Genomic DNA, 55,468 nt, shown 5'->3' on the forward strand with positions numbered 1-55,468 from the left:
CGACAATAAAAACGCTTACCCCGCCATAGGTCAAAACGGCGCAGGCGGCGACCACCGCAAGTACAGCATGTTTGATACCGATTTTCTCGATAATCCAGTGGGCGACACTGGCAGCGGCTCCCGAAGCGCCCATGATTTCGCCGAATATCGCGCCGAGCAAGAACATGAAGAACCAGCTTTTGAAGAAGCTGACAAAACCATCCATATAGGCTGTGGCGAAATCGGGAGCGCCTTCTGCAGCAAGCGGTGGTAACCACGCCAACCCGCTGGTTGCTGCAACAATCGCGGCGGCAATCGGTCCGGCGATCAAGATATTTACGCCTTTTACCGTCATATAAATGAGCAGCGCGAGCCCGCCAATTAATCCGATTGCTGATAACATGCGCTTTGGTCCCCTTTATCCAGATCGCCTATTGGCAGAGGAATGGAACAAGCGGCAAGGATCAATTTTGATGGCGGTTTAATTGGTCGTTAGTTGATATTCAAAAACGCTACCGATTTCGGGTGAAGTTCACAAAGTACACAATGTCCTTTTGCGTGACCGAACTATGAAAAAAGATCTCAAAGTTCACACAAATCACACCGGTTCGTCTTAGCGCTGACATAAAGGGGAGCAATTATATCCAAAACTGAGAAAGAGCCTATTTCTATCTATCATACTGATATTACTGTAGGAAAGTGGTATTCAAAATTTCTGTAGGTGATGACGGTCAGATTTTGTGACAATCGCCACCTATGAAGCCGGAAAAAACCTAAGCTATCATTCTGATCGATCAATCGAACAAACAAATGGGCACTTTAACCTTTACCTAATTATCTGCTGCTATGACTAAAGACCAATATATTAAACTGGGTGTCAGCCACCTGATCGGCTTGGCTTCCAAGCTTTGGCAGAAGAATAAATTCGGGATTTGGTGATGACGAGCGATAAAGCTAATCAACGGGTAATGGACAAAGAATTGAAGCGGGGCGATCACCGGGTTTCTACCCGTGCCGGCGTTGAAATTCTTGCAGAGGTGCGCGAGCCTGGTCTTGGCCGGATTGAAGCGATGATCATGGATTTGTCCCTGAGCGGATTTCGCATGCGCTGCATGACCCGGTTAACCGGCGAGAAGAATATTTTTATGGCCTTGCCATCATTCGCCGCGATCGAGAGCAAGATTTGCTGGGTCGATGGTGATATTTTTGGCTGTGAATTTGTGCATAGCCTGCATCCGGCGGTATTCGATCATATTGTTTCGAAGTACCCGACCCTGAAACAAGCGGGTTAACGGACCGCCTCCTTACAGCATTGCGCAGATTGGATTATCGGCTAGGTTGAACCGATAATGGCCAGTAAATCATTCCGAAATATCAAGAATATCATATTGCTTTTGCTGATCGTTGGCGGGGCGTGGGCCTTGAGCAGCTGGGCGATTGACCCGGAAATCATCACGGTCAACGGCAAAACTGTTAAAATCATTGATGGTGATAGTTTCAAAGACGGCACGACAGAATTCCGTATTTATGGGATCGATGCACCAGAATATCGGCAAACTTGCAAAGACGCGAATGGTAAAGACTGGCCATGCGGGAAATCGGCGCGGCAGGGCTTAGCGGCGGTTTTGCGCAATGGTAGCTTCAACTGTGAAGTCCGAGCGCGCGACAAATATGGCCGGACAATTGTAAGCTGTGCCAGCGGAGATGATGATTTGGGCGCACGCCTAGTCGAGCAAGGCCATGCGATGTCCTCTGCAAATTTTGACAGTGTAATATATGGGCGCGAGGAAGCGGCTGCTGAAAAGGCGCAGCGCGGAATCTGGCAAGGAAGCTTTGAAAAGCCTTCTAGTTGGCGCGCGTCGCATCCTCGATAGGTTTTTGCGACAATAGGTCTGGACTTATGGCGAGAGTTCTAGGCGTCCCTGTCCACCGGGCGAGCGGGTCAGCCATATGGGTAACGCCGCTTAACTCGTGGATATTCTCATACCCATAGCCATATAGATTGATGAATGTGGGGATGTTGAGGGCCAGCGGCGCGCGTTTTAGCTGAATGGGTGGTATATCATCACGGAAGTTATTGTTGCAGTAGATCAGGATAGGGCGTGTTTTATCGCCTAGCAGCTTGGTGAGCTTTTCTTCGGTAAAATCCGAAAAAGGTATATTGATGGCCCCTTCAATATGGCCCTGCGCAAAAGCTGCTGCAGACCGGCTGTCCAATATTATCGCATTCTGTTTTTTCGCAATTGCATTAAACTTTTTTAGATCGACCAACCGTTCCTGGCGATATTCAGAGAGTTCTTCGGTCAGCTGAAGAAAACCGGCATAGTCAACCTGTGGCAATGCCTCTGGTTCGTAGTCAGGCAGGTTTTGTGCTATAGCAGGCTGCAGAGAGAGGGTCGAAAGGAAGATGGTAGATGCCATTAGCGGCGATAATTTCATGATCTTTGTCCCTATTTTTACAAGCCGCTTAAAATCTAGACTTTTCAGATTGCTAAAAGCTGAACCCAAACTATTTTGTCTGCCATATCGGGCGTTGCGCTTGAGTGAAATGAACCTATTGTCATTTCACATATGCGAGCAGGATCGCAAATGGGGGAAGCGTGCAGAATAATATCAAACCTAATTGGCTATCGGAAATTGTCCGGCGCTTTTCTGTGTTCGTTTATAACATCAATGGCTGGAAAGCCGTGCAAGAAAACCCCGTCCCGCGTAAATGCGTGATCATCGCTGCCCCGCACACCAGCAACTGGGATTTTATCTATTTCTTCGGGCTGACTAACAGCCTGAAGTTTAAATCCTATTGGATTGGTAAAGACACGCTGTTCAAATGGCCCTTTGGCGACATGATGCGCCGAATGGGCGGTATTCCGGTCGATCGCTCCAAGTCGCAGAATATGGTCGATGCAATGGTCGAGGAATTTAATAAGCGCGATGATTTCATCCTGACTATCCCGCCCGAGGGAACCCGCGGTAACGTACGTCAATGGCGGACGGGATTTTACTATATAGCATTGAAAGCCAAAGTGCCGCTGATCATCGGCATGATGGATTATGCCAAGAAAACTGGCGGGCTGGGTCCAGAGATCCAACTAACCGGAGACTATGAGGCCGATATGGCAAAGGTGAGCGGTTTTTATCATAGCGTGACACCTAAATATCCTAACAAAGCGATGGATGATATTGTGCACACCGACCCGGATGCAAAGCCGACCGGGGACGGGACGGAGGAAAAAGGATGAGCTTGCTGCTGGCTTTAGCCCAGAATTTCATCTTGTTGGTTGGTGTCATGATCGTCCTCTGGTTGGTTTCCGTAAAGATTCGGGATGTGTCCTTCATTGACGCGTTTTGGGCCTATGGGATGGCCATAATGGCCGGCGCGTCGATTCTTCAGGTGGAAAATGCTGGTTGGCTCGGTTGGACGATATTCGGTTTGACGGTAACCTGGGGTGTGCGATTAGGTACGCATCTTTACTTGCGCTGGAGCAAGGAAGGTGAGGACCCGCGCTACACAAAAATTATCGGTACGGCGATGAAGAAAAAAGGTTGGAGCTTTGCCAAAACGGCGTTGGTAAAAGCATGGATCTTACAAATTCCGTTGCTATTTGTAGTCTGTTTGCCAGCGCAAATTGGTATCTTATTAGCAGGTGACCAGGGTCTTGGTCCGATCGCCATGGTTGGACTAGCGCTGGCCATTATTGGGATAGCCTTTGAAACCATTGGCGATGCGCAGCTCAAAACATTCAAAGCGGATCCATCCAGCAAAGGTAAGGTGCTCGACACGGGGCTTTGGCGCTATACCCGGCATCCCAACTATTTTGGCGATTTCTGTACGTGGTGGGGCATTTGGTTGGTCGCTGTTCAAGTCGGTTGGCCGGTTTGGGTAGCCATTATCGGGCCTTTATTCCTCAGCTTTACACTGACAAAATGGAGCGGTGCGCCGATGTTGGAATATGCGTTGCGCAAGAACCGACCGGATTATGTCGATTATATCGAGCGGACATCCGGTTTCTTCCCGATGCCGCCTAAGAAATAAGCACCGGCTCAAGCAAAAAATGAACCTTCAAAAGGAAAATAAGGATGGATCTGGGATTAAAGGATAAGGTCATTTTCGTAGCAGGCGCAAGCCGCGGTATTGGTCTTGGAATTGTCGAAGCCTGCTTGGCTGAAGGTGCAAAGGTAGCGATGGCGGCCCGCGGCGCGGAAGCACTTCAAGCCGAGAAATCTCGACTGGCTGACATCTATGGTGCCGATCGCCTCTGGTCTCAAACGGGCGATCTGCGTGATACCGCGACGGTTGATGCCATGGTTGCCGATATTGAGCATAGCTTTGGACCACTGTGGGGTGTTGTGGCCAATGTTGGTTTGCATCCTTGCCCTCCTGGCTTCGAAGTCGATGATGACACCTGGCGCGGCGGGATGAGCCAAAATCTTGATTCAGCGTTCATTCTTTCTCGCGCGGCTTTGAGGGTGATGCAGCCAAGGAGCGAAGGGTCCATCCTCTTCATCAGTTCGATCGCGGGCCTTTCCGGTTTGGGAACGCCGCTGACATATGGCACGGCCAAGGCGGCCATGAACCACCTTGGTAAAGAACTGGCCGCAGTGGCCGGACCATCGGGCGTACGCGTTAATGTGATCGCGCCGGGTAACATTATCTTCCCGGACGGCGATTGGGAAAAGCGGGCCAATGGAGAAAAGGGGGCTTCCGTAATGAGATGGATCAAACGCGAAGTGCCTCTCCAGCGTTTCGGGAAGCCTGAAGAAATCGGCTCAGCCGCCGCTTATGTGCTTAGTCCGCGCGCCAGTTTTATAACGGGCGCAATTATACCGGTGGATGGTGGGCAGGACAAATAGCGCTAATCGCCAAATGGTTTAGGCCGCGGCAGCCAGTACCTTATTCTCGATAATCTGGGCGAAGACATCGCTGTCTTGCGCGCCGGGGACCATGAATTTCTTGTTGAAGATAAAAGCGGGAACCCCTGAAATGAAGCGGTCTTGCCACTGGGTTTCGACAGCGCGAACCTCGGCGGCGAACATGTCGCTGCCCAACAGGTCACGGACGCGTTTCTCATCCAGACCGATGGAGCCAGCTACCTCGATCAGTATCTCATGATCACTGACATCTTTGCCATCGGTAAAGTGCGCTTTGAACAACGCCAGCTTAAGCGCGGTTTGCTTGCCGGTTTCTCCGGCCCAATGCAGCACGCGGTGGGCGTCAAATGTGTTCACCATCCGCATATTCTCATGATAGCTAAACTCGAAATCGAGATCGCTGCCTGCATTGCGCAGCCGTTCACGATTAGCTTTGCTTTGCTCCGGCGTAGCGCCATATTTCTGCGCCATATGCTCGTTGATATCCTGTCCCTCGGACGGCATGTTCGGGTTTAGTTCAAAGGCGTGCCAGGCCAGCGCAAATTCTGCTCTGCCTTCAAAGCGCTGCATCGCTTGTTCCAGCTTTTTATAGCCGATAATGCACCACGGACAGACCACATCAGAGACAATATCGACGGTGATGACCGGGGTCTCTGACATAGTTTATTCCTTAAGTTTGGGGTGTCGGTTCAGGCTTTTTCTAAAGTGCACTGCAAGGGATGCTGATTTTTCTTGGCGAAATCCATCACCTGAGTGACCTTTGTTTCGGCGACTTCATAGCTGAACGTACCACAGATGCCGACGCCCTTTTGGTGGACATGGAGCATCACTCTTGTGGCTTCATCAATATCCATCTGGAAAAAGCGCTTCAGGACAAGCACGACAAATTCCATCGGCGTGTAGTCGTCGTTGAGCAGCAGGACTTTATAAGGATTGGGCTTCTTGGTCTTGGTCCGCGTTTTGGTTGCTATACCGAGATCAGTGTCGTCGCTATCGCCTGTGCCATTGTCATCGGAACCGTCACCATCATCCCCATCCCCTGCCATAAATTGGTGTAACCATAGGTCTTCACCGTCCTGCAAAAGGATTGGGTCGGCCTGTGATGGTGTCAGGGAGAGAATCTCTGCTTTAATCATATTTTCCAAGATATGGTATTTTTGCCCTTGAGGGCAAGTGGTGGATTGATAAGTCGGCGATGATTTTACGACAAACCGTCCGAACATGGCACAAAAGAAAAAGGCCGCTCCCGAGGGAACGGCCTTTTGCATGACGATGAAAGCGGCTTAAGCGGCTTTCTTGATTTCCTTGCGGATGGTGCTTACGCGGTCAGCGATTGGCTGATACGCTTTGCCAGCCAATTTGGTGACGGCATCCATGTTGTTAGACGTCTGGTCCATAACCCGGTCCAGGCCGCTGCGCATGAAGTCAGCTTGCATTTCAACGAAATCTTTTGGCGTAGCAGCGTTGAAAGAGCTTTTCAGAACGTTGCTGGCTTCCACGAAGTTTTCGCGGGTATATTTGACGTTGGTTTTGCCGATTTCCTGAGCACCTTTAGCGGTGATTTTGCCGCTTTCGACAAGGGTTTCAACGTTCAGACGGTTGAATTCAACAGCGTCTTTGGAAACTTCAACAGCGCGGTCAGCAACTTCTTTAGCGCGTTCCTGAGCGGTTACGGTCAGCTTTTCAAGCTGAGCCTGCAATTTAGCGGCCATGTCCTGAAGAGCTTTCTTGTTGGTTGTAGCCGCTTTTGGAGCCGCTTTTTTCGGAGCAGCTTTCTTAACGGTTTTCTTAACGGTCGTTTTCTTTGCGGTTGTCATCTTGGTCGTTCCTTTTTTAACAGTCTTTTTCACAGTGCTGGCGGCACGTTTCGGAGCGGCTTTGCGCTTCGTAACAGTCTTTTTAGGAGCCGCCTTGGTTGCTGCAGGCTTCTTTGCAGCGGGTTTTGAAGCCGATGTCTTTGTCGCAGCAGCAGCAACCGGCTTTTTCGCGGCAGGAGCCGTAGCGGTTGTTGGTGCAGTCGTTGTTGCTGGCTTGGCAGCTGCTTTTGGAGCAGGTGCTGCTTCTGCAGCTACGGATTTCGCTGAGGCAGCGGCTGTATAAGCCGCTTCAGCAGAGAGGCTGGCGGGCTTTGCAGCAGCCGGAACAGCCTGTTTGTCAGTCGTGTTTAAATCAGCCATCTTTGCTTCCATTCGTTTGTTGCAGTGCACAAATAGGGAAGGTATTCATCAAAGTCAAGGAAAAATGTTGCAGTGCAACATAATCTTCAAAGAAGGAGAAAAGGTGTTTTATAACAATAAGGTAAGGGTGGTTTTGACTGTACAGGCCTGTGCCAGTTTATACGCAATATACACAGAATCAGGAAAAATTATTTTTTCTGCTGCTCTGCAACATACTGGCGGTCCGTGTAATTCCAGCATGTAGCCTGAACATATATATACTTACCACATCCCGCGGCTTGTAGGAAAGGGGTAGACCCTTTCCTACCGAAGCTGTCAGATCAAATTGGTGGTTGTCGCGACCGCGAGCAGGGAGAAGGCCGCGATGCAGATATTGGCGGTGACACCAACCGAAAGGCGGATCGGCTTCGCGACGGCGTCAAAGCGCGCTTCATATTCGGGATGCTCGGTTCCCATCATGCGGTCCCACCATGTGAAGTAGAGGCCGAAATTGCTGTTGCCCTGACTATGGTGAAGGTCATGATGGGTCGTTGTGGTGATCCAGCCGACAAACTTGTTGCGTGTCCATCCCGCGGGGAAAAGCTCTACACCTGCATGGCCCATAACATTGCGAAGAATCATGTGGGCGAGGAACAGGAAGATCGCGAAAGGATACATACCGCCAAACAGGATCGAGATGATGAACAGATAGATCGGCACAAAAGCAGCCTCGGCCATAGCCTCGAAGGAAGAGAAACTGTAAGCGGCCCACGGCGTCGGTGTGCGTGACTTATGATGATGCAGGTGGGAGAAACGGAACATGGTTTTCGTGTGGAGCCAGCGATGCATCCAATAGAAATATGCATCATGGGCGACAATCATCGCCAAGAGCTGGACAACAAATAGCGGCCAGAGAATCTCGCCTGTCATGACGGTGATCCAGCCCGATGCCTCAAGCAATACCGTGCTGATCGTCGTCAGACCGAAAACGAGTACTGTTCGCATCGATGATAGAAACTCGCGCTTATAGTCAGCGAAACCAGCTTTACGAGATTGGATACGCCGGACCGCGCTCCATTTGCCAAAGGCCCATAGGATCAAAGACAATGTGCCCGCCGCAATCAGATAGCGCCCTAGATCAAAGGTGAAGGCGCCAATCATATGGTCCACTATGGCATCAAAAAGTTCAGGCATTACATTCTCCATCACATGCGTTTGTTGTTCGATGAAGGCAAAGTGACAGAAAGCGGCATCCGTCTCTCTGCAATGCTGAAAAATGCTGTGCAATTTTGAAAATGATCAGACTATTTCAGTTTTGATCAATCGCTTCTTTGCGGAAATCACTAGGTGTCAGGCCGGTTTCCGCACGAAAGGCCCGGTTGAACGGAGCGAGCGATCCATAGCCTAAATCCATTGCGATCGTCAAAATTGGTAAGTCGACATGCGTTCGATCCGACAGTTTATCCTTGGCTTCGGTGATTCGATAGCCGTTGAGAAAGGAAGAAAAGTTGCGATGACCAAGCTGTTTGTTGATCAGCGCGCGCAATCGATGTTCCTGCGTATCCAATTGAGAAGCCAGCGTTGCTATGGTTAGCGACGGCGCGCGATACTGTCCCTCCTCCATCGCCGCGATCAGCTTGTCATGCAGCACAGTTTCCGATGGTGAAAGATTTAAAACGGGACGTATCGGCTGCTGGTTGGTGGCCGGTTTTGCAAACAAATCCCGATCTGCAGTCAACACGGCCATGCCCGCGCCGAGCACTAATATCAGGATCAGCATGGCGTTGATCGCCGAGATACTGGGCACATTGTCTGTAGCCCCAAAGAAAAGCTCGTAGGTCAAAACGCCGCCGACCTGCAGTCCCACAAATATCGGCAGATACATTCTGATGCGTCGACGCTTTTCAATCAGGTCGTCTGCTCGGCCAGTAAGCGCGATGGTGATCAGGTGAATGACCAGCGCGAGCGAAAGGAAACGGATCGCATAAAAGGTGAACCATTGCCATGCCGGTATAGTGAAAGCGATGATCCAGAGTATGGTAAGCACTATGGGCGCCGCGATGAGCAATGGCCCCGCAATGCGACGCTCAAAAAGCTGATGCGCAAATACCCACGCCCATACGGTTGTCGATATCGAGAGGAAATCAATCGGTATGCGCCAGGGAAGGGGCGGTGCCATCGTGGTCGATGAATTGATCAAATAGGCCATTGAGCTGATCAATACGCCTAACAGTGATATTTTTAGATCCCGGCGCGTCCGGCTGACCAGCAAGACGGCAATGAGCATGATCTGCCCACCCAGCGTGAGCAGCCGTATTGTCGTATCGACCAGTGCCAAGTCTAATCCGGCGATTTCTATTACCTTCCCTGTTATATGCTATGCTAGCTCATCTTCTTGAGTTCGCAACGGGAATATCATTGATACGTCCGTTCGGGCAGTGTGGAGATTATTCTTTTGTTTATGAAACAGCTATGTGTAACAGCTTAGCCATGCAGCGCGAATGCCCCCCATGTCTCAACTGAAATCCATCGCGACCGCCCTTCCTGACCACAAGATCAGCCAAGAGGATGTCCTGGCCGTGCTGGCCAAGGCGCGCGGCGCTGCTTTGCCTGCGCGATTGAAGCAGATATTGGGCAATAGCGGGATTGATCATCGTTATATTGCCCGGGATCCGGATTATTATCTGGAGCAGCGCAGCTGGCCGGAGCGCGCGCAAATCTATGATGAGGTGGGCAGGGCGCTAGCCCAGCGGTCGGCGGCGGCGGCAATGGCGAAAGCCGAACTGCGACCTGTTGATATTGATGTCATCATGATGATTTCCACGACCGGCACGATGACGCCATCTATCCCCAGCCGGTTGATTGAGACTATGGGCTTTCGCCAGTCAGTGCAGACGGTTCCGGTTTTCGGCTATGGTTGTGCCGGCGGAATATTGGGGCTGAGGCTGGCCAATGACCTGGCGGATGCGGGGGGCGGACAGAATGTCCTAATGATCTCGCTGGAGCTATGCAGCCTGTCCTACGATTATAGCCAATTCGACAAAAAGAATATGATTGCCACCGCGCTGTTTGCCGATGGTTGTGCCGCGGCCGTGTTGACTGGCAAAGGCTGGCAGGGCGATGGACCGTCCTTCCGGGCGTTTGAGCAAAAGACCTGGCCGGATACGCGCGACATGATGGGTTGGGACATTGGCGAAACCGGATTTGATCTGGTTTTGGCGCGTGATATTCCGACTTTTGTGACCAAGGATTTCACTCCTTTTTGCGACGACTTTCTGGCCGAACAGGGTCTGGAGAAAGGTGACCTCGGTGAACCGGCTTGCCATCCCGGCGGCGGCCGCGTTGTTGAGGCGTTGGAAGGTTATTTTGCACCAGATCTATCAGGCATACCCGCCACCCGTGATGTGTTGAAACATCATGGCAATATGTCATCACCGACCGTGCTGTTTGTGCTGGAAAAAATACTCAGCGGTAATCCTAAGAAACCTATCTTGATGACTGCGCTTGGCCCCGGCTTTACATCCGTGCTGGGTATATTGGACCCGGCAGGAGCAGATTGATGAATGATTTAGGCACTATTTTCACTACGGCCCCGACCCTCGTCACATGGGTTTTGATCTATATCGTCGTGCAACGGCTGGGCGAACTTGTCTATGCCAACCGCAATACCAAGCGTTTGCTGTCAGAAGGCGGTGAGGAATTTGGCGCCGATCATTATCACTGGTTTATCTTCCTTCACAGCGCGTGGCTGGCGATTATCTTCCTACTGGTCGATCCTTTGCGAGAGCTGAATCCGATCCTACTCGCACTCTTTGTCGGAACCCAGATCCTGCGCGTCTGGACCTTGGCTTCCATCGGTCGCTGGTGGACAACGCGGATCATATCGGCGCCTCATTTCGACAAAGTGAAGCGCGGACCATATAAATATGTCAGCCATCCCAATTATCTGGTGGTGGTTCTCGAAATCGCGATTGTGCCGTTGTTAATGGGCCTGCCGTGGGTGGCGTTGCTCTTCTCTCTCCTGAACGCGATTCTGTTGCGCCATCGTATTGGTGTTGAAAACACCGTGTTGGGACAGCGAGGGAAAAGCGAAGCCTAGGTTAGAACAGCGCCGTCAACTGCACCCCGTAAAAGCGCGGCTCGGCCGGAATGAATGTCGGGATCCCAAAAGCACCGCCGGTATTGCCAGCATCGAGCAGATAATTTTCGTTGGTCAGGTTTCGTGCGAAGCCGGCAATTTCAAACTGTTTATCGGCAAAGGATAATCCCGCGCGTAGGTTGACCAGCGTGACGGCATCTTCGCTAATCGCCGGATCATTCGGAATTTGAAAGAATATCTTGCTACGATAGGTGATGCTGGGCGTCATGAAGAAGCGTGTGCTGTCATTGATTGGATAATCAACCGTGAAGCCGCCAGCGGCTTGTACTTCTGGTTGAAGGCGGAAACGGGCATCGCGGAAATTGTCAGCGATGTCGTCGGAGTTATCAATGCCGCCATCGATATAGCCGATATTGGCGAATATGTTCAGCCAGTCGGCGGCCTGAATGCTGACCTCGGCTTCGACCCCGAAATTCTTCGCGCTGCCCGCACTTTGAGTTTCCGCAAGGCCGGTTTCGGGGTTTACGACGCTGACCTGAAAGCCTTCATAAGTCTGGTAATAGACGCCGAGCGAACCTGACACCGGACCGAAGGATCCCTTCAAGCCCACTTCGTAATTCCATACGGTTTCCTCATCGATCGCGGTGAAGTCGGCAATCGGGCCATTTGGACCACTGGTCGCATCCAGGTCGACTGTCGGCGAGCGGCGGCCTTTGGAGATGGTGGCAAAGCCATTAACATCGTCGGAGAAGCGGTAGAGAATATTGAAGCGTGGGAGAAAGGCGTCAAAACTGTCTTCGGTGCGGAAGGTCTGACCGGCGGTGTCGGTTACCGGGAAAAGGGGCACACCGGCAAGAACGGAGTTTGGAGCGAATGCCCGATAGCCCGACCGACGCTTTTCGATAAGCGCCCGGATACCAGCGGTTAGCTCCAGCTCCGGTATTGGAATCCAGGTGCCGTCAGCAAAGACGGAATAGCTGTCATTCTTGCCGAGATTTTCGAATTCCAATGTGTAGGGAATGGCCGTAACCGCGCCGTTGGTAAGCGCTTCGATAGCGACACCGGCGGGAATGCCATCGGCGCTGACACAGGGCACACCCGGAGCGACGCTGCCAAACAAACATTGCAAAAAGGTCACCTCATCCGTGGCAAGTGGCACGCGCTGGCTGCCATCCTCGCGAAAGATGTTCCAGCCGAAGGAACCGCGAAATGTTGTGCCATTATTATAGGAAAACCGGGTCTCGTGGCTCCACTGGTCGCCCTCAGCGTCCTCAGCAAATTCGAGATAGGTCGCGACCGAGCCATCGGCATCGAACACTTCATTGGAATCGAAATTGCGATAGCCGTTGACCATGGTCAGCGTCCACTCGTCGGCAAAATTCCATGAAAAGGTGAAATTGGCGTCATAGACATCGCGGGTCAGGCCAAGCTCATCATCGCCCAATATCTCTGGGAAAAAGGGGGACCCACCAAGAAAGGCAGGGCCAAAGGGATCGGCTGGTCCCGCTGTCGTCGGCAAAGAGCCTGATATAAACGGCGTGCCCGAGTTACGCTGGCGGTCATAAGTGAAAATCAGGTCGGTGGTGAAATCATCGCTGGGCGTGTAGCGCAGCGATCCCCGAATGCCGAGCTGGTTCTGCGCATAGAGATCATCCTGATTGGGTGCGAGATTTTCGACATAGCCATCGCGCCGTTTGTAGGCGAATGCCACCCGCCCGGCAATGATATCCGACCCGGCATTGAGATGGCCCGCAACCGTGTAGGCGTCGAAATTGCCATAGCTGCCTGACAGCTCACCGGAAAAGCCCGGCTCCGGCTTGTTCGAAACGATGCTGATCGCACCAACCGCAGCGGCCGTACCGAACAGCGTTGCTTGAGGGCCTTTGATCACCTCAATCCGTTCGATGTCATATGCATCCTGATAAGAGCCGCGAGAGCGGGAAATATCGATGCCGTTATAGTAAAGCGTGACCCGCGGTGCCTGTTGGGCCGAGCCGCTGTCAGAGGTGATCCCGCGAATGACAACACCGGGATTATTGGCGCTTTGTTCCTGAATATTCAGCCCGGGAACGTAATTGGACAGCTCATCCAGATCGGACACGCCCAGTTCACGAAGCCGTTCTCCGGTCGCGGCAGAAATGGTGATCGGTACATCGGTGGAGCGCTGCTCGATTTTCTGTGCTGTCACGATGATGACATTGTCGTCGCTGCCTTCTTCTGCAGCATTGTCCAGATCATTCTGCGCCGCAGCAGGAGCGGCAAGGGTAGAAAAACAAAGCGCGGTTGCAAGAGCGGGCAGGGAGGTTTTGCATGTCAATTTCACAAGAATCAGCCTTTACTAGGAGCAGGGGGAAACTGACTGTGCAAGTGCAGCATTGCTGTTACCGCATGAGGCAATCCGTGTGACAGATTGAAGAAAACCATGCGTCGGTAATGTGACGGGCTGGTTTTGATCAGCGGCCCTCCGCACCCGACCAGATTTGCGAGATCATCGGGCCGGTGCGATTCCCAATGTCGACGAACAAGCCAGCACCGAAAAAATACAAATTATACGCACAATGGTGGTCAAATTCTGTTGAAGCGTTTTCTGTCATCGATGAACGGAGGGGTGTGCGGTGGTACCATCGGCTTGATCATGGCGGTGATTATATCAAACGGCGAGCATGTAGGAAAGCACGGTTGGGCAATCCCCAAGCGATCAAAGATACGAATTTTTTGGGGTAGTGCGGGGCCCAACCGCGACCTAGACTACAGCCATCAAATGACGCCAGCACAGGTAGGCCTATGTCCGAAGACTATCACGCCCTCACCGAGAAAGAGAAGGAAACGCTGCGGTTGCTTGTCAGGGGGCATGACACCAAAACGATCGCCCGCCACCTGGATCTCTCGGTCCATACGATTAACGAACGGCTGCGCAACGCACGGCAGAAAATGTCCGTTTCCAGCAGCCGTCAAGCCGCCCGCCTGTTGCTCGACAAAGAAGGTGATCACCCCAGTTTTCTAGCGGACAGGTTTTTGGGGGAAGCGGAAAGCACCGATGGCCTGTTAGCCCATGACACACCGGATGACGGTCATGGATCGCGGATTCCCCTCGCCATGCTGACAGGAGTTTTTATCATGTCTTTCATAGTCGCAGCACTTGCCTTTTCGTCCCTCTCGCAAAATGCGGAGCCAGCCATTGAGCCAATAGTCGAAGCAGCCCAATCGCAACCAGAGGCCGAAACATCATCCTCTGCGCTCGCCGCATCCGATGTCATGCAATCGGCCCGGCAATGGCTGGCGCTGGTTGATGAGTTTAAGTGGCTCGATAGCTGGAACGCCACCGGACAGTCATTCAAGGAGCTAAACACCAGCGCGGCATGGGCATCGACAGCCGAGGGCATTCAACCGGCTTTGGGAGCAGTGCTCTCACGGACGGCCAGCAGCCAGGAAGCCATACCCGCGCCGCCCCATGGATATGAAATGGTCAAATTCCGGACGAGCTTTGAAAACAAACCCAATGCCACCGAGACCTTGACGCTGGTTCGGGAGGATTCGAGTTGGAAAGTGGTTGGGTATTGGATTGAGTGATTGGGTGCGGAGGCGGTTATTAAAACAATCCCCGTAGTCCTAGCGGAGGATTTTAGGGAATCTCGTAGCCGTCACCTCAATTCTTGCCTTAGTAATTCGTCATAATTGAAAAAGATTATTAATAAATTTGTTACCTTTTATCAATTTCGTCGATAAACATTCATCTTAGAATGAATTAATTCGACGCTAATTGTTGATCGGGGGGTCAAATGGCAACTAAACCAATTAAAAAAACAAATGCGGCTGCAAACGATGAAAAAGGTTCGGGAGTCGCTGGAGAAATAAAAGAGCGCCTTTCGAATGAGCTAGTGTTTGCGCTGGTAGGGCCCCTCGGCTCCGGTGTGTCGACTACGGCAACTCTTATTCGTGAAAAACTTACCGGACCGTATGATTACGAATGTCCACCTATCTTGAAGCCGAGCGATGTAATTCGTGAAAAAGCCTCTTTGATTGATAAGAATGCTCCTGAAGCTCAAAATAGCGCATCATATGTAAGTAAAATGCAGGATTTGGGTAATGAGTTAAGAAGTAAATTTGGCAATAACTACCTCGTCGAAAAAACAATTGAGAAAATGTATATTTTTCGAAAAGCAAAGGGTGGGTATAAAGGTGATGTAGAGATACCTGGCCGCAGAGCTTATATAATTGACTCCATTAAGCATATGGAAGAATTAGAACTGTTACGTTCTATATATGGAGAATCTCTTTGCGTTGTTGGAGTTTTTGCTCCCGATCAAATTCGCGACAAACGTCTTGAAGATCTAGGATATTCCGAAAGTGAAAGAACGAAAGTCATGAATCGGGACCAAGGTGAGGTAATGACTTTTGGTCAAGACACGAGGAAGGTATTTGTTGAAGCAGATTTCTTCATTTGTAACGATAAAAGGGAAGCCGATATCGGCGAAACAGTTGATCGATTTCTTGAGCTGATTTTTGATATGTCGGTGAGAACCCCCACACAACGGGAATCAACTATGTATGAAGCAGAGGCTGCTTCAGCAAAATCAGCTTGTATGTCTCGTCAGGTGGGGGCCTCAATCATCTCTCAAAGTGGCGAACTCATCGCCGTCGGGTGGAACGATGTCCCTAAGTTTGGTGGGGGGCTTTACGCTGAAGATGATCGAAGGTCGTTTGATCAGCAATCCGAAGGTTTTGTGGACAAAGATTTTCGATGCCACAATTGGTCAGGCGGAGTTTGCCATAATGACAACAACAAAGACAGAATAATTGGACAGATTGTAGATGAGGTTTCAAAAATAGAAGGAGCTGACGGAGAAAAGAAAAGAGCTATAGAATCCGCTGTGGCAATTACGGATGTAAAGTCGTTAATCGAATTTTCACGATCAATACACGCAGAAATGGAGGCGATTCTGTCAGTTGCTAGAGAAGGCAAACATTCGCTCGTCGGCGCTACCCTCTTTACTAACACCTATCCGTGTCACAATTGTGCTCGGCATATCGTCGCATCGGGGATTAAAGAGGTAGTATATATTCGGCCTTATAAGAAGAGTCTGGCATTAAGGCTTCACAGTGATGCAATCACGGAAATCCCCGATGAAAACGACAAAGTGCTTTTCCGTCAATATGATGGTGTAGCACCATCAGTCTATTTCAAGATCTTTCTAACACCTCGTGAACGCAAGGAGGAAGGAAAAATGGTTAGAAAGAGTCGGAAAACCTCTCTGCCAGTGTTTCAAGTACCTCTGGATGCCAAGCGAGATTATGAAGATAAGGTCATTGCAGATTTAAAGAAAAAAGAGCAAGAAGAGTAGGATTGGTGCAATAAGGGGAGACTGTTGTGAGCAAGCGTAATCCAAACAGGGAACAATATTCTCTCAATTTTTCTCAATCCAGATCAAATGGGATGGGCAGTGTAAGTTCTCGGCCATCGATGACTGGTGGGGATGGCAATGTGGTAGTAGGATTCGTTGACAAGCAAACACAATCGGCGAGAGATGATGCTATTCGTCGTGTGAAGGCGAACGGAATATTTCGATCTGACGACGATTAGGTCTTCCCTTGACCCCCACCCGAATCCTCGCTAAGGGCCGCCCTTCTGTTTCTCCGGAGAGTAAACCGGGTTTACAGAAAACACATAGGCAAAACACTTTCGGCGATTTGGCCGTCAGAGTAACCCTAGTTTATCTAGATCCAATAAGGTGAAGACTTTATGCCAACGATTAATCAGCTCGTCCGTAAAGGGCGGGTGCCACAGAAGACGAAGTCCAAAGTGCCGGCCATGGAAGCCAACCCGCAGAAACGCGGCGTTTGTACCCGTGTCTACACAACGACTCCAAAGAAACCAAACTCCGCTCTGCGTAAGGTTGCCAAGGTTCGCCTGACCAACCAGCGTGAGGTCATCAGCTATATTCCAGGTGAAGGTCATAACCTTCAGGAGCATAGTGTTGTTCTCATTCGCGGCGGCCGTGTTCGCGACCTTCCCGGTGTGCGTTACCATGTGCTGCGCGGTGTTCTTGATACGCAAGGCGTTAAGGACCGGAAGCAATCCCGTTCTAAATATGGCGCTAAGCGTCCTAAATAATTGGTTCAGTAGGAGTTATATAATATGGCACGTCGTCGTCGTCCCGAGAAACGGGTAATCCTTCCTGATCCGAAGTTTAAGGATCAGGTTCTTTCCAAATTTATGAACAACCTGATGCAGGATGGTAAGAAATCTGTTGCAGAACGTATCGTTTATGGCGCGCTGGATAGCGTAGAAGCCAAAGCGAAAAAAGATCCGCTGCAGATGTTCCATGATGCGCTCAACAACATCAAGCCGGGCATCGAAGTGCGCAGCCGCCGTGTTGGTGGTGCGACCTATCAGGTTCCTGTCGAAGTGCGTCCTGAACGCGCTCAGGCTCTGGCCATTCGCTGGATGATCAGTGCGGCTCGTTCGCGCAGTGAAACCACAATGGCTGCTCGTCTGTCGGGCGAAATTCTTGATGCTTCCAACAATCGCGGCAACGCGGTGAAGAAGCGCGAAGATTCGCACAAAATGGCCGAAGCCAACCGCGCATTTGCACATTACCGCTGGTAGCATTATATAAGAGCGCAGGGGTCGCAGACTCTCTGTAAATTCCTGCGCTTTTCACATTGTTGTATTTGTAACTAATCAGGGCTGGTCATCGCTGGCCCCTTTCACTATATGGGCGGCGCTAATTGGGCCCCTTAATTCTGGAGTAAAGACTATGGCACGCAGCCATCCGCTCGAACGATATCGCAATATTGGCATTATGGCCCATATTGATGCTGGTAAAACAACCACTACAGAACGTATCCTGTATTACACGGGTAAGTCCTATAAGATTGGCGAAGTGCATGATGGCGCGGCGACGATGGACTGGATGGAGCAAGAGCAAGAGCGTGGTATTACCATTACCTCTGCTGCGACCACCTGTTTCTGGAATGCAGAAGACCGCAAGGGTCCTGAGCACCGGATCAACATTATTGATACACCGGGTCACGTTGACTTCACCATTGAAGTTGAGCGTTCATTGCGTGTGCTCGATGGCGCGGTTGCTTGTTTCGACGGCGTTGCCGGCGTTGAGCCGCAGTCTGAAACCGTTTGGCGTCAGGCTGATAAGTATAAAGTGCCGCGGATGTGCTTCATCAACAAGCTCGACCGGACCGGCGCTAACTTCAAATTCTGTGTGGATTCGATTGTAGAGCGTTTGGGCGCGACCCCTGCTGTGCTTTATCTTCCTATCGGTATCGAAGCGAGCCTCGTTGGCTTGGTTGATCTCGTCAATCAGCGCTCGATCACGTGGAAGAACGAAGATCTTGGTGCTGAATATTCTTATGGTGAAATTCCGGAAGATATGGCCGACGAAGCTGCTGAATATCGTGAGAAGCTCATCGAACTTGCTGTTGAGCAAGATGATGACGTGATGGAACAATATCTGGAAGGCAATGAGCCTGATGCAGCGACTTTGAAAGCGCTCATCCGTAAAGGTACGTTGAACCAGAGCTTCGTTCCTGTGCTTTGTGGTTCGGCTTTTAAAAACAAAGGTGTTCAGCCACTGCTCGACGCGGTTGTTGATTACATGCCAAGCCCGCTCGACGTTGACGCTATTAAAGGCGTCAAGCTTGACGGCGAAACCGAAGATACACGCCCATCCAGCGATGACGAGCCATTTTCGGCGCTTGCTTTTAAAGTCATGAACGATCCATTCGTGGGTACGTTGACCTTTGCACGTATCTATTCCGGTAAGCTGGAAAAAGGCACCGTGCTGAACTCCGTCAAAGACAAGAAAGAAAAAGTCGGTCGTATCCTTGAGATGCACTCCAATGACCGGAAAGACATTGATGATGCCTATGCTGGCGACATTATTGCTCTGGCTGGCATGAAGACGACAACAACTGGTGACACGCTTTGTGATGCTGAAAATCCAATCATCTTGGAACGGATGGAATTCCCGGATCCGGTGATCGAGCTTTCGGTTGAACCAAAAACCAAGGCTGACCAAGAGAAAATGGGCGTTGCGCTTAACCGCTTGGCTGCGGAAGATCCGTCCTTCCGTGTGACGACTGACCATGAATCCGGTCAGACGATCATTAAAGGCATGGGCGAGCTTCACCTCGACATTCTCGTCGACCGTATGAAGCGTGAGTTTAAAGTGGAAGCCAATGTTGGTGCACCGCAGGTTGCCTATCGCGAGTCACTCGGCAAGGCTGTTGATACCGATTACACGCATAAGAAACAGTCCGGTGGTTCTGGTCAGTTCGCGCGTATCAAATTCGAAGTCACACCCGGTGAGCGCGGTGCAGGCATTACCTTTGAAGACGAAATCAAGGGCGGTAACATTCCGAAGGAATATATCCCGTCTGTTGAAAAAGGTATGCGTGAAACAGCCGAAACCGGTAGTTTGATCGGCTTCCCGATCATCGACTTTAACATCCGTGTTTATGACGGCGCCTATCATGACGTTGACTCCTCGGCACTGGCTTTTGAAATTGCGGCACGCGCTGCGATGCGTGAAGCGGCCCAGAAGTCTGGCATCAAGCTGCTTGAGCCGATCATGAAAGTCGAAGTGATTACGCCGGAAGATTATCTTGGTGACGTTATCGGCGATCTTAACTCTCGCCGTGGTCAGATCCAGGGTACCGACACACGCGGTATCGCTCAGGCTGTGGACGCCATGGTGCCGCTGGCTAATATGTTTGGTTATGTGAACGAGCTGCGCTCTTTCACACAGGGCCGTGCACAATATTCGATGCAGTTTTCTCACTATGAGCAGGTGCCGAACAATGTCGCAGAAGAATTGAAGGAGAAGATGGCTTAATCGCCGCTTCTCTTTTTACGAGTAACCGCGCTTACCTTTTGGTTCTGGCTAAAGAAAAAAGCCTAGAGGTTAAAAGGGTGTTGACAGATTTGGATAGTCTCGCCAAAGCGCGGCACAGACTATCAAGACGATAGAAATTAGAGGTAATATAAAATGGCAAAAGCAAAGTTTGAACGCAATAAGCCGCATTGCAATATCGGCACCATCGGTCACGTCGACCACGGTAAAACCACATTGACTGCAGCGATCACGAAAGTGCTTGCTGAATCATCTGGTGGTGAAGCCGTAGACTTCGCGAACATCGATAAGGCGCCTGAAGAGCGTGAGCGCGGCATCACCATTTCAACGGCACATGTTGAATATGAAACCGACGCGCGTCACTATGCGCACGTTGATTGCCCAGGCCACGCCGATTATGTGAAAAACATGATTACCGGTGCTGCTCAGATGGATGGTGCTATCTTGGTTGTGAACGCAGCTGACGGTCCAATGCCACAGACTCGTGAGCACATCTTGCTTGCTCGTCAGGTTGGTGTTCCTGCTCTTGTTGTTTTCATGAACAAAGTTGACCAGGTTGATGACGAAGAGCTTCTTGAGCTCGTCGAAATGGAAATCCGTGAACTGCTTTCTTCTTACGACTTCCCAGGCGACGATATCCCAATCGTTTCCGGTTCTGCTCTTGCAGCACTTGAAGGCCGTGACGACAATATCGGCAAAGAAAAAATCATGGAACTCATGAAAGCTGTTGATGAAGCTATTCCTCAGCCAGAGCGTCCAGTTGATCAAGACTTCTTGATGCCAATCGAGGACGTGTTCTCAATTTCCGGTCGTGGTACGGTTGTTACCGGCCGTGTTGAAACCGGTATTGTGAATGTTGGTGACGAAGTTGAAATCGTTGGTATCAAAGATACTTCGAAAACGACGGTTACCGGTGTTGAAATGTTCCGTAAGTTGCTCGACAGCGGTGAAGCTGGCGATAACATCGGCGCATTGATCCGCGGCGTTGCTCGTGAAGAAGTTGAGCGTGGTCAGGTTCTTTGTAAGCCTGGTTCAATCACTCCTCACACCGAATTCAGTGCAGAAGTTTATGTGTTGTCGAAAGACGAAGGCGGCCGTCATACGCCATTCTTCGCTAACTATCGCCCACAATTCTACTTCCGTACAACGGACGTAACCGGCGAAGTCATCCTGCCAGAAGGTACGGAAATGGTTATGCCTGGTGACAACGTGACAATTAACGTGAAGTTGATTGCTCCAATCGCAATGGACTCCGGTCTTCGCTTCGCTATTCGCGAAGGTGGTCGCACCGTCGGTTCTGGGGTTGTCAGCAACGTAACAAAGTAATATAGGACTGCATCGCCGCCCGGGTCACTGATTCGGGCGGCCAGTTTTTCGCCGCTCCTGCTTCTTTTTATAGAGAGAAAATCGGGGCGGTTTATTTTTGGCTCTTTGACATTGGTATAGGTTCTTATGGAAACGCAGAATATTCGCATACGCTTGAAAGCATTCGATCATCGGGTTCTCGATCAGGCAACCGGCGATATCGCTGACACCGCTCGCCGCACTGGCGCGCTTATCCGTGGACCGATCCCAATGCCGACGCGCATCGAAAAATTCACCGTAAACCGCGGCCCGCACGTTGACAAAAAGTCACGTGAGCAATTTGAGGTCCGGACTTACAAAAGGCTGCTCGATATCGTGCAGCCTACGCCGCAAACCGTTGATGCTTTGATGAAGCTCGACCTTGCTGCTGGTGTGAATGTAGAGATTAAGCTCGCTTAATGTGAGTGACGACGCTGCCCTCTAGTTAAGGCTAGTTAGGAGCGGTGACATGGGAAACCGCCAGCATATTTGCTGGGTCATGTGTCCCCCGTCTAGTTTGATTGGTCTTCGGATCAGTTAAACGGTTTAGCCCGGACGGGGCGATATTCGAAAAATTTGGGCTGAGTATTTTTAGGCACGCCCGCTGGCAATTCCGCACGTGGGCCTCTGTAAGGAGAAATGATCGTGCGTACTGGCGTGATCGCGAAAAAAATGGGGATGACCCGCTTGTTTCAGGAAGATGGTCGGCATGTGCCGGTAACCGTTCTTTCCTTGGAAGAATGTCAGGTTGTTGGAGCCCGCAAACAGGATCCGGATGGCTATTTTGCTGTTCAGCTTGGTGCAGGTGCCCGTAAAGCGAAAAATGTAAACAAACCACAACGTGAAGCTTTTGCAAAAGCAGAAGTCGAGCCAAAGGCACGTGTTGCCGAGTTTCGGGTTGAGAGCGAAGAAGGTTTGCTCCCCGTTGGTGCTCGGATAACGGCCGACCACTTCATTGCGGGTCAGATGGTTGATATTCAAGGTGTGACACAAGGTAAGGGCTTTGCCGGCGCTATGAAGCGTTGGGGTTTCGGCGGTATGCGCGCAACCCACGGTGTTTCTATCTCTCACCGTGCCCATGGTTCTACCGGTCAAAACCAAGATCCTGGTAAAGTCTTCAAAGGTAAGAAGATGGCTGGTCACATGGGTGCGAAAAACCGCACGCAGCAAAATCTGGAAATCGTCCGTACAGACGCCGCTCGCGGTTTGATCTTTGTACGCGGTAGTGTTCCTGGTTCCAAAGGTGGTTGGTTGCTTGTTAAAGATGCCGTGAAAGTGGCTCTTCCTGAAGGCGTTCCATTCCCGGGTGCTATGCGCCGTAACGCGGATGAGACGGCAACCGAAGATGCGCCAGCAGGCATGATCGAAGCGGATGCAGCGATCGAACGTCCAGTTGGTCCAAGCGATGCTGAAATCGCAGCGGCTGCAGCAGAAAAACCGGCTGAAGAGAAATCTGATGCCCCGGCTGATGTTAAAGATGATGCAGGGAAGGAGGGCTAAGCCATGAAATTGAAAGTGAAAACCCTCGACGCTAAAGCCAAAGGCGACATCGATTTGAACGATGACGTATTCGGTCTTGAAGCGCGCGCAGACATTCTGCACCGCGTCGTCAACTGGCAGCGTGAAAAAGCACGCGGCACGGCTCGTCCAACGCGTGAGCGTAGTGACATTGCCCGCACCGGTAAGAAGTTCGGTAACCAAAAGGGCGGTGGTACTGCTCGTCATGGTGATCGCCGCGCTCCTATCTTCATCGGTGGTGGTAAAGCCCACGGTGCGCGCAAGCGTGACTTCAACCCATCGCTGAACAAGAAAGTTCGTGCACTGGGTCTGAAAATGGCGCTGTCCGACAAAGCAAAGAACGACAATTTGATCGTGCTTGAAAATATTGAAATGAAAGAAGCCAAAACACAGGCTCTTCTGGCCAATATTTCGAAGCTCGGTTTTGGTAAATCAGCGCTGATCATGGATGGTGATGATGTGAATGATGCTTTCTCTAAAGCATCTAACAACATTCCACGCGTCAATGTGATGTCCGCTGCTGGTGCCAATGTTTATGACATTTTGAACCATGAGACCCTGGTGCTGACACGCGCTGCGGTTGAAAAGCTGGAGGCACGCTTCAATGGCTAAAAAAGAAGCAGTAGACATTCGTCATTATGACGTAATTGTCGGCCCGCACATCACCGAGAAATCAACCTTGCTCAGCGAAAATAACGCTGTGGTTTTCAAAGTTGCGAACACCGCAACCAAGCCGCAGATCAAAGCCGCTATCGAGGCGTTGTTTGACGTTAAAGTCAAAGGCGTGAACACGATGGTGCAAAAGGGCAAGACCAAGAAGTGGAAGGGTCGTCCCTACACTCGCAATGACGTTAAAAAGGCTGTTGTCACGCTGGCTGAAGGCCAGACGATCGACATCACCACGGGAGTTTAAGGGCAATGGCATTAAAATCCTATAAACCGACAAGTCCCGCACGGCGCGGTCTTATCCTGGTCGACAAGAGCGGCCTTTGGAAGGGCAAGCCCGTCAAGAAGCTTGTTGAAGGCAAGCGCAAAACTGGCGGTCGTAACAATAAAGGTCATGTGACGTCACGCGGTATCGCTGGCGGTCATAAGCAAAAATATCGTCTGGTGGACTTCAAGCGCCGCAAGTTCGATGTTTCGGCGACCGTCGAGCGGATTGAATATGATCCTAACCGGACCGCTTTCATCGCTTTGATCAAATATGACGATGGTGAGCTGAGCTATATCTTGGCACCGCAGCGTCTGGCCATTGGTGACACTGTCATCGCTGGTGAAAAAGTTGACGTGAAACCTGGTAACGCGATGAAATTGTCGCAAATGCCAATCGGTACGATCATCCACAATGTGGAAATGAAGCCAGGCAAGGGCGGTCAGATTGCTCGCTCTGCTGGTACATATGTCCAGATTGTTGGCCGTGATCGCGGAATGGTTATTGTTCGCCTGAACTCAGGTGAGCAGCGTTATATCCGCAGCGATTGCATGGGTACGGTTGGCGCGGTTTCAAACCCCGACAACTCGAACCAGAATTTCGGTAAAGCTGGCCGCACCCGTTGGAAGGGCCGTCGTCCTTTGACACGTGGTGTTGCGAAAAACCCTGTTGATCACCCGCATGGTGGTGGTGAAGGGCGGACCTCCGGTGGTCGTCATCCAGTGACACCATGGGGCAAGCCAACCAAGGGCGCTCGTACTCGTAAGAATAAAACGACCGACAAGATGATCATCCGGTCGCGTCACGCTAAGAAGAAGAGGTAAGCATGGCTCGTTCCATCAAAAAAGGTCCATTTGTTGACCTCCACCTGCTGAAAAAAGCGCAGACAGCTCAAGAAGAGAGCAAGCGTTCGCCGATCAAGACTTGGTCGCGTCGTTCCACCGTTCTTCCTGATTTTGTTGGTTTGACTTTCAGCGTTTATAACGGCCAGAAATTCATTCCGGTTTCTGTGAATGAAGACATGGTTGGCCACAAGCTTGGCGAGTTCGCTCCTACGCGTAACTATTACGGCCATGGCGCTGACAAAAAAGGCAAGAAATAATGGGTAAGGCATCATCACCCCGCCGCGTTGGCGACAATGAAGCTTTGGCTGTTGGCAATTCCATTCGTGGATCTGCTCAAAAGCTGAACCTTGTTGCACAGCTGATCCGTGGCAAGAAAGCAGAAGACGCTTTGAATATCCTGTCCTTCTCTAAAAAGAGCATGGCCAAGGATGTGAGCAAAGTTCTCGCTTCCGCTATCGCCAATGCTGAAAACAACCACAATCTGGATGTTGACGCATTGATCGTTCAGGAAGCCAGTGTTGGCAAGGGCCTGACCATGAAGCGTTTCAAAGCGCGTGCTCGTGGCCGTTCCGCGCAAATCCTGAAACCTTTCAGCCGCGTGCGCATCGTCGTTCGCGAACATGAAGAAGAAGAGGCGTAAACCATGGGTCAAAAGAGTAATCCTATCGGGCTTCGCCTGCAGATTAACCGGACTTGGGATAGCCGCTGGTATGCGGAAGGTTCCAATTATGGCGATCTCTTGATGGAAGACATCAAGATGCGCAAATATATCCTGGACACCGTGCCACAGGCTGCGATTTCCAAGGTTGTGATTGAGCGTCCGGCCAAAACCTGCCGCGTTTCTATCTATGCTGCTCGTCCTGGTGTTATCATCGGTAAGAAGGGCGCGGATATTGAAAAGCTGCGTCGCAAGCTAAGCGAAATGTCTTCCAGCGATGTGTCTTTGAACATTGTTGAAATTCGTAAGCCAGAAGTTGACGCGCAGTTGGTGGCACAGGGCATTGGTGATCAGTTGATCCGCCGTGTTGCTTTCCGCCGGGCGATGAAGCGCGCTGTTCAGTCCGCTCTGCGTCTGGGTGCTGAGGGTATTAAAATTGTTTGTGGTGGCCGTTTGGGTGGAGCAGAAATTGCCCGCGTTGAATGGTACCGTGAAGGCCGCGTGCCGCTCCATACGCTGCGCGCCAATATCGACTATGCTGAATATGAAGCTCTGACGGCTTACGGCATTATCGGTATCAAGGTCTGGATTTTCAAAGGCGAGATATTGGGTCACGACCCGATGGCTCAGGATCGGTTGATGGTGGAAGCGCAAACTTCCGGCGTCCGCCCCTCACGCTGATTTTAGGGAATAGGTAGAGCATCATGCTGCAACCAAAGAAAACAAAATTCCGGAAGGCTCATAAGGGCCGGATTAAAGGAAAAGCACCAGGCGGCACGACGCTGAACTTTGGTTCTTATGGGCTGAAAGCCATGGAACCAGAGCGGATTACCGCGCGTCAGATCGAGGCGGCTCGCCGTGCGATCACACGTCACATGAAACGGCAAGGTCGTTTGTGGATCCGTATCTTTCCAGACGTGCCGGTTTCGAAGAAACCTGCTGAAGTTCGTCAGGGTAAAGGTAAGGGTTCGGTTGAATATTGGGCTTGCCGGGTAAAACCAGGCCGGATCATGTTTGAACTGGATGGCGTTCCTGGACCGGTTGCTGCGGTTGCTTTCGAGCGTGCAGCGATGAAGCTTCCTATCAAGACAAAAGTTGTGGCTCGCCTTGGCGACACGTCACATTTGGAAGGTTAAGGACATGAGCAAGACAGAAGATTTGCGGACCAAAACCGACGATCAGCTTGAAAGCGATCTGGGCGAACTGAAGCGTGAGGCATTTAACCTGCGTTTTCAGGCTGCGACCAACCAGCTCGAAAAGCCCAGTCGGATGCGTGAAGTACGCCGCACGATTGCGAAGATTAAAACCCTGCAGAATGAGCGCGCTAAAGCCGCCGTCGCAGAAAAGGCGTAAGGAACCGATATGCCAAAACGTATTCTCACCGGCACCGTAGTGTCAGACAAAGGCGACAAGACTATTGTCGTGAATGTCGAACGCAAAGTGAAGCACCCGCTTTACGGAAAAATTATGCGGCGGTCTAAAAAGTACCACGCGCATGACGAAAAAAACGAGATGAGCACTGGCGAAACCGTGCGCATTGAAGAAACCAAACCGATTTCCAAGCTTAAAACTTGGAAAGTGTTGGACCGGGTTGGCGCTGCTGCCGCTCCTGCAACACCAAAGGTTGCTGAAATTACCGCTGAAGACGAAGGCGAAGTAAAAGCCGAAAGCTGAAGCTAGCGAAGTTTAACTGTGCTCCGTTTATTTGGGGCGGAATGAAGAAGGAATTGGATCAATGATCCAGATGCAATCGAACTTGGAGGTCGCTGATAATAGCGGAGCCAAACGCGTGCAGTGTATCAAGGTGCTGGGCGGTTCCAAGCGCCGGTTTGCTGGCGTTGGCGACATTATTGTTGTGTCGATCAAAGAAGCTGCGCCGCGCGGTAAGGTCAAAAAAGGTGATGTTCACCGGGCCGTTATCGTACGCACTCGTAAAGATATCCGCCGTAAAGACGGTTCGGTTATCCGCTTCGACACCAATGCTGCTGTTTTGGTCAACAATGCGAAGGAGCCAATCGGCACTCGTATCTTTGGCCCAGTGGTTCGCGAACTGCGCGCCAAGAAGCACATGAAAATCATCAGCCTTGCGCCGGAGGTACTATAATCATGGCCAATGCAAAGATTAAAAAAGGCGACACCGTTGTTGTTCTGTCCGGCAAGGACAAAGGCAAATCCGGTGAAGTGACCAAGGTAATGCCAAAAGACGGTAAGTTGATCGTCGCTGGTGCCAATGTTGCTGTGCGTCACCGCAAACCAACACAGGCTAACCCGCAAGGTGGTCTGGAACGCCGCGAAGCACCGATGCACATCAGCAAAGTTGCTTTGGCCGATCCAAAAGATGGCAAACCAACGCGCGTTCGCTTTGAAGAGAAAGACGGTAAAATGGTCCGTGTGGCTGTGAAATCCGGGGAGAAAGTCGATGGCTGATAAAGTTTTGCCGCGCATGCGCACAAAATATGACGGTGAAATCGTCAAAGCGATGCAGGAAAAGTTCAACTATTCCAATCCCATGGAAGTACCACGTATCGAAAAGATCGTGATCAACATGGGTGTTGGCGAAGGTAGTCAGGACAAGAAGAAAACGACTATCGCTGCGAAAGAAATGGAACTGATCGCTGGTCAGAAGCCTGTCATTACCAAAGCGAAAACGTCCATCGCGACGTTCAAGCTGCGCGAAGGCATGCCGATCGGTTGTAAAGTAACATTGCGCCGTGAGCGTATGTACGAATTTCTCGATCGTCTGATCACGGTGGCTATGCCTCGTATTCGTGACTTTCGCGGACTGAACCCGAAGAGTTTTGATGGTCGTGGCAACTTCGCCATGGGCGTTAAAGAGCAGATTATTTTTCCTGAGATTGCCTATGACGACATCGACGTGGTGCGCGGCATGGACATTATCGTGACGACAAGCGCGAAAACGAATGACGAAGCTCGCGAGCTTCTGAAACTATTCGGTTTCCCGTTCCCGCAGGAAGAAGAAGAGCAAGCAGCGGCATAATCCGCGAGAGATAATTTTTTAAGTTTCCGGTTTTCGGAAACACGCAAGAAAGGAAGAGAACTTAAGTCATGGCGAAACTGAGTTCCATTAATAAAAACGAACGTCGCAAGAAGCTGGTGAAGAAATATGCCGGTCGTTATGCGAAGTTGAAGGCGATGGCCAACGATCAGTCTCTTGATGAGACCGAGCGTTTGATGGCGCGTCTTAAAATGGCGGAAATTCCGCGCAACGGTAATCCAACCCGCGTGCGTAACCGCTGCGAAACAACAGGGCGTCCACGCGGCTATTACCGCAAGTTCCGTCTCTGCCGCATCGAGCTGCGTGATATGGCCAATAAAGGTCTTATCCCCGGCGTAACGAAATCTAGCTGGTAAAGGGAAGATAATATGGCTTTTACCGATCCCTTGGGTGACATGCTCACCCGTATCCGTAACGGACAGCAAGCGCGTAAAGACAGTGTGGTTTCACCTGCTTCCAAATTGCGCGGTGCTGTTCTCGAAGTTCTCCAGCGCGAAGGTTATATTCGTGGCTACAGCGAAGAAGAGGTCAACAAGCACCCCGGTCTTCGTATTGAACTGAAATATTTTGAAGGTGAGCCGGCTATCCGCCACGTGGCCCGCGTTTCAAAGCCTGGTCGCCGTATTTACAGCGGTTCAAGTGAACTGCCGACCGTACGTAATGGCCTTGGCATCACAATCGTTTCGACGCCTAAAGGTGTTTTGTCTGACGCAGAAGCGCGCAGCCAGAATGTCGGCGGCGAAGTACTCGCAGAGGTGTTCTAATGTCTCGTATCGGCAAAAAAGCAGTAAGCATTCCTGATGGCGTCACCGCCTCTCTGGATGACGGTCTGGTAAAGGTCAAAGGACCAAAGGGCGAGCTTTCGACCCCGATGGTTGACGATCTCAGCTATGAACTGAGCGATGGCGGTTTGTTGGTGACTCCGGCAAATAAAACCACCCGCGCACGCGCCTATTGGGGCATGCAGCGGACGCTGGTTCAGAACCTCGTCGACGGTGTTACCGAAGGCTATACCAAAGTGCTTGAAATCACTGGCGTTGGTTACCGTGCGGCAGTCAAAGGCAAAGTCCTGAACCTGCAGCTCGGTTTCAGCCATGATGTGAATTTCGACATTCCAGAAGGCATCACCATCAAGACACCGGATCAGACTACGGTCGAAATTACCGGTATCGATAAGCAACAGGTTGGTCAGGTCGCCGCAGAAATTCGGCGCTGGCGTAAACCGGAGCCTTATAAAGGCAAGGGCATTAAATATCGCGGCGAATATGTTTTCCGCAAAGAAGGGAAGAAGAAATAAGCCATGGCTAATATTTCTCTATTCAAACGGCGTCAGCAACGCGTTCGCACCAAATTGCGGAAGCGCGGGCTCACAAAACCTCGTTTGTCTGTGCATCGCACAGGTCGTCACATCTATGCGCAAGTTATTGATGATGCAGAAGGCAAGACTGTTGCCGCTGCTTCTACAATCGACAAAGCGTCCAAGGTGAAAACCGGTGCTGACAGTGCAGCGGCAGCCGATGTTGGTAAGCGCGTTGCAGCAGCAGCGAAAAAAGCTGGCATCAAGGAAGTAATTTTTGACCGTGGCGGTTTCCTGTATCACGGACGTGTGAAGGCTTTGGCCGACGCTGCACGTGAAGGCGGATTGGAGTTTTAAGCATGGCCGAAGAAGAAAAAAAATCAGAAGGCACACCAGCCGCTGCAGCACCAGCTGAAGCCGCTCCTGCTGCTGAAGAGAAAAAAACGGAACGTCCCAATGAACGTCAGGGACGCGGCGGAAATCGCGGCGGACGTGACAATCGCGGCGGTGGTCGTGATGGCGGACGCGGTCGTGGCCGTGGTCGCGGTGGACGGGATCAGGATCAGGGCGAAGAACTGATCGAGAAACTGGTTCACATCAACCGTGTTTCGAAAACCGTAAAAGGCGGTAAGCGCTTTGGTTTTGCAGCTCTGGTTGTGGTTGGCGACGGTAAAGGCCGCGCCGGTTTTGGTAAAGGTAAAGCACGTGAAGTGCCTGAAGCCATTACCAAAGCGACAGCTGCTGCGAAAAAGAAAATGGTTCGTGTTCCGCTGCGCGAAGGCCGCACTCTTCACCATGATGGCAAAGGCCAGTTTGGTGCAGGCAATGTGACCTTGCGTTCGGCGCCTCCAGGTACCGGTATCATCGCTGGTGGTCCTATGCGTGCGGTTTTCGAAAGCCTTGGTGTTGCCGATGTGGTGACCAAGTCTAACGGAACATCCAACCCTTATAACATGATCCGGGCGACCTTCGTGGCGCTTGGTGAACAGACCAGCCCCAAGGCTGTATCCCAGCGGCGCGGCAAGAAAGTTGCCGATCTGCTTGGTCGTGGCGGCGCTTCTGAAGCAGAGGCTGAGGCCGCTGCTGCAGCAGTTACGGAGTAAGGCATAATGGCTAAAGTGAAAATCAAGCAGATTGGTTCGCCAATCCGTCGCCCCGAAGAACAGCGCAAAACGTTGATCGGACTGGGCCTGAATAAAATGCACCGTGTTTCCGAATTGGAAGACACACCGGAAGTGCGCGGCATGATCCGTAAGGTGCACCATCTTGTAGAGGTTGTTGAAGGGTAAAACCTGAAACAACCGTGCGAATAAAAGCGAAAGCGAGTACACGACATGAAATTAAACGAACTTAAAGATAATGACGGCGCGCGCAAATTGCGTACCCGTGTTGGCCGCGGCATTGGTTCCGGCAAAGGCAAAACCGCTGGACGTGGTCAAAAAGGCCAGAAGTCTCGCTCCGGTGTTTCCATCAACGGTTTTGAAGGCGGCCAGATGCCCCTTCACATGCGGATTCCAAAGCGTGGTTTCAACAACCCGTTCGGCACCGACTATGCTGAAGTTAACCTGGGCATGATCCAGAAATTCATTGATGCCAAAAAGCTAGCCAATAAAGGCACGCTGGATCAGGCTGCTTTGAATGCAGCCGGTTTGACCCGTGGTGGCAAAGACGGTGTTCGTTTGCTCGCTAAAGGCGAAATCAAAGCGAAAATCACAATTGCTGTTGCTGGTGCTTCTAAAGCTGCCATCGAAGCGGTCGAAAAAGCTGGCGGTAAAGTCGAAATTCTTGCGGGCGCTGCAGTGCACCGTCCTAAAAACGAGAAAAAAGCAGTCGCTTCCAAGCCTGCTAAAGAGAAAAAAGCGGCGAACAGAGCCAAAAAGAAAGATTGATTTCAACCAATCAACGGCCCCGCTAAGCTTTAGAGCCTAGACGGGGCCTTTCTTTTTTAACCGTATCGGTAGCTTAATGCGCAAGAGCCTTGTTTTTCAGGCGGCAACATCCGATATGGGATCGATGCATTGATTTGAAGGCGAAACGCTTTCATGAACGGCGGGCAAGGAACTACTAAAATGGCATCAAAAGCCGATCAGGTCGCAGCAAATTTGAGCCTGGCAAAATTCGGAGAAGCAACCGAACTTCGTAAGCGTATATGGTTTACGCTGGGCGCTTTGGTGGTTTTCCGCCTGTTGAGTTTTGTACCACTTCCGGGCGTTGATCCCGTGGTGCTCGCGGATCTTTATGATCAGACGCGGGGCGGTGTTCTCGACATTTTCAACACATTTTCCGGTGGTTCGCTGGAGCGGATGAGCCTGATCGCGCTTGGCGTTATGCCGTATATTACCGCATCGATTGTTGTCCAGTTGGCTGCGGCTTTGTCGCCGACATTGGCTGCGATCAAGAAAGACGGTGAAGCTGGTCGTAAGAAACTCAATCAATATACGCGCTATGGTACGGTCGGACTGACCGCGATCCAGGGCTATTTCATTGCCGTTGGGCTAGAAAGCTTTGCTTCGCAATCCGGCCTGCAAGCGGTGGTTAACCCCGGTATGGGCTTCCGTATCGGTGCGGTTATCAGTCTTGTTGGCGGTACATTATTCCTGATGTGGCTGGGTGAACAGATTACCAGCCGCGGTATCGGCAACGGTATCTCGCTGATCATCATGGCCGGTATCGTGGCGCAAATGCCCACCTTTGTCGGTAACCTGATGGAAGGTAGCCGCACTGGTTCGATCGGCGCTCTAACGATCATTGGTTTGATCGCGATGGTTGTCGGCCTGGTATTATTCATCAGCTTCATGGAACGAGCCCAAAGGCGGGTGCTTATCCAATATCCCAAACGCGCGTCGCAAAATGGTGTGATGCAGGCCGACCGCAGCCATTTGCCGCTTAAGGTGAATACAGCCGGTGTGATCCCGCCGATTTTCGCTTCCTCGTTGCTGCTGATGCCGCTGACGGTTAGTCAGTTTGCAGGCAATACAGCTGCAGGCGAAAGCACGGGTGGTGACTTCATCATCGCGCTGAACCAATATTTGGCACATGGTCAGCCACTTTATATGGCTCTCTACGCTGCCGGTATTATCTTCTTCTGTTTCTTCTACACAGCGGTTGTTTTTAACCCGGAAGAAACAGCCGACAATCTCAAGAAAAATGGTGGTTTCGTTCCTGGCATCCGGCCCGGTAAAAATACCTCCGATTATCTCGATTATGTGCTGACGCGTATCACGGTTGTTGGTGCTGCCTATCTGGCTTTTGTCTGTGTTTTGCCGGAATATATTATGGCGCAGACCAATTTGCCGCTCTTCTTCCTGGGTGGAACCAGCTTGCTGATTATCGTCAATGTGACCGTCGATACGGTGACCCAGATTCAAAGCCATTTGCTGGCCTTGCAATATGGTGATCTGCTCAAGAAGGCGAAACTCAAAGGCGGCCGTCGCAAACGCTAAAAATATTCCACCGGATTTACAGGTTATAGGGGACAGTAGCTTATGGACATCATCCTGTTGGGACCACCGGGCGCCGGTAAAGGCACCCAAGCCGGGCTTCTCGAAGACGAACATGGCATGGTCCAACTGTCCACTGGCGATATGCTGCGCGCAGCGGTCAAGGCTGGCACAGAAGTGGGTTTGAAAGCCAAAGCCCTGATGGATGCTGGCGAGCTCGTTCCTGATGATGTCGTCTCTGGTATCATTGGCGACAAACTGGATGAACTTGGCCCCGATCAAGGTGTCATTTTTGACGGCTATCCGCGCACGGAGGCTCAGGTCTATTCTTTGGATGAGATTTTGACGGCCCGAAACCGTAAACTCCATCATGTTATAGAGTTGGCCGTGGATGTTGAGGCACTGGTGGAACGCATTACCGGTCGCTTCACCTGCGGCAATTGCGGTGAAGGCTATCATGACACGTTCAAACAGCCTGCTAAAGAAGGCGTTTGCGACGCATGCGGCTCGACTGAATTTAAGCGTCGTCCGGATGATAATGAAGAAACCGTCCGCACACGGATGGGGGAATATCGCGCCAAAACCCAACCGATTCTGCCCATCTATGAAGAGCGCGGCATTGTCACCAAAGTCGACGGCATGGGCAGCATGGAAGCGGTGAGCAATGCTATCGAGGCTGTTCTAGCCCTAGACTGAAAACCGTCATCTCGCCGGATGATAAATATTGCCAGCGACCACGACCAACACTAGTCTTTCCAGCTTACAGGGGGAGACACATATTGTTCCGATTCATTTTATCGCTAGTTGCCATTCTCGGCGCATCTTCGGCACAGGCCGAAGTGTCCAATACCGCTGATAATGGCTTTACCGTAAAGCATTTAACGGTGGTCAATGGATCTGCCGAAGACGTTTGGAAAACTATCATTGCGCCAGCGCGATGGTGGAACGGAGAGCACAGCTTTTCCGGTAATGCCGATAATTTCTATCTGGTTCCGCAGGCCGGCGGTTGTTTTTGTGAACTGCTTCGCACGACAAGCGAAGACAATATTAAATCGGCAGAAGGCAGCGTGCAGCATATGCGGGTTCTATTCGCGCAGAATGGAAAGGCGCTGCGGATGTCCGGTGCACTTGGGCCATTGCAGGGCGAGGCGGTGACAGGAACGCTTACCATTGGCCTGCGCCCTGATGGCGATAACACGGCGGTATCGTTCGTTTACAAAGTCGGCGGCTACATGGAATTCCCGGTCGACCAGATTGCACCTGCGGTAGATGGTGTTATCGGTGAGCAGCTAACGCGGCTTGCGGCCCTGTTTGCTCCGGAAGAGGAAGCAGAGGCAGAGCCGGACAGTGAGCCTGAAGAAGACGAGAAGGCCGAATAATTAGGGCTGAATATCAAGACTTTACCAATCGAACAAATTGCCGTTAATATGATGCCCACATCAAATGCGATTCGAGGAGATCGCAGTTGGTAACGGGCGCGCAGATAATCACCTAAGGGGGAGTAAGACGATGGCCGTTTCCGATCATGTAGATTTTCCAACATTTATGGCAGGCGTGAAAAAGCGCAATCCAGGACAAACCGAATTTATCCAGGCAGTGCAAGAAGTCGCCCAGGATATTTACGGATTTATCGACGACAAAGAAGAATATCACGCCGCGCAGATCCTGCGCCGTATGGCAGAACCGGATCGCGTGGTTTCTTTCCGCGTATGCTGGGAAGATGACAATCACAATATCCGCGTGCAACGTGGTTGGCGGGTGCAGAATAATAATGCCATCGGCCCCTATAAGGGCGGCATCCGTTTCCATCCCAGTGTGACTGAAAGCGTGCTCAAGTTTCTCGCCTTTGAACAGACGTTCAAAAATTCGCTGACTGGTCTGCCTATGGGGGGCGGTAAAGGTGGAGCCAATTTCAACCCTAAAGGCAAGTCAGACGCGGAAGTCATGCGTTTTTGCCAAAGCTTTATGACGGAACTTTATCGTCACATTGGTCCTGATACGGATGTGCCTGCCGGTGATATCGGTGTGGGCGGCCGTGAAATTGGTTATATGTTCGGCCAGTACAAACGGATCACCAATCGCTGGGAAGGCGTGCTGACCGGTAAAGGCCGCGAATATGGTGGCAGTGAAATGCGGCCCGAAGCTACTGGCTATGGTGCGGTTTACTTCATGCAGAATATGCTGGCGCACAAGAAAGACACTATTGAGGGCAAGACCGCGGTTATCTCCGGATCCGGAAACGTTGCAACTCATGCTGCGGAACAAATTACCAAACAGGGCGGCAAGGTTCTGACCCTGTCCGACAGTGGCGGATTTGTTCACGATCCTGACGGTTTCACTCAAGAGAAAATCGACTGGGTCAAAGAGCATAAAACCCACCGCCGCGGCCGCATGTCGGAATATGTCGATGAGTTTAAAGGAGCGTCCTTCCATGAAGGGCAGCGTCCGTGGAGCGTTGCCTGTGATCTCGCATTGCCCTGTGCGACGCAGAACGAGCTCAACGAAGACGAAGCCAAGATGCTGGTCTCCAATGGCGTGCAAGCCGTATCCGAAGGCGCCAATATGCCGACTACATTGGAAGGCGTCCATGTCTTCCACGACGCGAAGATTATGTACGGCCCGGGAAAGGCGGCCAATGCTGGCGGTGTAGCTGTCTCTGGTCTGGAAATGAGCCAGAATGCGGAGCGCATCAGTTGGAACCACGAACGGCTAGGCACCATGCTGACCGAATTGATGGAAGGCATCCACAGCCAGTGCGTTGAATATGGCGATCAAGGCGATGGCTATGTCGACTATGTGAAGGGTGCAAATATAGCAGGCTTCAAGAAAGTCGCCGACGCGATGCTGGCTTACGGGGTTGTCTGATAGACCCTGTTAGGCAGACGAAGCGAAGAAATCGGCTAGCGGCTTCTGTGGACGACGCTAGCCAATTTTCCCCTTGAGGCGGATGGATAGGCTTGTGGCGCCAGAACCGGTATTCGGTGCCATGAAGCCAACCGGGCTTACCCGAATATGTGTGACGGCAGGATCGGTGCCATCCCCTGAATCTGTTGGGCTATAGGTGAAATTGCTACCATCGGTTGAAAAGGAAACCGAGTCCATCGGGTCGCCCAGTCCGCCAAAGCTGAAGCCTAGCCCGGAACCCGGACTGCCATCCTGAAACTGGATGGGTCCGGAACCCGGCGCTGCGAAATCGGTGATGACCAATGCCAATTCCGGTGGCAGTGCTTCGGTGATAATCACACTATCATGATTGGGCGGGGCATTGCCGCTATTTTGGACGGTGATCAGATATTCTACCGTCGCGCTGGGCAGGGCAAAATCACCTCCCATTTCGTCGAGAAAGGACACGCTCGCCTTGGTGACCGACAGGGCCGGTTCCAGCAAGGCATGGAAGCTTTGGGAAAATGCGATGATCGAGGCGGATTCAGCAATGTGATTCCGCTCGCTATCCCTCGCATTATCTTCGTCGACCGTCAGCCCGATCAATGTGTTGCTCAGGCTGCACCTGCGTAGCCAGCCGCCATCGCCGCCCAAATGGCTGTTTTTCTTAGCAACCACAATGGCACTGGCGCTGGATTGCCCGAAGCTATTGGTGAAACAGCCATTGTCCCACCCGCGGATATTGATGCCAGTGTTGACGGTGCTCCAGGTGATAGTGTTGCTGGCAATATCGGGGAAGTTCCCGCTGATACCGGCCGGAAAGGCGATCCAGCCAACGGTCTCGGCTGAGGGTATCGGGCCGGCATTGGCCTCGCTGCGTTCCAGAGCGACTTGAAATCCGCTGGCGGTCAAATTGTCGAGCGTAGCGGTGACGAATGGCTGAGAGCTTTGGCTAGCAACAGTACGGGTTTCACTATTGGCCGTCTGTATCTGCGCAACAACGCTGGGTGTGCCCGGTAACAGCGAAGAGAAAGATACCGATGCCCAGCTTTCTGGTCCAGTAACGCCGCTGCCATGCTGCACGGCCGATATGCTGGCGGTTCCGGCCTCGACGATCTGACCATCGGGAAGGACATGACGGCCTGGTTCGACGGCGACATAGTGGACATTTTGTGCGGCATGGGGGCCATCGAAATTATCCGGCTCAAGAATGAGCTCATCAAAGCCGGTTGTCGAGATATTGGTAATCCGAATGGCCGCGGCATCCGAACCATTATTATCGGACAAGGCAACGACGACGGGGATTGTATCAAAGGCCTGCTGGAAATTGATCCTTACAACGTTGCCATTGGCGCTGGTATTATGGGCGGTAAAACTGCCCGCCTCAAACCGTCCGGCATGGGCAGGGGGCGCAACCATCATCAGTATGCCGAATGCCACAAGCATCGACACCAGCTGCGCTAAACGCGCATTGGTCCATTTTACTACCCACATGGCCGCAATTTAGCAGAAGCTGGTTAAGGATTTTTTGACTTGCCAGCTGCAACATGTAAAATCGTAGCTCGTGTTCCCTTGGGGAAAAAGCTGTATCTACCGCATAAGCGGCTATTGACAGCGCCAGCGACTCTCCCTATTTGGGCTGTATTCGAAATCCAACACAACCGGCAACGCTTTCGTGGCGTCCGCTGGTTTTGTGCGTTTTGGATGTGATTTTAACAGCTTAGCGATGAGATAGGGGCCGGCGAATCGGTCTCTGTGGAGCAGGAGAAAAATATTGGCACGTATTGCCGGGGTAAATATCCCAACAAACAAGCGCGTAATTATCTCGCTTACCTATATTCACGGTATCGGACGCACGAAAGCGGCTGAAATTGTTGAAAAATTGAAAATCGATCCAGCCCGCCGGGTTCAGGACCTTACCGATCAGGAAGTTTTGCAGATTCGTGAAACCATTGACGCGGATTTGACTGTTGAAGGTGACTTGCGTCGTGAGACCGCAATGAACATCAAGCGTCTTATGGATCTGGCCTGCTATCGCGGTCTTCGCCATCGTAAAGGACTTCCTGTTCGTGGACAGCGTACGCACACCAATGCGCGCACCCGTAAAGGTAAGCCCAAGGCGATTGCCGGTAAGAAAAAATAAGATCTGTCTACGGACAGTTATCTTTTGGATATTAGGTAGGAATTTCAAATGGCTCGCGAACCACAACGCGTAAAAAAGAGCGCGCGTAAAAATATTTCGGCAGGCGTAGCGCACGTCAACGCCACATTTAACAACACGATGGTCACCATCACCGATGCACAGGGCAATGCGATAAGCTGGTCCTCTGCAGGCATGATGGGTTTTAAAGGCTCTCGTAAATCTACGCCGTACGCGGCGCAGGTTGCAGCGGAAGACGCTGGCAAAAAAGCAGCTGACCACGGTGTTCGCACCCTGGAAGTGGAAGTGAAAGGACCTGGCTCTGGCCGTGAGTCCGCTCTTCGCGCGCTGCAGGCAGTCGGTTTCACCATTACCTCGATCCGCGATGTTACGCCGATCCCGCATAATGGTGTCCGTCCGTCCAAGCGTCGCCGCGTCTAAGTCGCTCAAGTTTACGGGAACTATCCGGCCGGTAGTTTCCATTTTTTGGTAATTCGGAGTGGTAACGGTCCAACCCACTCTTTGAACTCACTAGGGGAAGTCCATGACTGTCAATATGAAGAACTGGCAAGAACTCAAAAAGCCCAATGTTCTCGATATAAAATCTGGTGGTGATCCCAAGCGTAAAGCTACTTTTGTAGCAGAGCCTCTTGAGCGCGGCTTTGGCTTGACCATTGGTAACGCGCTGCGTCGCGTTTTGCTGTCATCGCTGCAAGGCGCTGCGGTTACCTCGATCAAGATCGAAAATGCTCTTCATGAATTCTCGTCGCTTCCCGGCGTGCGTGAAGATGTCACCGACATTGTTCTGAACGTCAAACAGATCGCTTTGAAAATGGAAGGCGAAGACGCCAAACGTCTGCAGCTTTCTGCCACTGGTCCTGCTGAAGTTACCGCAGGCGATATCGCAGTTTCGGGCGACATCGAAGTGATGAACCCTGATCTGGTTATCTGTCACCTTGACGAAGGCGCGTCCTTTAACATGGAACTGACTGTTAACGTCGGCAAAGGCTATGTTCCTGCGGTTGCTAACCGTCCGGCAGATGCGCCAATTGGCTTGATCCCGGTTGACTCGCTCTACTCACCAATCCGTCAGGTTTCATACAAGGTCGACAATGCCCGTGTTGGTCAGGAGCTTGACTTTGACAAGTTGAACCTCACCATCGACACTGACGGCACCGTGACCCCTGAAGATGCCATTGCTTATGCAGCGCGCATTCTTCAGGACCAGTTGCAGCTGTTCGTACATTTCGAAGAAGCTTTGGAAAGCGTGTCATCGCCAATCGGCATGGCCGCTGCGCAGAGCCAGCAGGAAAGCGACGCCAACCAGCTCAACCGTTACCTTCTCAAGAAGGTCGACGAGCTGGAACTGTCCGTTCGCTCCGCAAACTGCCTCAAGAACGACAATATCATTTATATTGGCGATCTGGTGCAGAAGACCGAAGCAGAAATGCTGCGTACGCCTAACTTTGGCCGCAAATCCTTGAACGAAATCAAGGAAGTGCTTTCCAGCATGGGGCTGCGTCTGGGAATGGATATTCCTGGTTGGCCGCCTGAAAATATTGAAGAAATGGCCAAGAAGCTTGAGCAAGAGCTACTGGGTTAAACGGGAAACTGGCCGACCCGCAAATCGGCCTGCATCGGGGTACCTCATACGGCCCCAATACGAACGGAGTATAGAATATGCGTCATAGAATGAAGGGCCGCCGTATGCAGCGGACCGGTGCTCACCGTCAGGCTTTGCTGAAAAACCTGTCTGCGGCACTGATCAAGCATGAGCAGATCATGACCACCCTGCCTAAAGCCAAAGAGATGCGGCCTTATGTTGAGAAGCTGATCACGCTGGCGAAAAAAGGTGGCTTGTCCAACCGTCGTCTTGCGCATGCGCGTTTGATGGACGAAGTACAGGAAAAGAAACTTTTCGGTGAACTGGCTGAACGTTATGCCGACCGTAGCGGTGGTTATACCCGGATTATCAAGGCCGGTTACCGTGATTCCGATGCTGCTGCGATGGCGGTGATCGAACTGGTTGACCGGAACGAAGAAGCAAAAGGTCAGGACAGCGGTCCAGATCAGAATGTTGAGGAAGATTTCGAAGAGGCATAAACCCCTTCATTTCCTAAAGAATTCAAAAAGGGCTGTAGCGAACCATCGCTGCGGCCCTTTTTAATTGCGCAGAATTGAACAATTTTCTGCGCGCGTCCTTATGGTTAATATATTGTCAAATATTTCCGCGTATTCCCAATAGTTTAAGTGGGGCATATCGGGGAAAACAATGGAACGCATCGCTCAATTGGGGCTGATTCTTAACTGGAAGAGCCTGGTCATTGTGCTGTTGGCGATCCTGTCTACAGCGATCAGCCTGCAATATCATATCCTGGCCGATTTCCCACTGACGATGATCTCCACGGCCATTGTTTTTCCAATCGTTTTCTCAATCGGTCATGCTTACAAGCGGCGCGAAAATGCGCTGGATGACTATGGAACGATCAAGGCTCACGGCCGGGCGATCTATTTTGCCGCCCGTGATTGGCTTCCGGATCAGAATGATGACCGGCTGCGTCATATCGAAACGGTTCTCGCTGATCTACTTCATGGTTGCCGGGATATGTTCAAAGGCTCGATCAAGGACATGGGTAAGCATGAGGCGCATATTTACGGCGCTTTTTCCGATTTGTCCGGTTTCGTAAAGCGGATGCGGAGCGAGGGTTTGGCATCGGGGGAATGCTCGCGCTGCAACCAGTATATCAGCAAGATGATTGTCTCTTTCGAAAGCGTCAAACATATCTATCAATATCGTACACCGCGCACATTGCGTGCTTTCAGTGATTTTTTCATCGTCTTGTTGCCGGTCCTTTACGGCCCTTATTTCGCACAACAGGCAACAGAATATGCTATACCGGAACTGACTTACATTATGCCGATCCTATTTGCGGTGATATTGGTTGGCCTGGACAATATCCAAAGCCACCTTGAAGATCCATTTGATCAAATCGGCCCAGACGATGTCGCCATCAATGCAGAGAAATTTATCGATCTGCTGAATTGCGGAGAAAAACCTGCTTCCGCCTGCGATTAATAGCAATAGTTTCAATTGATAAGAGAGGCTGCGGGCGATAAGCTTGCGGCCTCTTTTCGTTTGTTTCCAATGTTCGGGGAATTTTCATGCGTATCACCAGTATTCTTGCAATGGCGCTTGCCACCAGTGCGGCCGTTACCGCCAATCCGGCTCATGCTCAAACCGAAGAACAAGCAAAGGATGCTGAGGCTTTGACCTATCCCGAAACCAAAACTGTTGATGTAGTGGACGAGCAATTTGGTGAGAAAATCGCTGATCCCTATCGCTGGCTGGAGAATGATGTCCGGGAAGATACTGATGTAGCCGCGTGGGTTGCTGCGCAAAATGCGGTCACAGACTCCTATCTGGAGACGCTGCAGGGCCGTGAAGCGCTGGCTGCATCGATGATGGAGCTTTATGACTATGACGAGATTGATCCTCCGGTCGAAGCGGGTGGCAAATTTTTCTACGAGCGTAAAAGTGGCGGTCAGAACCAGGCGATACTCTATGTTCGCGATGGCAAGGATGGCGAAGAACGTGTGCTGATTGATCCGGCCGGTTGGTCTGATGATGGTGCGACAGCATTGGCGGAATGGAAGCCGTCCGAAGATGGCAGTTTGCTGGTTTACGCTGTTCAGGATGGCGGTTCTGACTGGCGCACATTGAAGGTCATTGATGTTGCAACCGGCGAGATCAAGAAGGACACAGTTGAGTGGGTGAAATTCAGCAATCTTGCATGGATGCCGGGCAATAGCGGTTTTCTCTATTCGCGGTTTCCGGAACCGGAAGAGGGCGAAGCCTTTCAGTCGCTGAACAAAGATCACACGATCTACATGCATATGCTCGGCAAAGAACAAAGCCGCGATATCAAGGTTTTTGCTACCCCTGAGCAACCGGAACTAAGCCACACCGCTACGGTAACCTCGGATAAGGGGTGGGTGGTTATCACCTCCTCGTCAGGAACCGACGATCGTTATGAAATTACGCTAGTCAAGGTTGATGCCAATGAGATCGAGCCACGCAAGCTTATTACCGGTTTTGATCACAATTGGTCGCTGATTGATGGTGTTGGCGATACGCTTTATTTTGTGACCAACGAGGGCGCGCCGCGCCTTCGGGTCATGAAAACGGATGTCAGCGCCGAGACACCCGAATGGGTAGAGATTGTGCCCGAGCATATGGCGACGATTGATGATGCCATCTTGGTCGGTGAAACGCTGGCTGTGGATTATATTGACGATGCCAAAAGCAGGCTGGAGCTGTTTGCGCTGGACGGCAGCCCCAAGGGCGTCGTAGATTTACCCGGATTGGGCCAGGTGAAGGGGCTCGATGGTTCGGCCAAGGCTACATCGGCGTATTTCGCGTTCGAAAGCTTCAACCAGCCAGCGACAATCTATAGTTTCAATGACGCCGGCACACCAACTGTCTGGGCAAAACCGGATATTCCATTTGATCCCGAAAACATCACCGTGTCCCAGCGGTTCTACGAGAGCAAAGACGGTACCAAGATTCCCATGTTCGTGGTGCACAAGAAGGATCTCGACCTGAGCAAAGGCGCGCCAACATTGCTTTACGGCTATGGCGGTTTCAATATCTCGGTCCTGCCGGGTTATAGTGCCCCTAAAATGGCATGGATTGAAGCAGGCGGTGTCTATGCCTCGGCCAATCTGCGCGGTGGCGGCGAATATGGCAAAGAATGGCATGACGGCGGTCGTTTGCAGAACAAACAGAATGTGTTCGACGATTTCATCGCTGCCGGTGAATATCTGATCGCAGAGGGTGTAACACCGAAAGATGGCCTGGCGATTGAAGGGCGCTCCAATGGCGGACTGCTGGTGGGAGCCGTGATGAACCAGCGGCCCGATCTGTTCACCACCGGCCATGCCGCGGTCGGAGTGATGGACATGCTGCGCTTTGATCGGTTCACCGCGGGGCGCTACTGGGTCGACGATTATGGCTATCCTAATAAGGAAGCGGATTTCCGCAAGCTGCTGACCTATTCGCCCTATCACAATATCAAGGACGGGACGGATTATCCGGCTCTAATCGTATCAACCGCTGATACCGACGACCGCGTGGTTCCGGGGCATAGCTTCAAATATACCGCGCGACTGCAAGCGTTGAATACCGGAGACAAACCACATCTGATTCGCATCGAAACGCGCGCGGGGCATGGCAGCGGCAAACCGACCGACAAAGTGATCGACGAATATTCCGATATTTACGGCTTTATGGCGGATGCTATTGGTCTGAAAATTACCGACTAGCATTCGTTAGCCGGTCAAAACCAGTTAAACGTCCAGATTGGCGACGTTCAGCGCGTTGTCGACGATAAACTCCCGCCGTGGTTCGACAACGTCGCCCATTAGCTTGGTGAATATCTCGTCGGTCACGTCTGCCTGTTCGACCGTCACTTGCAGCAGAGAGCGAACTTCGGGATCCAGTGTGGTTTCCCACAGCTGTTCCGCATTCATCTCTCCCAGGCCTTTATAGCGCTGGAAGGACAGGCCTTTGCGTCCGGCAGCCAATACCGAGTCCAGTAACTCGGATGGCCGCGTGATCAGCATTCCTTCCGATCCGACAGTGCCGTCATCCTCAGCATCCTCTGCGGCGCCTTTCACCAGACGGCTGCTGGTCGCATAAGTGGCGCTTTGTTCAGAGGCAAGGCTGTGCAATTTGCGCGCCTCAGCCGATTCCAGGAATTTGGCTTCGATAATATGGTGATCGGTCACCCCGCGCCATAGCCGCTCGAACAGATAGCCGCCTTCTTCCGAAACACTGCCCGACCAGCGGCCTTCCTCGTCCACGGCGTCCATCCATGCCGCAGCAGCCTCAACGGCGGCTTGCCGCTCGGCTGGGCCATGTGCGGGATTAAGCGCGCCGGTAAGCGCCATGCCCTCGACAATGGTGCTGTCATAACGGCGCGGCACATAGGTCATCAGCGAACGCATACGGCGGCCATGTTCGACCAGATTGCGTAAATCTTCGCCAGACCGCGCACCTTCATTGGTCTGCAAAATCATGCTCTGCAAACCCGCATCGACCAGATAATTGTCGAGCGCATTATCGTCTTTCAAATAGACCTCGCTCTTGCCCTTGCCGACCTTGTAAAGCGGCGGTTGCGCGATGTAGAGATGCCCATTTTCAACGATTTCCGGCATTTGCCGATAGAAAAATGTCAGTAGCAAAGTACGGATATGCGCGCCGTCAACATCAGCATCGGTCATGATGACGATCTTGTGATAGCGCAGTTTTTCGATGTTGAAATCTTCGCGGCCAATGCCCGTGCCCATCGCCTGAATCAGCGTGCCGACTTCTTTTGATGACAGCATTCGATCAAAGCGGGCGCGCTCGACGTTGAGGATTTTACCCTTGAGCGGAAGGATCGCCTGATAATGGCGGTCACGGCCCTGTTTCGCAGAACCACCAGCGGAATCACCCTCCACCAGGAAGAGTTCGGATTTCGCTGGATCACGTTCCTGACAATCGGCCAGTTTTCCGGGCAGGGAGGCGATATCCATCGCGCCCTTACGCCGGGTCAGCTCGCGCGCCTTCTTCGCCGCTTCGCGGGCCGCAGCGGCATCAATAACCTTCTGCACCACCATAGCCGCATTTTGCGGGTTCTCTTCGAGCCATTCGGCCAATTTGTCGGCCATCAAGCTTTCCAGCGGCTGACGTACTTCCGAGGAAACCAGCTTGTCTTTGGTCTGTGAACTGAATTTCGGATCAGGAAGTTTCACTGAAACAATCGCAGTCAAACCTTCGCGCATATCATCGCCGGTCAGTTTGACCTTCTCTTTCTTGAGCGCACCAGAGCTTTCGGCATAGTTGTTTAGCGTCCGTGTCAGGGCCGAGCGGAAGGCCGCCAGATGGGTGCCGCCATCGCGCTGCGGAATATTGTTGGTGAAGCACAGCACATTTTCATAATAGCTGTCATTCCACTCCAGGGCGACGTCGATGGTCACATCATCACGGTCGCCATGGATGGCAATGGGGTCCGGAACCAAAGCGGTCTTGTTGCGATCAAGATATTGCACAAAGGCAGCAATGCCGCCTTCATAGTACAGGTCGATTTCCTTAGATTCTTCATGGCGCTCGTCACGCAGCAAAATGTGGACGCCGCTGTTGAGGAACGCCAGTTCGCGGTAACGGTGCTCCAGCTTCTCAAAATCAAATTCGGTGATTTTGAAGGTCGCAGGAGAGGGGAAGAAGGTAACCTTCGTTCCCTTTTTGAGGCCTGTCTCATTGTCTGCTGGCGGCGCATCGCCAATGACTTCCAGCGAACGTACAGCATCGCCAAATTCAAAGCGCATATTATGCTCTTTGCCATCGCGCCAGATATTGAGTTCCAGCCATTCAGACAGGGCATTCACCACGGACACACCCACGCCGTGGAGGCCGCCAGAGACCTTATAGGCGTTGTCGTCAGAGGTGTTTTCAAATTTACCACCGGCGTGGAGCTGGGTCATGATGACTTCCGCTGCGCTGACGCCTTCTTCCTTGTGCATGCCGACAGGAATACCGCGGCCATTATCTTCCACCGAAACACTGCCATCAGCGTTCAATGTGATCAAGATCAGGTCGCAATGTCCGGCCAGAGCCTCATCAATTGCGTTATCCGAAACCTCGAACACCATGTGGTGAAGCCCGGATCCATCGTCGGTATCACCGATATACATTCCGGGCCGTTTGCGCACTGCATCAAGCCCTTTCAGGACCTTGATGGAGTCTGCGCCATATTCGTTTTGATTAGAATTATCGGAAGCGTTTTCAGTACCTTCCGGGGTGTCATTTTCTGTGTTCTCACTCATATTTTTCTTTTAGACCTTTAGGCTCTGAAACCCAAGAGGTTTGTTGGAAAATCGGATATTAGATTCCTTGTATTACAAGTACTTAACCTGCATCGGATCATGCCTATCGATAGCATCTATTCTCGCCGGTGAATTGCTAGAGTAGAGCCTGATTCTACGAGGAGAATGATAGATGACCAACCCCGCCGATATCGTGCCCTTTGCCAAAACTATGGGTATTAAGATCACAGAAATGACCAAGGAGAGAATTCTTGGTGAAATGCTGGTGCGCCCGGAAATATGCACAGCCGGCAACGGGCGTGGAACGCCTTCTATTCATGGCGGAGCCGTTATGACTTTCGCTGATGTACTCGGCGCTTTTGGCGGCTTTGCTAACTTGCCGGAGGGATCGAGCGGCACGACCACGTCTGAGAGCAAGACCAATTTCCTGAACGCTGCGCCGGAGGGGCAGATACTCTATGGCGAAGCTTTGCCGCTGAAAGTCGGCAAAAGACAGTCTGTATGGCAATCACGGTTGACGCTTGAAGACGGGACATTGGTCGCGGTGGTTACGCAGACCCAAATCGTGTTGTGAGCGAATTGGTCATTCGAATCTTTCCAAGCGCGTGGTTTATGGTCTAGACCATGAACATGATGAAAACCCTGATCCCCGCCGCGCTGATCTGTTTTGCGGCCAGCGCCTGCTCAGAGACCACGCAGGTCAGTGATGACTTGCAGGAAAGCCAGACGGATACTTCCAATCCAACCGGCCGGACTGAGCGGGTTGGTGCCAATCCCGGTGAACGGCCGGTTCGTATTGGTGAAGGCGGGCCGCGCTTTGATGCCTGTCAGGCGATGGGCCGCGTAACCGGTCTGCGGGAAGCCGATCTTGCTGTCCTGATCGCGCCTTTCGATGCTGCTGAGCGCAAGGATGGCCTGTCAGCCGGGCAACTGGTTCATATCTGCACGCGTAGCCATGACCAGCAATGGCTGGGCATTGTCTATGGGCCGATGCCGGCAGAGGGAGCGGAAGCGATTGACTGCGGCGTCTCCTCTCCGGTGCGGTCCAAACGCAATTATGATGGCCCCTGCAAAAGCGGCTGGGTTGAAAGTACATTTGTGAAGCTGGTCGCCGGCTGATCCGAACCGGCTCCCAGGCTTCAGTATCTAGTTATTCTGGATCGTCCGCTCGATATCCTTGATCGACGAGTTGACCAAGGTCTTGGGCAGTTCCAGCACGATTTTGTCAGTCACCTCTTTGTGCAACAGGGGCCGCATCTCGCCGAGGCTGTCGGGATCGGCAGCCAGTACGAGATTGTCGAACTTGCCGTTATTCGCAAGGCTATAGAGATGATGCGCCAGCTGTTTTGAAAATGTTGCTTCATCGGTCTCTTTTGGTGAGGAATCTGTGACATAGGAACCGGAGGGCCCTTCGGAGCTGAGGTTTCTGGGGTTGAGCGTGCCTTCGGCGCGCAATTTTATGCCCTCACCGTCGCCGATATTGCGATAGAGCCTGGCTTCGGCGCCTGTGGCAACAACGACAAGGCAGTTGGTTGGAATAGTGGAATTTGACATGATGTTTCCTTTGTTGGGGGGATGTGCTTGGTAATGGGAAGAATTAAGGGGCGGTCTCGATGGCGTCCAGACAGGCTTGATCGTTTAATCCTGCGGTTTTCATAGATTATGTGCCTTGCTCTGCCGGTTTTTCCGCAGCTGGGATGGTCACGTTGCTGAGCAGGGTACTGGCAGTCAGGTCGCCCGCGACATTGACGCTGGTCCGGCTCATATCGAGCAATCGATCCACACCCATGACGATCACCATGCCGTCTGCCGGGATGCCAAATCCGGCCGCCACGCTGACGAGAATGGCGATACTCACGCCCGGCGTGCCCGGTGCGCCTATCGAAGAGGCGACCAGCGTTACAGTCATCAATATGATCTGACCCCCGCTGAGTTCAATTCCGGACATTTGCGCGAGAAAGAGGATCGCGACGCTCTGATAAAGGGCAGTCCCGGCCATATTCATGGTCGCGCCGAGCGGAGCGACGAGATTCGCTACCTCGCGCGGCACACCGATTTTTTTGGCGGACTGGACCGTGCTGGGCATGACGGCCGTTGAGCTGGATGTCGAAAAGGCGAGCAGCAAGGTCTCCCCAGCTTGTTTGAAAAAAGTGGCTGGCCCGATCCGTCCGAAAATGGCGAGAATGACGAGATAGATCAGGAACAAGAGCAACAAGCCGAGCAGGACGGTGCCGACATAGGCGGAGACCCCGATCAGCTTATCCAGACCGATCCGCATGACGAGCTGTGCCATCATGCCAAAGACTGCCAAGGGCGCCAGAAACATCGCCCATTTGACGATGGTCATGCAGATGGAAAGCAGCGCGTCGAGAACGGAGAGAAAGGGCGCGATCCGGTCGCGAGGCACTTGTATCGCGGCAATACCGACCAGCAATGCGAGGACTACGATTGCCATGAGATCACCTTGAACAATCGAGGCGGTGGGATTGTTGGGCAAGATATTGGAAATGATTTCAGGAGCTTTGCCAAGATCAAAGGAGGCTGGGTCAGCTTCCGGAACATCCGCGGCACCGGAGGGGGTAAGCGAACCAGCCAATCCTGCGCCGGGTCGCAGCAGAGCGGCTAGGGTGATACCAATACCAGCCGCTGCGAAAGTTGTGACGACGACAAAACCTGCAAAGCGCAGTCCGATTCGCTGCAGCACTTCGCTCGACCCATTGCCGGTTAGGCCGCCGATGATCGAGGCAAATACCAAGGGGACGAGTACCATCGCGATCAGGCCTAAAAATAGCTGGCCGGGCAGAGCCAGCCAGGCGCCGAGCCATTGCGCCGTATCGGCCGAGATCAGTCCGCCTTCGGGCCCAAGCAAAAGGCCGGTTGCAATGCCGAGTACCAGCGCGACCATGACCTGCGCCCACAGCCGGGTCTGGATCCAGCTGCGCATTTTTGTCGATTGCTGACCGAGATGAATGCGCGGCAGCTCAGGCAGTGTCGGCATCGGCATGGGCATTGGATTGTCTTCGTTTCCGTGTTTCTTCGCTGGGTAACTGCTCTGGGAGCATGACGCTATTCATGGCCAAGGCAGAAACGAGAGCCGATCCTGTATTAGGCCGGGTCGGGTTTCCAGCCATATGCGGCTAGGAACAATACGTGTTTTTCCTGATGCCCCCGCAATGACAATGTAAAATGGCGGATTGCATTTTTCCGCGCGATGCGAAACAAGCAGGGCATGACAAAAATTGACCCTATCGCCTATCTTGAGCAACCTTTCGGCCGACTTTCCGATCTCATCAACGCCCATGCCGTAAACCAGCCGGATCGCATAGCGCTAGACGATGGCGAGGAACGGCTGAACTGGCGGGAAACTACAGCTTTGGTCAACCGTGTGGCGGCGCAGCTTCAGGCCGATGGCCTTGAAAAAGGGCAGGCAGTCTCGATCCTGGGAACGACAACTATCCGCTACGCTATCGCCTATCTTGGCGCCATAATAGCTGGCGGTTGCGCGGCCCCTTTGACAACTTCGGCCACACCCAAACAGCTCGCCAACATGATGGCCGACAGCGGTGCCATGCATTTGTTCGTCGACAGCGCCAAGCGTGCTGAGCTTTTCGAAAGCGGTATCGACCTACCGCCGCTCCAGCATATCATGATGGATGTGGCAGAAGATAGCGCTCCACTAATGCACGATTGGATGGCAGATGAAGGTGCAACGCCCACAGATCCGGGCGTTGGTCCGGACGACCCGTTCAACATCATCTATTCGAGCGGTACGACCGGTACGCCCAAAGGTATAGTTCACAGCCGTCAGATGCGCTGGTACCAGATGGCGGTGGGCGAAAACTCGGGCTATGGTCAGCCGGGTCAGGTATCGCTCTTCTCCACCCCGCTTTATTCCAACACCACCCTCGGTATCTTTGTCGCGACCGTTGCTTATGGTGGAACATCAATTCTAATGCGCAAATTTGACTGCCAGCGCTGGCTCGAACTGGCGCAGGAAAATCGAGTGACCCATACGATGCTCGTGCCCGTACAATATCAGCGGCTGATGGATTTTGAAGGCTTTGACGACTACGATCTCAGCCACTTCACCCATAAATACTGCACCAGCGCGCCTTTCTCAGCCGAGTTGAAGGCCGAGGTGATTGAACGGATGCCCGGTGGCCTCATTGAGATTTACTCAATGACTGAGGGCGGGGTGGTTTGTATTCTGCTCGCGCACGCCTTTCCAGACAAGCTGCATACTGTCGGTATTGCATGGGGCGGCAGCGAAGTGATTACGGTCGACGAAGATCTGAACCGCCTACCACCGGGGGAGATGGGTGAACTGGTCGGGCGCTCGCAGACCATGATGAGCGGTTATCAGAACCAACCCGAAAAAACTGAAGAAGCCAGTTGGTATGATCAGAATGGCGACCGCTGGCAACGTATGGGTGATATCGGCAAGGTCGATGAAGATGGCTTCATCACCCTGATGGGCCGTTCCAAGGACATGATTATCTCTGGAGGGTTCAACATTTATCCTCGCGATCTAGAAGAAGCACTAATGGCGCAGCCAGATGTGGTCGACGCAGCGGTGGTTGGTGTCGATTCCAAGCAATGGGGTGAGACACCAGTAGGCTTTGTTGTCGCAGAAGCAGGTGTATCGTTGGACCTAGAGGCCCTGAAAGCAGCTACCAATAGTGAACTTGGCAAGACCCAACGCCTATCCGAGTTGCATCTGGTCGACGAATTGCCGCGCAGCCACATAGGAAAGATCCTGAAGACCAAATTGCGGGATCTGGCGCAGCAAGCGGTTCCAGCGACCGGTTAACCTTATATCTAAAGGCTTTATTGTCGATATTGATTACATTTATGACATGGTTAACGGTAATTTAACCAATCAAATATTTGTAAAATAAGCAGTTCTGTAAAATGGCATGACGCCTGCTTCTGTTACCCGTGAAAGGGTTCGGTTTGTTCAGTTGTTAACGCTGAATGATTCCGAAGCCACAAAACAAAGTCACGGATAACAACAGGGCAAAACTCATGCGCAAGATTACCATAGCAACATTGACAGCCATTGGCCTCGCCGCCGCTTATGCAACACCGGCATCCGCAGGTGTTATCGATTATGCTGCGACTAACTACACCGGCGGTTCTTGCAAGCACGGTCTTTACACCGGCAATATCGGTAGTGGCTGTAATCGGCGCTATTCTTTCCAGGACGGCACAACGTTCAGCTATGATACCGATGCCCAGACGGCAACATTGACCGGCACGGCAATAAATGGCTCTGGTCAGGTAGCAACACTGGACCTGAATTTCAGCGATTTCCTAGAAACCATCGACGGCACTAATTTTGACTATAAAAATGGCGGTGGCAATTTTAATCCTGTCACCGACACGCCGGATATTGATTTTTTCACCAACGGATCAGGCACAATCAGCATTGATGGCGCAGTTTATACTGTGAACCCGAACGATCCATTCGCGGGGAACACAACGCTGCAATTCGGCAACGGTGCGAATGACAAGAACAAAAATTTTGGCGGTTCGGCTTGGCTTAACATCCTGAATCCTCATGGCAATGCTGTTCGGCATTGGGATATCAACTTCAACCTCGACAAAATCCCATCTGAAGTCCCAGAGCCAGGCGCGTTGGGTCTATTGGGCCTTGCCGTGGGCGGGCTTTGGGTCGGCACGCGCCGTCGCCGGAAAAAGCTGGCAGCTTAAACACTTAGTTCAATCAGAGTACTGGAACCGGGCGAGCGTATTTTCGGCCGGTTTCTTTTTGCCTGTAATTGGCCGTTATAGTCTAGCCTCGATTAGCCCTTTTTAAAGGCTTTCTCAGTTATCTTATTGGCTATGATATATGCGCCAAAATCCACCATAATGGTCTCTCTACTTGCGATCTCTCTTGCGCTCGGTGCCTGTTCGACCGGCAATGATGATCCGATGGCGGAAGCCGAAGCAGCTTTTGCCGAAAATGATTATCGCGGTGCACGCATCTATTTGATGTCAGCGCTTAAGGAAAATAGCGCCGACCCGGCGGCTAATTTGCTTTACGGCAAAACCTTGCTGCGGCTCGGTGACGGCGTGGCAGCAGAAGCAGCGTTCAAAAAGTTGAGCAATATTACGCAGTATCAAGCAGAGGTGCAGGGTCTGATGGCTCATGCACTGTTGCTGCGTAATATGCCCGAGCGCGCTTTGACACTGACCGAAAATCCAAATCCACAACATGCTAGCCTGGCATATTGGGTGAAAGCACAAGCGCTACTTGCGTTGGACCGCAAAGAAGAAGCGGTGGCTGCCCTGACAGATGGTTTAACCGCTGTGCCCAATGATCCCCGCCTATTGGCGCTGCGCGGAAATTATGAAGTGGATCAGCGCAATATTAGCGAAGCCCGGCGGACAGCGGCGCTTGCGCTTAAATACGGTCCCGACAACCTCGATGCCTTGCTGCTCTCCGGTCAATTGGCGCTAATGCGTCAGGACCTGCAGGTTGCTAAAGCAACGTTCGATAAAGCTCTCGAACTACACCCAGACAGCATCACGCCACTTTTCTCCGTTGCCGCGGTCAACGCCGATTTGGGCAATGCAAAAGATGCAAAAGCCAATTTAAAAAGGATATTGGAGCTAGCACCGGGGCATCCGATGGCGCTCTTCCTGATGGCCAAAATCGCCTTTGACGACGGTGATATTGATCGCGCGCATGCATTAATCCAGGGCGCGGGTGAGACATTAAATGATGTCCCGGGTTCGGCTCTCTTGCGCGGTGAAATTGCTTATCTGCAAGGCAATCATGAGCAGGCAATTGAACGGTTACGTAAGTTCCTAGTCGATATGCCGGGCCATGTGCAGGGCACGATAGTATTGGGTTCTGCGTTGGAGGCGGCTGGCAATGAAGCCGAGGCCTATCAGTTGGTGAAACCGGCAGCACAGCGCGCCAATGCGACTCCGCAATTGCTGGCGTTGGCGGCCAAGCTGGGCAGAACACAAAATGATCCGCTGGCAGCCAGTTTTGCAACCCGGGCAAAAGTGCCACAAGGTCGCGATGATATTGCACTAAAAATGACCGAAGCAGGGCAGGCGATTGCGAATAAGCAATGGGCCAAGGCCGACGCCATTTACGCCGACCTGCGCGCTTCGGGTCTCGATGGTAATGCGATCATCATGAACAATAGCGCGCTGGTGCAATTGGAACTGGGTAACAAAGCGGAGGCGGTCACCTTCGCCCGGGCGGCGCTGGCGCTGACTCCGGATGATCCCAATGTGCTCGATACGCTGGGCTGGACTTTGTTGCAGTCCGACCAGGATAAGGGCGAAGCGTTGAAACTGCTGCGGCAGGCATCTGCGCGTGCGCCCGGTAACCTCGAGATTCGCTGGCATCTCGCCAATGCGCTGGCCGCCAATGGGCAGGCGGCGGAAGCCAAGCGGGTAATTTCCAGCCTGAAAGCCTTTGCGAGTGCCGATCAACAGGCGCAAATCGACGAGCTGCTTGCACGGCTCTAAATTTGGGCACAAAGTTCGTAATCCGCGTTACAATCTATAGACTCTCTCGCTTCATCAGATTAAGCGCTCTGCATGTCTATAGCTCATGAAGAAACCATCCTGATCGTCGATTTCGGCTCTCAGGTCACGCAGCTTATCGCCCGCCGGGTCCGCGAGGCCGGAGTCTATTCCGAAATTGCCCCGTTTAACAATGCCGAAGAGGCATTTGCGCGGATGAAACCCAAAGGGATTATCCTCTCTGGTGGGCCCGCCAGCGTTACCGAAGATGGTAGTCCGCGTATCCCGCAGGCCTTTCTTGATGCTGGTATTCCGGTGCTAGGCATCTGCTATGGTCAGCAGGTGATGACCACCCAGCTGGGTGGTCAGGTAGAAGGCGGCGAGGGCGGCGAATTTGGCCGTGCCTTTATCGAAATCGCTGAAAGCTGTGTGTTGTTCGACGGACTTTGGAAGGTCGGCGAAAAGCATCAGGTGTGGATGAGCCATGGGGATAAGGTAACGGAATTCGCTCCCGGCTTTCGGATTGTCGCGACGACCGAAGGTGCGCCCTTTGCGATCATCGCGGATGATGAGAAACGTTTTTACGGGATGCAATTTCACCCCGAGGTTGTGCACACGCCGGATGGTGGCAAGCTGATCGCCAATTTCGTCCGCCATGTCTGCGGCTGTGCTGGCGACTGGACGATGGCTGAATTCAAGGCCGCCAAGATCAAGGAAATCCGTGAACAAGTCGGCGACGGCAAAGTCATTTGCGGCCTAAGTGGCGGCGTCGACAGCGCGGTCGCGGCTGTTCTGATCCATGAAGCCATTGGCGAGCAGCTGACCTGTGTGTTTGTTGATCACGGCCTGATGCGGATGGGTGAAGCGGATCAGGTGGTGAGCCTGTTCAAGGGGCACTATAATATTCCTCTGGTGCATCTGGATGTTGAGACACTGTTTCTGAACGGCCTGAAAGGCGAAACGGATCCGGAAAAGAAGCGCAAATTTATTGGTAAGACTTTTATCGATGTATTTGAGATTGAAGCAAAAAAAGTTGGTGGTGCAGATTTTCTCGCGCAAGGCACGCTCTATCCCGATGTGATTGAGAGTGTCAGCTTTACTGGCGGACCCAGCGTGACGATCAAATCGCACCATAATGTCGGCGGTCTGCCGGAACGTATGAATATGCAGCTCGTTGAGCCGTTGCGTGAACTGTTCAAAGATGAAGTCCGCGCGCTCGGCCGTGAACTAGGCCTGCCGGAAATTTTTGTCGGTCGCCATCCCTTCCCCGGACCGGGTCTCGCCATCCGCATTCCTGGCGAAGTGACCAAAGAACGCTGTGATATCTTGCGCAAAGCCGATGCTATCTATCTGGAAGAGATCAGAAATGCCGGACTATACGATGCAATTTGGCAGGCCTTTGCAGTGCTGCTACCCGTCAAAACCGTCGGCGTGATGGGCGACCACCGCACCTACGACAACGTCTGCGGTCTGCGCGCGGTGACCAGCACCGATGGTATGACTGCCGATGTCTATCCCTTTGACGCGAGCTTCCTCACGCGGGTTTCGACACGGATTGTGAATGAGGTGAAGGGGATCAACCGGGTGGTCTATGATTATACCAGCAAGCCGCCGGGGACTATCGAGTGGGAATAACTCTTTGAACAAATTCATCCTCGCCCTCTTTGTACTTTTGCAGCCAGTTTATTCTGCTTCTGCTCAAGACGAGTCGGCGATGGACAATGTTTTTGATCGCGGATGCGGCGATGATGACGGAACTGATCGTTGTGATGACAACGTCCAATCCAAAATGCGGTCACTCTATGGCTGGAAGAGTGCAAAAGTCCTGACACAAGAAGGCGTAACATTCAGGCGGATGATGTTCGTCGACGGTTATGGCAATGACGTCGTCGCAATCGAATTCGCTCGCAAGCCTGGCCGATCGCCCCGTGTTAAAATCGAAACTCCCAAGTCGCCTGAGGGTATTCAGCCAGCAGAGTTGTCGGCAGGCATTGGGCAACGGGATTGGAGTCAGATCATAGGTAGATCGCGACTTTTCGATCAGAAACTTGCTCGTGAATTGGAAAAAT

General features: G+C 52.1%; 63 protein-coding genes (2 of these 63 only partly in view). 51 read left to right on the forward strand and 12 right to left on the reverse strand.

Annotation, left to right across the window (positions count from 1 at the left end):
* A protein-coding gene (locus ABJM21_RS04150) for a GntP family permease (protein WP_348302660.1) crosses the window boundary here: on the reverse strand, positions 1-382 show its 5' portion. It extends 974 nt beyond the left edge of the window; only the first 382 of its 1,356 coding nucleotides appear in the window; its start codon is at positions 380-382; its stop codon lies off the left edge, out of view.
* 535 nt (positions 383-917) lie between these two features.
* Here ABJM21_RS04150 and ABJM21_RS04155 point away from each other — a divergent pair.
* Complete coding sequence (locus ABJM21_RS04155) at positions 918-1,271, forward strand: PilZ domain-containing protein (protein WP_348302659.1); 354 nt, start codon at positions 918-920, stop codon at positions 1,269-1,271.
* 57 nt (positions 1,272-1,328) lie between these two features.
* Entirely contained in the window at positions 1,329-1,853 is a 525-nt protein-coding gene (locus ABJM21_RS04160; protein ID WP_348302658.1) for a thermonuclease family protein, read from the forward strand.
* Here the strand turns inward: ABJM21_RS04160 and ABJM21_RS04165 are convergent.
* A complete protein-coding gene (locus ABJM21_RS04165) occupies positions 1,825-2,418 on the reverse strand; it encodes a rhodanese-like domain-containing protein (protein ID WP_348302657.1) in 594 nt (197 codons plus the stop codon). The two genes, ABJM21_RS04160 and ABJM21_RS04165, sit on opposite strands and share 29 nt — an antisense overlap.
* 161 nt (positions 2,419-2,579) lie before the next feature.
* On the opposite strand from ABJM21_RS04165, the gene ABJM21_RS04170 reads away from it, so the two are divergent.
* The 3 genes from ABJM21_RS04170 to ABJM21_RS04180 are packed head-to-tail and all read left to right on the forward strand — an operon-like array spanning position 2,580 to position 4,830.
* On the forward strand, positions 2,580-3,218 hold the full coding sequence (locus ABJM21_RS04170; protein WP_348302656.1) for a lysophospholipid acyltransferase family protein: 639 nt from the start codon (positions 2,580-2,582) through the stop codon (positions 3,216-3,218).
* Positions 3,215-4,012, forward strand: a complete 798-nt coding sequence (locus ABJM21_RS04175; protein WP_348302655.1) for a DUF1295 domain-containing protein — start codon at positions 3,215-3,217, stop codon at positions 4,010-4,012. Before ABJM21_RS04170 ends, ABJM21_RS04175 begins: the two co-directional genes overlap by 4 nt.
* A gap of 44 nt (positions 4,013-4,056) precedes the next feature.
* Positions 4,057-4,830 carry an SDR family NAD(P)-dependent oxidoreductase gene (locus ABJM21_RS04180; protein ID WP_348302654.1) on the forward strand — a complete coding sequence of 258 codons (774 nt, stop codon included), beginning with the start codon at positions 4,057-4,059 and terminating at the stop codon, positions 4,828-4,830.
* Between the two features lie 18 nt (positions 4,831-4,848).
* Here the strand turns inward: ABJM21_RS04180 and ABJM21_RS04185 are convergent, their stop codons facing one another.
* The 5 genes from ABJM21_RS04185 to ABJM21_RS04205 form a co-directional block, all read right to left on the reverse strand.
* A complete protein-coding gene (locus tag ABJM21_RS04185) occupies positions 4,849-5,508 on the reverse strand; it encodes a DsbA family oxidoreductase (protein WP_348302653.1) in 660 nt (219 codons plus the stop codon).
* Positions 5,509-5,537: 29 nt separating this feature from the next.
* Positions 5,538-5,894 (reverse strand): ATP-dependent Clp protease adapter ClpS, encoded by a 357-nt coding sequence (clpS, locus tag ABJM21_RS04190; RefSeq protein WP_348303348.1) that lies wholly within the window; start codon positions 5,892-5,894, stop codon positions 5,538-5,540.
* Positions 5,895-6,131: 237 nt separating this feature from the next.
* A complete protein-coding gene (locus ABJM21_RS04195) occupies positions 6,132-7,025 on the reverse strand; it encodes a phasin family protein (protein WP_348302652.1) in 894 nt (297 codons plus the stop codon).
* 315 nt (positions 7,026-7,340) lie between these two features.
* Complete coding sequence (locus ABJM21_RS04200) at positions 7,341-8,198, reverse strand: sterol desaturase family protein (protein ID WP_348302651.1); 858 nt, start codon at positions 8,196-8,198, stop codon at positions 7,341-7,343.
* A gap of 115 nt (positions 8,199-8,313) precedes the next feature.
* Positions 8,314-9,342 carry a helix-turn-helix domain-containing protein gene (locus ABJM21_RS04205; protein ID WP_348302650.1) on the reverse strand — a complete coding sequence of 343 codons (1,029 nt, stop codon included), beginning with the start codon at positions 9,340-9,342 and terminating at the stop codon, positions 8,314-8,316.
* 172 nt (positions 9,343-9,514) lie between these two features.
* Here ABJM21_RS04205 and ABJM21_RS04210 point away from each other — a divergent pair, with 172 nt between their 5' ends.
* The gene (locus tag ABJM21_RS04210; RefSeq protein ID WP_348302649.1) at positions 9,515-10,564 is read left to right on the forward strand and encodes a type III polyketide synthase; all 1,050 of its coding nucleotides are present in this window, start codon (positions 9,515-9,517) and stop codon (positions 10,562-10,564) included.
* Positions 10,564-11,103: an isoprenylcysteine carboxylmethyltransferase family protein gene (locus ABJM21_RS04215; RefSeq protein ID WP_348302648.1), complete on the forward strand. Its 540-nt coding sequence runs from the start codon at positions 10,564-10,566 to the stop codon at positions 11,101-11,103. Before ABJM21_RS04210 ends, ABJM21_RS04215 begins: the two co-directional genes overlap by 1 nt.
* Position 11,104: 1 nt before the next feature.
* On the opposite strand, the gene ABJM21_RS04220 is transcribed toward ABJM21_RS04215, so the two are convergent.
* On the reverse strand, positions 11,105-13,336 hold the full coding sequence (locus tag ABJM21_RS04220; RefSeq protein ID WP_348303346.1) for a TonB-dependent receptor: 2,232 nt from the start codon (positions 13,334-13,336) through the stop codon (positions 11,105-11,107).
* A gap of 551 nt (positions 13,337-13,887) precedes the next feature.
* On the opposite strand from ABJM21_RS04220, the gene ABJM21_RS04225 reads away from it, so the two are divergent.
* From ABJM21_RS04225 to gdhA, 31 genes are all read left to right on the forward strand, one after another.
* Positions 13,888-14,673 carry a DUF4019 domain-containing protein gene (locus ABJM21_RS04225; RefSeq protein WP_348302647.1) on the forward strand — a complete coding sequence of 262 codons (786 nt, stop codon included), beginning with the start codon at positions 13,888-13,890 and terminating at the stop codon, positions 14,671-14,673.
* A 209-nt stretch (positions 14,674-14,882) separates the two neighbouring features.
* On the forward strand, positions 14,883-16,445 hold the full coding sequence (locus ABJM21_RS04230; protein WP_348302646.1) for an anti-phage dCTP deaminase: 1,563 nt from the start codon (positions 14,883-14,885) through the stop codon (positions 16,443-16,445).
* Between the two features lie 398 nt (positions 16,446-16,843).
* The gene (rpsL, locus tag ABJM21_RS04235) at positions 16,844-17,215 is read left to right on the forward strand and encodes a 30S ribosomal protein S12 (RefSeq protein ID WP_067198316.1); all 372 of its coding nucleotides are present in this window, start codon (positions 16,844-16,846) and stop codon (positions 17,213-17,215) included.
* A gap of 24 nt (positions 17,216-17,239) precedes the next feature.
* A complete protein-coding gene (gene rpsG, locus ABJM21_RS04240; protein ID WP_207987475.1) occupies positions 17,240-17,710 on the forward strand; it encodes a 30S ribosomal protein S7 in 471 nt (156 codons plus the stop codon).
* A gap of 151 nt (positions 17,711-17,861) precedes the next feature.
* A complete protein-coding gene (fusA, locus tag ABJM21_RS04245; protein WP_348302645.1) occupies positions 17,862-19,955 on the forward strand; it encodes an elongation factor G in 2,094 nt (697 codons plus the stop codon).
* 153 nt (positions 19,956-20,108) lie between these two features.
* Positions 20,109-21,299: an elongation factor Tu gene (tuf, locus tag ABJM21_RS04250; protein ID WP_348300108.1), complete on the forward strand. Its 1,191-nt coding sequence runs from the start codon at positions 20,109-20,111 to the stop codon at positions 21,297-21,299.
* A gap of 126 nt (positions 21,300-21,425) precedes the next feature.
* Entirely contained in the window at positions 21,426-21,737 is a 312-nt protein-coding gene (rpsJ, locus tag ABJM21_RS04255) for a 30S ribosomal protein S10 (protein WP_108810519.1), read from the forward strand.
* A 225-nt stretch (positions 21,738-21,962) separates the two neighbouring features.
* Complete coding sequence (gene rplC / locus ABJM21_RS04260) at positions 21,963-22,817, forward strand: 50S ribosomal protein L3 (RefSeq protein ID WP_348300109.1); 855 nt, start codon at positions 21,963-21,965, stop codon at positions 22,815-22,817.
* 3 nt (positions 22,818-22,820) lie between these two features.
* Positions 22,821-23,447, forward strand: coding sequence for a 50S ribosomal protein L4 (rplD, locus tag ABJM21_RS04265; RefSeq protein ID WP_348300107.1), 627 nt, complete (start codon positions 22,821-22,823; stop codon positions 23,445-23,447).
* The gene (locus tag ABJM21_RS04270) at positions 23,440-23,748 is read left to right on the forward strand and encodes a 50S ribosomal protein L23 (protein ID WP_348300106.1); all 309 of its coding nucleotides are present in this window, start codon (positions 23,440-23,442) and stop codon (positions 23,746-23,748) included. Before rplD ends, ABJM21_RS04270 begins: the two co-directional genes overlap by 8 nt.
* A 5-nt stretch (positions 23,749-23,753) precedes the next feature.
* Complete coding sequence (rplB, locus tag ABJM21_RS04275) at positions 23,754-24,590, forward strand: 50S ribosomal protein L2 (RefSeq protein ID WP_348300105.1); 837 nt, start codon at positions 23,754-23,756, stop codon at positions 24,588-24,590.
* A 2-nt stretch (positions 24,591-24,592) separates the two neighbouring features.
* Positions 24,593-24,868 (forward strand): 30S ribosomal protein S19, encoded by a 276-nt coding sequence (rpsS, locus tag ABJM21_RS04280; RefSeq protein WP_348300104.1) that lies wholly within the window; start codon positions 24,593-24,595, stop codon positions 24,866-24,868.
* Positions 24,868-25,251, forward strand: coding sequence for a 50S ribosomal protein L22 (gene rplV / locus ABJM21_RS04285; RefSeq protein ID WP_348300103.1), 384 nt, complete (start codon positions 24,868-24,870; stop codon positions 25,249-25,251). The genes rpsS and rplV overlap by 1 nt, the downstream gene beginning before the upstream one ends.
* Positions 25,252-25,254: 3 nt before the next feature.
* A complete protein-coding gene (gene rpsC / locus ABJM21_RS04290; protein ID WP_207987481.1) occupies positions 25,255-25,950 on the forward strand; it encodes a 30S ribosomal protein S3 in 696 nt (231 codons plus the stop codon).
* A gap of 23 nt (positions 25,951-25,973) precedes the next feature.
* Entirely contained in the window at positions 25,974-26,405 is a 432-nt protein-coding gene (gene rplP, locus ABJM21_RS04295) for a 50S ribosomal protein L16 (RefSeq protein ID WP_348300102.1), read from the forward strand.
* Positions 26,406-26,409: 4 nt separating this feature from the next.
* Positions 26,410-26,622: a 50S ribosomal protein L29 gene (rpmC, locus tag ABJM21_RS04300; RefSeq protein ID WP_108810511.1), complete on the forward strand. Its 213-nt coding sequence runs from the start codon at positions 26,410-26,412 to the stop codon at positions 26,620-26,622.
* A gap of 9 nt (positions 26,623-26,631) precedes the next feature.
* Positions 26,632-26,943 (forward strand): 30S ribosomal protein S17, encoded by a 312-nt coding sequence (gene rpsQ, locus ABJM21_RS04305; RefSeq protein ID WP_348300101.1) that lies wholly within the window; start codon positions 26,632-26,634, stop codon positions 26,941-26,943.
* Between the two features lie 61 nt (positions 26,944-27,004).
* Positions 27,005-27,373: a 50S ribosomal protein L14 gene (gene rplN, locus ABJM21_RS04310; RefSeq protein WP_207987484.1), complete on the forward strand. Its 369-nt coding sequence runs from the start codon at positions 27,005-27,007 to the stop codon at positions 27,371-27,373.
* A gap of 2 nt (positions 27,374-27,375) precedes the next feature.
* On the forward strand, positions 27,376-27,696 hold the full coding sequence (gene rplX, locus ABJM21_RS04315; protein WP_207987485.1) for a 50S ribosomal protein L24: 321 nt from the start codon (positions 27,376-27,378) through the stop codon (positions 27,694-27,696).
* Positions 27,689-28,267: a 50S ribosomal protein L5 gene (rplE, locus tag ABJM21_RS04320; protein ID WP_348300100.1), complete on the forward strand. Its 579-nt coding sequence runs from the start codon at positions 27,689-27,691 to the stop codon at positions 28,265-28,267. The genes rplX and rplE overlap by 8 nt, the downstream gene beginning before the upstream one ends.
* A 68-nt stretch (positions 28,268-28,335) precedes the next feature.
* A complete protein-coding gene (rpsN, locus tag ABJM21_RS04325) occupies positions 28,336-28,641 on the forward strand; it encodes a 30S ribosomal protein S14 (RefSeq protein WP_108810506.1) in 306 nt (101 codons plus the stop codon).
* Positions 28,642-28,653: 12 nt separating this feature from the next.
* Complete coding sequence (gene rpsH, locus ABJM21_RS04330; protein WP_108810505.1) at positions 28,654-29,049, forward strand: 30S ribosomal protein S8; 396 nt, start codon at positions 28,654-28,656, stop codon at positions 29,047-29,049.
* Complete coding sequence (gene rplF, locus ABJM21_RS04335; RefSeq protein ID WP_348300099.1) at positions 29,049-29,582, forward strand: 50S ribosomal protein L6; 534 nt, start codon at positions 29,049-29,051, stop codon at positions 29,580-29,582. Before rpsH ends, rplF begins: the two co-directional genes overlap by 1 nt.
* A 3-nt stretch (positions 29,583-29,585) precedes the next feature.
* Entirely contained in the window at positions 29,586-29,939 is a 354-nt protein-coding gene (gene rplR / locus ABJM21_RS04340) for a 50S ribosomal protein L18 (protein WP_348300098.1), read from the forward strand.
* A gap of 2 nt (positions 29,940-29,941) precedes the next feature.
* Positions 29,942-30,685, forward strand: a complete 744-nt coding sequence (rpsE, locus tag ABJM21_RS04345; protein WP_348300097.1) for a 30S ribosomal protein S5 — start codon at positions 29,942-29,944, stop codon at positions 30,683-30,685.
* Between the two features lie 6 nt (positions 30,686-30,691).
* The gene (gene rpmD, locus ABJM21_RS04350) at positions 30,692-30,871 is read left to right on the forward strand and encodes a 50S ribosomal protein L30 (RefSeq protein WP_109356556.1); all 180 of its coding nucleotides are present in this window, start codon (positions 30,692-30,694) and stop codon (positions 30,869-30,871) included.
* A gap of 45 nt (positions 30,872-30,916) precedes the next feature.
* Positions 30,917-31,471, forward strand: a complete 555-nt coding sequence (gene rplO, locus ABJM21_RS04355; protein ID WP_348300096.1) for a 50S ribosomal protein L15 — start codon at positions 30,917-30,919, stop codon at positions 31,469-31,471.
* A 180-nt stretch (positions 31,472-31,651) separates the two neighbouring features.
* Positions 31,652-33,025, forward strand: a complete 1,374-nt coding sequence (gene secY, locus ABJM21_RS04360; protein WP_348300095.1) for a preprotein translocase subunit SecY — start codon at positions 31,652-31,654, stop codon at positions 33,023-33,025.
* Positions 33,026-33,067: 42 nt separating this feature from the next.
* Positions 33,068-33,718: an adenylate kinase gene (locus ABJM21_RS04365; protein ID WP_348300094.1), complete on the forward strand. Its 651-nt coding sequence runs from the start codon at positions 33,068-33,070 to the stop codon at positions 33,716-33,718.
* Positions 33,719-33,801: 83 nt separating this feature from the next.
* Positions 33,802-34,401, forward strand: coding sequence for an SRPBCC family protein (locus ABJM21_RS04370; protein ID WP_348300093.1), 600 nt, complete (start codon positions 33,802-33,804; stop codon positions 34,399-34,401).
* A 130-nt stretch (positions 34,402-34,531) separates the two neighbouring features.
* Positions 34,532-35,887, forward strand: a complete 1,356-nt coding sequence (gene gdhA / locus ABJM21_RS04375) for an NADP-specific glutamate dehydrogenase (RefSeq protein WP_348300092.1) — start codon at positions 34,532-34,534, stop codon at positions 35,885-35,887.
* A 57-nt stretch (positions 35,888-35,944) separates the two neighbouring features.
* Here the strand turns inward: gdhA and ABJM21_RS04380 are convergent, their stop codons facing one another.
* Entirely contained in the window at positions 35,945-37,351 is a 1,407-nt protein-coding gene (locus ABJM21_RS04380) for an H-type lectin domain-containing protein (protein WP_348419744.1), read from the reverse strand.
* A gap of 328 nt (positions 37,352-37,679) precedes the next feature.
* Here ABJM21_RS04380 and rpsM point away from each other — a divergent pair, with 328 nt between their 5' ends.
* The 6 genes from rpsM (at position 37,680) to ABJM21_RS04410 (ending at position 43,367) form a co-directional block, all read left to right on the forward strand.
* Entirely contained in the window at positions 37,680-38,048 is a 369-nt protein-coding gene (rpsM, locus tag ABJM21_RS04385) for a 30S ribosomal protein S13 (RefSeq protein ID WP_108810492.1), read from the forward strand.
* Positions 38,049-38,096: 48 nt separating this feature from the next.
* Positions 38,097-38,486 carry a 30S ribosomal protein S11 gene (gene rpsK / locus ABJM21_RS04390; protein WP_066745015.1) on the forward strand — a complete coding sequence of 130 codons (390 nt, stop codon included), beginning with the start codon at positions 38,097-38,099 and terminating at the stop codon, positions 38,484-38,486.
* Positions 38,487-38,589: 103 nt separating this feature from the next.
* Positions 38,590-39,648 carry a DNA-directed RNA polymerase subunit alpha gene (locus tag ABJM21_RS04395; protein WP_108810491.1) on the forward strand — a complete coding sequence of 353 codons (1,059 nt, stop codon included), beginning with the start codon at positions 38,590-38,592 and terminating at the stop codon, positions 39,646-39,648.
* A gap of 77 nt (positions 39,649-39,725) precedes the next feature.
* Positions 39,726-40,148 carry a 50S ribosomal protein L17 gene (gene rplQ / locus ABJM21_RS04400; RefSeq protein WP_348300090.1) on the forward strand — a complete coding sequence of 141 codons (423 nt, stop codon included), beginning with the start codon at positions 39,726-39,728 and terminating at the stop codon, positions 40,146-40,148.
* Positions 40,149-40,317: 169 nt separating this feature from the next.
* The gene (locus ABJM21_RS04405; protein WP_348300089.1) at positions 40,318-41,121 is read left to right on the forward strand and encodes a hypothetical protein; all 804 of its coding nucleotides are present in this window, start codon (positions 40,318-40,320) and stop codon (positions 41,119-41,121) included.
* An 86-nt stretch (positions 41,122-41,207) separates the two neighbouring features.
* Positions 41,208-43,367: a prolyl oligopeptidase family serine peptidase gene (locus ABJM21_RS04410; RefSeq protein ID WP_348300088.1), complete on the forward strand. Its 2,160-nt coding sequence runs from the start codon at positions 41,208-41,210 to the stop codon at positions 43,365-43,367.
* Positions 43,368-43,391: 24 nt separating this feature from the next.
* Here the strand turns inward: ABJM21_RS04410 and gyrB are convergent, their stop codons facing one another.
* Positions 43,392-45,911, reverse strand: a complete 2,520-nt coding sequence (gyrB, locus tag ABJM21_RS04415; RefSeq protein WP_348300087.1) for a DNA topoisomerase (ATP-hydrolyzing) subunit B — start codon at positions 45,909-45,911, stop codon at positions 43,392-43,394.
* A gap of 172 nt (positions 45,912-46,083) precedes the next feature.
* Here gyrB and ABJM21_RS04420 point away from each other — a divergent pair, with 172 nt between their 5' ends.
* On the forward strand, positions 46,084-46,485 hold the full coding sequence (locus ABJM21_RS04420) for a PaaI family thioesterase (protein WP_348300086.1): 402 nt from the start codon (positions 46,084-46,086) through the stop codon (positions 46,483-46,485).
* Between the two features lie 50 nt (positions 46,486-46,535).
* Positions 46,536-47,030 carry a hypothetical protein gene (locus ABJM21_RS04425; RefSeq protein WP_348300085.1) on the forward strand — a complete coding sequence of 165 codons (495 nt, stop codon included), beginning with the start codon at positions 46,536-46,538 and terminating at the stop codon, positions 47,028-47,030.
* A 27-nt stretch (positions 47,031-47,057) separates the two neighbouring features.
* Here ABJM21_RS04425 and ABJM21_RS04430 read toward each other — a convergent pair whose 3' ends face one another.
* Together ABJM21_RS04430 and ABJM21_RS04435 are read right to left on the reverse strand one after the other, a co-directional pair.
* On the reverse strand, positions 47,058-47,465 hold the full coding sequence (locus tag ABJM21_RS04430; RefSeq protein WP_348300084.1) for a host attachment family protein: 408 nt from the start codon (positions 47,463-47,465) through the stop codon (positions 47,058-47,060).
* Positions 47,466-47,571: 106 nt separating this feature from the next.
* Entirely contained in the window at positions 47,572-48,921 is a 1,350-nt protein-coding gene (locus ABJM21_RS04435) for a dicarboxylate/amino acid:cation symporter (RefSeq protein ID WP_348300083.1), read from the reverse strand.
* 219 nt (positions 48,922-49,140) lie between these two features.
* On the opposite strand from ABJM21_RS04435, the gene ABJM21_RS04440 reads away from it, so the two are divergent.
* The 5 genes from ABJM21_RS04440 to ABJM21_RS04460 form a co-directional block, all read left to right on the forward strand.
* Positions 49,141-50,721 carry a class I adenylate-forming enzyme family protein gene (locus tag ABJM21_RS04440; protein WP_348371474.1) on the forward strand — a complete coding sequence of 527 codons (1,581 nt, stop codon included), beginning with the start codon at positions 49,141-49,143 and terminating at the stop codon, positions 50,719-50,721.
* Positions 50,722-50,936: 215 nt separating this feature from the next.
* Positions 50,937-51,623 carry a PEP-CTERM sorting domain-containing protein gene (locus tag ABJM21_RS04445; protein ID WP_348300187.1) on the forward strand — a complete coding sequence of 229 codons (687 nt, stop codon included), beginning with the start codon at positions 50,937-50,939 and terminating at the stop codon, positions 51,621-51,623.
* A gap of 159 nt (positions 51,624-51,782) precedes the next feature.
* The gene (locus ABJM21_RS04450) at positions 51,783-53,402 is read left to right on the forward strand and encodes a tetratricopeptide repeat protein (RefSeq protein ID WP_348300186.1); all 1,620 of its coding nucleotides are present in this window, start codon (positions 51,783-51,785) and stop codon (positions 53,400-53,402) included.
* A gap of 72 nt (positions 53,403-53,474) precedes the next feature.
* Positions 53,475-55,034 (forward strand): glutamine-hydrolyzing GMP synthase, encoded by a 1,560-nt coding sequence (gene guaA, locus ABJM21_RS04455; protein WP_348300185.1) that lies wholly within the window; start codon positions 53,475-53,477, stop codon positions 55,032-55,034.
* A 223-nt stretch (positions 55,035-55,257) separates the two neighbouring features.
* A protein-coding gene (locus tag ABJM21_RS04460; RefSeq protein ID WP_348300184.1) for a hypothetical protein crosses the window boundary here: on the forward strand, positions 55,258-55,468 show its beginning. It continues 626 nt past the right edge of the window; only the first 211 of its 837 coding nucleotides appear in the window; its start codon is at positions 55,258-55,260; the stop codon falls past the right edge of the window.

Source organism: Parasphingorhabdus sp., from assembly GCF_039977335.1.
In the GTDB taxonomy this organism is placed as follows: domain Bacteria; phylum Pseudomonadota; class Alphaproteobacteria; order Sphingomonadales; family Sphingomonadaceae; genus Parasphingorhabdus.

Excerpts from the sequence above, each read along its gene's own strand:
- rplE (WP_348300100.1), top strand. The coding sequence starts at position 27,689 with ATGGCTGATAAAGTTTTGCCGCGCATGCGCACAAAATATGACGGTGAA.
- guaA (WP_348300185.1), top strand. The coding sequence starts at position 53,475 with ATGTCTATAGCTCATGAAGAAACCATCCTGATCGTCGATTTCGGCTCT.
- ABJM21_RS04200 (WP_348302651.1), bottom strand. The coding sequence starts at position 8,198 with ATGCCTGAACTTTTTGATGCCATAGTGGACCATATGATTGGCGCCTTC.
- rplQ (WP_348300090.1), top strand. The coding sequence starts at position 39,726 with ATGCGTCATAGAATGAAGGGCCGCCGTATGCAGCGGACCGGTGCTCAC.
- rpsH (WP_108810505.1), top strand. The coding sequence starts at position 28,654 with ATGGCTTTTACCGATCCCTTGGGTGACATGCTCACCCGTATCCGTAAC.
- rplD (WP_348300107.1), top strand. The coding sequence starts at position 22,821 with ATGAAATTGAAAGTGAAAACCCTCGACGCTAAAGCCAAAGGCGACATC.
- ABJM21_RS04155 (WP_348302659.1), top strand. The coding sequence starts at position 918 with ATGACGAGCGATAAAGCTAATCAACGGGTAATGGACAAAGAATTGAAG.
- ABJM21_RS04215 (WP_348302648.1), top strand. The coding sequence starts at position 10,564 with ATGAATGATTTAGGCACTATTTTCACTACGGCCCCGACCCTCGTCACA.
- rpmC (WP_108810511.1), top strand. The coding sequence starts at position 26,410 with ATGAGCAAGACAGAAGATTTGCGGACCAAAACCGACGATCAGCTTGAA.
- ABJM21_RS04365 (WP_348300094.1), top strand. The coding sequence starts at position 33,068 with ATGGACATCATCCTGTTGGGACCACCGGGCGCCGGTAAAGGCACCCAA.
- rpmD (WP_109356556.1), top strand. The coding sequence starts at position 30,692 with ATGGCTAAAGTGAAAATCAAGCAGATTGGTTCGCCAATCCGTCGCCCC.
- rplN (WP_207987484.1), top strand. The coding sequence starts at position 27,005 with ATGATCCAGATGCAATCGAACTTGGAGGTCGCTGATAATAGCGGAGCC.
- ABJM21_RS04405 (WP_348300089.1), top strand. The coding sequence starts at position 40,318 with ATGGAACGCATCGCTCAATTGGGGCTGATTCTTAACTGGAAGAGCCTG.
- ABJM21_RS04410 (WP_348300088.1), top strand. The coding sequence starts at position 41,208 with ATGCGTATCACCAGTATTCTTGCAATGGCGCTTGCCACCAGTGCGGCC.
- ABJM21_RS04185 (WP_348302653.1), bottom strand. The coding sequence starts at position 5,508 with ATGTCAGAGACCCCGGTCATCACCGTCGATATTGTCTCTGATGTGGTC.
- ABJM21_RS04380 (WP_348419744.1), bottom strand. The coding sequence starts at position 37,351 with ATGCTTGTGGCATTCGGCATACTGATGATGGTTGCGCCCCCTGCCCAT.
- clpS (WP_348303348.1), bottom strand. The coding sequence starts at position 5,894 with ATGGCAGGGGATGGGGATGATGGTGACGGTTCCGATGACAATGGCACA.
- ABJM21_RS04270 (WP_348300106.1), top strand. The coding sequence starts at position 23,440 with ATGGCTAAAAAAGAAGCAGTAGACATTCGTCATTATGACGTAATTGTC.
- rpsQ (WP_348300101.1), top strand. The coding sequence starts at position 26,632 with ATGCCAAAACGTATTCTCACCGGCACCGTAGTGTCAGACAAAGGCGAC.
- rpsL (WP_067198316.1), top strand. The coding sequence starts at position 16,844 with ATGCCAACGATTAATCAGCTCGTCCGTAAAGGGCGGGTGCCACAGAAG.
- rpsC (WP_207987481.1), top strand. The coding sequence starts at position 25,255 with ATGGGTCAAAAGAGTAATCCTATCGGGCTTCGCCTGCAGATTAACCGG.
- rplR (WP_348300098.1), top strand. The coding sequence starts at position 29,586 with ATGGCTAATATTTCTCTATTCAAACGGCGTCAGCAACGCGTTCGCACC.
- ABJM21_RS04450 (WP_348300186.1), top strand. The coding sequence starts at position 51,783 with ATGGTCTCTCTACTTGCGATCTCTCTTGCGCTCGGTGCCTGTTCGACC.
- ABJM21_RS04210 (WP_348302649.1), top strand. The coding sequence starts at position 9,515 with ATGTCTCAACTGAAATCCATCGCGACCGCCCTTCCTGACCACAAGATC.
- rplV (WP_348300103.1), top strand. The coding sequence starts at position 24,868 with ATGGGTAAGGCATCATCACCCCGCCGCGTTGGCGACAATGAAGCTTTG.
- ABJM21_RS04420 (WP_348300086.1), top strand. The coding sequence starts at position 46,084 with ATGACCAACCCCGCCGATATCGTGCCCTTTGCCAAAACTATGGGTATT.
- rpsK (WP_066745015.1), top strand. The coding sequence starts at position 38,097 with ATGGCTCGCGAACCACAACGCGTAAAAAAGAGCGCGCGTAAAAATATT.
- ABJM21_RS04165 (WP_348302657.1), bottom strand. The coding sequence starts at position 2,418 with ATGAAATTATCGCCGCTAATGGCATCTACCATCTTCCTTTCGACCCTC.
- rplX (WP_207987485.1), top strand. The coding sequence starts at position 27,376 with ATGGCCAATGCAAAGATTAAAAAAGGCGACACCGTTGTTGTTCTGTCC.
- ABJM21_RS04440 (WP_348371474.1), top strand. The coding sequence starts at position 49,141 with ATGACAAAAATTGACCCTATCGCCTATCTTGAGCAACCTTTCGGCCGA.
- ABJM21_RS04230 (WP_348302646.1), top strand. The coding sequence starts at position 14,883 with ATGGCAACTAAACCAATTAAAAAAACAAATGCGGCTGCAAACGATGAA.
- ABJM21_RS04425 (WP_348300085.1), top strand. The coding sequence starts at position 46,536 with ATGAACATGATGAAAACCCTGATCCCCGCCGCGCTGATCTGTTTTGCG.
- tuf (WP_348300108.1), top strand. The coding sequence starts at position 20,109 with ATGGCAAAAGCAAAGTTTGAACGCAATAAGCCGCATTGCAATATCGGC.
- ABJM21_RS04395 (WP_108810491.1), top strand. The coding sequence starts at position 38,590 with ATGACTGTCAATATGAAGAACTGGCAAGAACTCAAAAAGCCCAATGTT.
- rplF (WP_348300099.1), top strand. The coding sequence starts at position 29,049 with ATGTCTCGTATCGGCAAAAAAGCAGTAAGCATTCCTGATGGCGTCACC.
- rplB (WP_348300105.1), top strand. The coding sequence starts at position 23,754 with ATGGCATTAAAATCCTATAAACCGACAAGTCCCGCACGGCGCGGTCTT.
- ABJM21_RS04180 (WP_348302654.1), top strand. The coding sequence starts at position 4,057 with ATGGATCTGGGATTAAAGGATAAGGTCATTTTCGTAGCAGGCGCAAGC.
- secY (WP_348300095.1), top strand. The coding sequence starts at position 31,652 with ATGGCATCAAAAGCCGATCAGGTCGCAGCAAATTTGAGCCTGGCAAAA.
- ABJM21_RS04225 (WP_348302647.1), top strand. The coding sequence starts at position 13,888 with ATGTCCGAAGACTATCACGCCCTCACCGAGAAAGAGAAGGAAACGCTG.
- rplO (WP_348300096.1), top strand. The coding sequence starts at position 30,917 with ATGAAATTAAACGAACTTAAAGATAATGACGGCGCGCGCAAATTGCGT.
- gyrB (WP_348300087.1), bottom strand. The coding sequence starts at position 45,911 with ATGAGTGAGAACACAGAAAATGACACCCCGGAAGGTACTGAAAACGCT.
- ABJM21_RS04430 (WP_348300084.1), bottom strand. The coding sequence starts at position 47,465 with ATGTCAAATTCCACTATTCCAACCAACTGCCTTGTCGTTGTTGCCACA.
- ABJM21_RS04195 (WP_348302652.1), bottom strand. The coding sequence starts at position 7,025 with ATGGCTGATTTAAACACGACTGACAAACAGGCTGTTCCGGCTGCTGCA.
- gdhA (WP_348300092.1), top strand. The coding sequence starts at position 34,532 with ATGGCCGTTTCCGATCATGTAGATTTTCCAACATTTATGGCAGGCGTG.
- fusA (WP_348302645.1), top strand. The coding sequence starts at position 17,862 with ATGGCACGCAGCCATCCGCTCGAACGATATCGCAATATTGGCATTATG.
- ABJM21_RS04445 (WP_348300187.1), top strand. The coding sequence starts at position 50,937 with ATGCGCAAGATTACCATAGCAACATTGACAGCCATTGGCCTCGCCGCC.
- ABJM21_RS04175 (WP_348302655.1), top strand. The coding sequence starts at position 3,215 with ATGAGCTTGCTGCTGGCTTTAGCCCAGAATTTCATCTTGTTGGTTGGT.
- rpsJ (WP_108810519.1), top strand. The coding sequence starts at position 21,426 with ATGGAAACGCAGAATATTCGCATACGCTTGAAAGCATTCGATCATCGG.
- rplP (WP_348300102.1), top strand. The coding sequence starts at position 25,974 with ATGCTGCAACCAAAGAAAACAAAATTCCGGAAGGCTCATAAGGGCCGG.
- rpsS (WP_348300104.1), top strand. The coding sequence starts at position 24,593 with ATGGCTCGTTCCATCAAAAAAGGTCCATTTGTTGACCTCCACCTGCTG.
- rpsE (WP_348300097.1), top strand. The coding sequence starts at position 29,942 with ATGGCCGAAGAAGAAAAAAAATCAGAAGGCACACCAGCCGCTGCAGCA.
- ABJM21_RS04435 (WP_348300083.1), bottom strand. The coding sequence starts at position 48,921 with ATGCCCATGCCGATGCCGACACTGCCTGAGCTGCCGCGCATTCATCTC.
- ABJM21_RS04160 (WP_348302658.1), top strand. The coding sequence starts at position 1,329 with ATGGCCAGTAAATCATTCCGAAATATCAAGAATATCATATTGCTTTTG.
- rpsG (WP_207987475.1), top strand. The coding sequence starts at position 17,240 with ATGGCACGTCGTCGTCGTCCCGAGAAACGGGTAATCCTTCCTGATCCG.
- rpsN (WP_108810506.1), top strand. The coding sequence starts at position 28,336 with ATGGCGAAACTGAGTTCCATTAATAAAAACGAACGTCGCAAGAAGCTG.